A 57,488-nucleotide genomic window follows, 5' to 3' on the forward strand; every position below is an offset into this window, starting at 1 on the left:
TCAACTCGGGATACACGTTATTCTTCACCTGCGAGGTGCCTTTCTTCTTGTGACTATTTGTTTGTGGTGAATCAATAATCACAAGGCAGACAGGCACTTTCGCGTATCACACGCCGAACACCAGCAACATCAGTGAAATATCCAGGCTCAGGGAGCAGTGGTTGGGCTTGCTCGAACACAACGGGTTCCTTCGTAGTCCACGACGGCCGCCAGGCCGCAGATACTGAGGTGCGAGGAGCGCAAGCGACGAGCCACGAAGGGTTGATGCGCTCGCGGCTGTCGTTCGTTCGGATCGGGGAGCAAGGGCGTGCCGAAAACGCTCCTGAACCCCGCGGCCGGCGTGTAGGTTCTCCTGCAACTGCGCTGCAACCGTCGGACAAGGGTCCGGGAGGTGTCCGGTGAGCACTGCCGAAGAACGTGCGAGACAACTCGAACTCGTTGCGCGACTTAAGTCCTCGTATCCCGAGCTGCCGGATGCCCCGACGCCCGATCTCCTCGACCACGATCGATTCGTCGCCTACATGAAGCCGGTTCACGACGTCGGGGGTGAGCCCGACGCACCGATCACCTACGAGGGCAAGGCGTACGAAGAATGGGAGCACATGACCTATGTCATGTGTGAGGTGCTCGCCTGGCGCGGAATCTGGTTGTCCGAAGAGCGGCGTCGGATCGGCAACGTCGACGTCGGTCGCGCGGTCTACCTCGGAATCCCGTACTACGGACGCTGGTTGCTGGCGGTCGCCAGAATTCTCGTCGAGAAGCACCACATCGCGCTCGGCGAGCTCAGTGAACGCATGCTCGAGGTCCGGGAGCGATACGCGGGCGGCCTGGACGGCCGGCGTCTCGAGGCCCGCCCGCGCAGCGTCGGAGACGGATCCGACGTCCCGCGGAACACACACCACCGGCACGCCATCGGAATCGGCGACCCGCAGATCTACGCCGGGCGGGCGGGCGACGCCGCATTCGGCATCGGGGACCGGGTCCGGGTCCGCGAGCTGCCCGTCCTGTTGTACACCCGGACACCGGAATACGTCCGGGGCGCGGTCGGCGAGGTCGCGGCCGTCGCCTACGAGAGCCCAGCGCCCGAGGACGAGACCTGGGGTCTCTCTGACGCCCAACCGGAGTGGTTCTACGTGGTCCGGTTCACCATGGGCGACCTCTGGCACGGCTACACCGGGCCCGCCGACGACACCCTGCAGACCGAGATCCCCGAACGCTGGCTCGAATCCGCCGGCGGAGAGGACGACCGCTGATGAGCGACGATCACCACGACCACGACCACGACCACGACCGGACGGTCAAGCCGATGGTCGACGAGATCACCGACTTCGAGGTACTCGAGATCGCGCTGCGTGAGCTGTGCATCGAAAAGGGACTCTTCACCGCCGAGGAGCACCGCCGCTTCACCGAGTTCGCCGAACAGATCGGGCCGACGCCCGCGGCGACGCTCGTCGCCCGGGCCTGGCTCGACCCCGAGTTCGAGCGATTGGCACTCGACGATCCGATGGCCGCCAGCAAAGAGGTCGGCGTCGACTGGCTCGAACCGACCGGTTTCGGAACACCCAGCGATTTCACGGCTTTCGAGATCCTCGCCGACACCCCCACGATCCATCACGTGATCGTGTGTGCGCTGTGCTCGTGCTATCCGCGCCCGATCCTGGGGAACTCGCCCGAGTGGTACCGAACGCCGAACTACCGTCGCCGGATGGTGCGGTGGCCGCGACAGGTGCTGTCCGAGTTCGGACTCCAGCTCCCGGAGGGTGTCTCCGTACGCGTGCAGGACTCCAATCAGAAGCACCGCTTCATGGTGATGCCGCGGCGCCCGGCAGGCACCGACGGATGGACCGAGCAGCAGCTGTCGGAGATCATCACCCGCGACTGCCTCATCGGAGTCGCGCTCCCCAGACCGGGGGTCACCACCAACGTCGTCTCGGCCATCCGTCCGGCCGTCCACCCGGCGGGGGAGTAGCCGATGACCGAGGACGGACGCACCGGATCATCCCACGGACCACTCGAGGAGATCGTCGACCGGAACCAGGTGTGGCACCGAATGGCCGCGAAATACGGTGTGGAGAACCCTGTTCCACCGTGGAAGACGAGCCTCGACGGTCTCTGCGATGCGCTCGACCGGGTCGCCGACTCCACCGCGGTGAACGCGGGCGCCCCCGGCGTCGTCGAACGACGCGACGAGGAGGACCGGCTGTCGGCGACCATCTACGCCGACCTGCCCTACCCCGAGAACCAACTGGTCGCCCTGGCACACACTCTGCTCGACCGCGGGGTCATCGACGAGAGTGAGTTGCGGACGCGGATGGCTGCGGTGCGCGCCCGCCTGGAGTCCTGACCGGCCGGCCTGAGGACAAATTCGTCAACCGGCGACAGCTGTGCACAGCCGTCGCTCCAACGGATGACGCGGTGTCGGCTCCACTACTCTCAGCCCATGCCCGGGGGGAACGACGCGATCGACACGCGTAGCGACGAGCAGCTTCTGCACGCTCACCTCGCCGGCGACCCACACGCCTTCTCCGATCTCATCAGCCGCCATCTCGATTACCTGTGGTCGGTGGCGCTGCGGACCAGCCAGAATCCGGAGGATGCCGCAGACGCGTTGCAGGACGCCCTCTTCGCCGCGCATCGGACCGCACACGACTTCCGGTCCGATGCCAAGGTGACGAGTTGGCTGCACCGGATCGTCGTGAACGCCGGCCTCGATCGCATCCGACGGAACAAGGTCCGCAGAACCGTGCCGCTGCCGGAATGGGACGTGGTCTCCATCGCCGACACCACCGACGACATCGCCGCCGTCGACCTGTCGGTGTCGATCGGGCGAGCGCTGCACGTCCTCCCCGAAGGGCAACGGGCGGCCATCGTCGCCGTCGACATCGAGGGTTACACGGTCGCCGAAGCGGCCGAGATCCTCGGTGTCGCCGAGGGCACGATCAAGAGTCGATGCGCTCGCGGCCGCCTCAAACTCGCCCAGGTCCTCGGACATCTGCGGAGCGGCTGACCCGCCATCACCCCGACTGGTCCATACCGTTCCCGACAGATCGCGGCCGGGGGGAACCGAACCGGGGCGGGCCGCGTCCAAGTATTCGACGGATCGCGACCAGGAGACCGCCTCCTCTGACCCGACTCCGCTCGTGAACCACGCCGAACCGAGCCGAACTCCACGAACGCCCGCCATCCCCCGGAATGGAAGACTGACACCATGACCCCTCGGGGACCCGACGACCACGAGACCGGCGATCTACCGGACCCGCCGTATTCGGCGGAGATCCTCGCCGACCTGCACGCCGGTGCACTGCCCGACCGGACAGCCGCACATATCCGTTCCCGCATCGTCGATGACGTTGCCGCACAATCGATCCTGGCCGCGCTGGATCACACCTCCGACGATCTACGCTCCGCCGGTCCGGCGCCCGCACCCGTTCCCGACCAGGTCCGCGCCGACGTCGCGACCACCCTCGCCGCGCTCGGCCGGGATCCCGCACCGGTCGACATCTCGGCCGCACGCCGCGGGCGTCGACCCGCCCGCTCCCGATCGCGCGACGACCGTCGAATGGCCGGCCGTCTGTTGCTGGCTGCCGCCGCAGTCGTCGTCGTCGCGGTCGGAACAGTCGGAATACTGCGGCTGGTCTCGGCGCCCGACGCGACCAATCCCGGGCAGACGCCGCGCGCTCAGTCGTCGTCGGTCCCGACCCCGGCGGGTCCCGCGGGCATCGCGACCGCACTCTCGGTCCTCGGGCGTACCGACGGAGCACCCTTTGGTTCCGTGGAGGCGCTCCGCCGCTGCACCGCCGCGCACCTGGTACCGGTCGAGGTGGTGATCGTCGGTTCCGGTCGAATCCTCGTCGACGGCACCGGGGCCGCCGCGATTCTCTTGTCGACGGGCGTGGCAGGACGTTTCGACGCGCTGATCGTCGGCCTCGACTGTGACCTGGGAAACCCGGCGCTGATCTCACGAGGCATCGTCGGCGGGTGACCGGCACGTCACGAGGCCCAGGGCTGCGCCGACCGGCCGGGGCACGCGTCGCGTCAGCGGGAACATCTCCGCCTACCCTGGTGTTGAAGCAGCCGTGACCCGCCTGGACTGGGCGGGTCTCGCTAAACCCACAGCACGGAGGACAAGTGAGCCAGCCAGAGACCCAGCAGATCCACGAGTTGATCATCATCGGATCTGGTCCTGCCGGGTACACCGCAGCGATCTACGCCGCGCGCGCCGAGCTATCTCCCATCGTCTTCGAGGGCACCCAGTTCGGTGGCGCCCTGATGACGACCACCGAGGTGGAGAACTTCCCCGGTTTCCAGACCGGTATCCAGGGTCCGGCGTTGATGGACGAGATGCGTGAGCAGGCCATCCGCTTCGGCGCCGACCTGCGCATGGAGGACGTGGACACCGTTCGGCTGACCGGCCGGATCAAGGAGGTCGAGGTCGGCGGGGAGATCTACCGGGCCCGCGCCGTCATCCTCGCCATGGGCGCGGCGGCGCGCTATCTCGGCATCGAGGGGGAGCAGCAGCTCCTCGGCCGCGGTGTGTCCGCCTGTGCCACCTGTGACGGTTTCTTCTTCAAGGACCAGGACATCGCCGTCATCGGCGGCGGCGACTCCGCGATGGAAGAGGCCACGTTCCTGACCAAGTTCGCGCGGAGTGTCACGCTGGTCCACCGTCGTGACGAGTTCCGGGCGTCGAAGATCATGCTCGAGCGCGCACGTGCCAACGACAAGATCCGTTTCGTCACCAATGCCGCGGTGCAGTCCGTGGTCGGCGACGGTTCGGTGTCGGGTCTGAAGGTCGAGGACACGCGCACCGGCGAGGTCAGCACCCTCGATGTGACCGGCATGTTCGTCGCGATCGGCCACGATCCGCGCAGCGAGTTGGTCCGCGGGCAGGTCGACCTGGATTCCGAGGGTTACGTCCTGGTTCAGGGACGTACGACCCTCACTTCTCTTCCCGGCGTGTTCGCCGCCGGGGACCTCGTGGACCACACCTACCGACAGGCCATCACCGCCGCGGGCAGTGGATGTTCGGCGGCCATCGACGCCGAGCGCTGGCTGGCCGAGCAGGGTGAGGCAGCCGACCTCAGCGTGAACGATGCCGAGGCGGCCTCCGTTTCCGAGATCGACGCTGTTCAGGCACCCGCCTGAACCGTCAACCACTTACCCCCTGGGCCACCCGGCCCGGTCCGACCAAGGAGATCAGATCATGGGTGCACACACCGTTGCCGTCACCGACACCACGTTCAAGGACGCCGTTCTCGGCGCCGACAAGCCGGTTCTGGTGGACTTCTGGGCCACCTGGTGCGGTCCCTGCCGCATGGTCGCTCCGGTTCTCGAGGAGATCGCTCGCGACCACGGCGACAAGCTGACGGTCGCCAAACTCGATGTCGACGAGAGCCCGTCGACCGCGCGTGACTTCCAGATCATGTCCATCCCGACCATGATCCTGTTCGACAAGGGTCAGCCGGTGAAGACGATCGTCGGTGCCAAGGGCAAGGCAGCCCTGCTTCGTGAGCTCGACTCGGTCGTCGGCCAGTCGGCCTGACGACCTGCGATTTCCCGCACATCGACGCGACAGTCCGACGGGTGAACGACGTTGCCGTTCCACCCGCGGACTGTTTGCGTTGGTAGTGTCGGCCGTGGTCTCGACCGGAGACCCCTGCACGCCGGATCACACCGATTCGGCTTCGTGCAGTTTGGTGTAGTGAAGTCCAGCTGCGAGAATGCAGGCTGACGTTTCACCGGTGTACCGCATGGCTACATCGGACATCGCGCAGAGCCGCACCTGCCGCGATTCGTACGAGGGGTGACCAGATGCCATTGTTCCGACTTGGTGATCACGGCTCGGCGGTGGCCGAGATCCGCGCCATCCTCGTCGGACGTGGTCTGTTGCCCGACGATGGATCCTCCAGCGCCACACACGGTGGGCCGGCGAACGGGTGGAATCCACCCGAAGCCGTCTTCGACGAGGCGTGTGACCGGGCCGTCCGTGCGTTTCAGCAGGAGCGCGGACTGATCGTCGACGGCATCGTCGGTCCGGCTACCTACCGCGTCCTGCGCGAGGCGTCCTACCGGCTCGGCGCTCGAGTGCTCTCGTATCAGCTGTCGGCGCCCATGGTCGGCGACGATGTCGCGACCCTGCAGAGCCGGCTGCAGAACCTCGGCTACTTCACGTCGCTGGTCGACGGCGTCTTCGGCCTCACCACTCATAACGCAGTGTGCCTTTACCAGAGTGAATACGGTCTCGCTTCCGACGGCATCTGCGGTCCGGCCACCCTGCGTTCACTGGAACGCCTCGGCACGAGAGTGACCGGCGGCTCGCCGTACGCGATCCGCGAAGAAGAGCACGTCCGTCGTTCCGGACCGCAGTTGTCCGGAAAGCGGATCCTCATCGACCCCGGCTCCGGTGGACTCCATGCCCTGTCGACGAGTGAGGTCGCCGATCGCGAGTCGGAACTGCTGTGGGACCTCGGTGCTCGTCTCGAAGGCCGGATGGCGGCCGCCGGAATGCAGACGTTCCTGTCGCATGACGGTCGGGGACGTCCCGGGGACGACGAGCGCGCTCGCGTCGCGAATCTGATGGACGCCGACCTCATGATCTCGCTCCGCTGCGGCCATTACCGGAACGCGCGCGCCAATGGTGTCGCGTCGTTCTACTTCGGCAACAACGACTCGTACTCGACGATCGGGCGCAACCTCGCCGGCTTCATCCAGCGGGAGATCGCGGCACGCACGCCATTGTCGGACTGCCGAACCCACGAGCGCACATGGGACGTTCTCCGGCTCACCAAGATGCCCGTGGCCCTCATCGACGTCGGTTACATCACGAACCCGAACGACGCTGCAGTGCTTGCTGATTCGGATTGGCGCAACGTCATCGCCGACGCCATCGTGGTGGCGGTGAAGCGACTGTACCTGCTCGATCAGGACGATCGTCCTACGGGCACTTATACTTTCGCGGATCTGCTGGCCGCGGAGAACAGCTCCCGCTGATCCGCTGCGGCCCGGTTCCCACCGGGACCGCCGTCCGCTGCCGACCGGCCAGATCCATCTCGGCCATCACCACCAGTTTCTGCAGCGCACTCTCCACCTCGACCTTCCAGCCGAGCCCTTCGTCGAGCTCCAGTCGGAAACGCGGGAACCTCTGGTGCGACGACACGACGTCGAACCCGGAATCTTTCAGAAACGACGCGTCATTCATACAGTTCGTGCAGAGATCGGCCTGGGGGTCGTCGAGGATCTCACGCGCGACTTCGACGATCGCCTCATCCGACCAGAGCTCGAGATCGTCGGCCACCCCGCCCGCGCTCCCGGCGAGCACAAAGGGATCCGCGCCGGACCCGTTCCGTACCAGACCGAACGATTCGACCGCCCGGACGCCTCGCCGGATCAGGTCGCCCAGCACCGCGTCCAGCAGGATGGTGGCGACTTCGTCGTGGCCGGGCTCGGTACGGATGCTGGTGAGCAGCACGGCGTCGTGGCTGACCGGCGACGTAGGGAAGTGCTGCGACCGCGGAACACGATTGGGCGGCGCGTAGAAGGCTGTACCGATGACAGTGTTCGTGCTCGACTCGATCGCGACCTGCCCGCACGCACCCCAATCGAGGAGAAGACCCGAGATCCACGCCTCCTTGTCGAACTCGCTCTCGTAGGGTTCGAGATCGCCGGGGCCCGGTGCCGTGCCGCGGCTTGTCTGCGCCACGGGCTCGACTTCCCAGAAGACGCATTTGCGGGTGTGGTGGGGGAGCGACGCGAAGGATCCCAGTTCCAACCGAGTGACGGACACACTCATGTCGATGCGCCCCGGTCGAGAATTCCACGGATGCCGAATGTAGCAGCGCAACAACAGCTTTCGCTGCATGAGCGCCCGCTGGCTACCTCAATCGTCACTGTGACATTACTTCCGCGTCTAGGTGGTACCGGAAATCCCGCGCCGAAATTCACTTCTTCGGATCGATAAACTGGACAATGCGTTCCAAGTCGTCGACCGAGCCGAACTCCACCACGATCTTGCCTTTTCTTTTCCCTAGACTGACTGTAACCCTGGTGTCCAGACTGTCGGACAGTCTCTCCGCGAGATCCTGGAGGCCTGGCATCTGCATCGGACGGCGTTTCGGTGCCGACGGAGATTTCGCTTCCGGACCGTCGCCACGATTGGCGAGCGTGACAGCTTCTTCGGTCGCCCGCACCGACAACCCTTCGGCGACGATCCGCGCCGCGAGAGCTTCCTGAGCGTCGCTTCCGGTCTCGAGGGACAGGAGAGCGCGGGCATGGCCGGCCGACAGCACCCCCGCCGCGACCCGGCGTTGCACCGGAATCGGGAGTTTGAGCAACCGGATCATGTTGCTGATCAGCGGGCGAGAACGGCCAAGGCGAGAGGCGAGCTCCTCGTGCGTCACACCGAACTCCTCGAGCAGCTGCTGATAGGCCGCCGCTTCTTCGAGTGGGTTGAGCTGCGCACGGTGGATGTTCTCCAACAGAGCATCGCGCAGCATGTCACCGTCAGGCGTCTCCCGCACGATCGCGGGGATGGCCTCGAGCCCTGCCTCCTGGCTTGCCCGCCACCGGCGCTCACCCATGACGATCTGATAGGCGATCCCATCCGCGGTGGGCTGCTTGAGTCGGCGCACCACGATGGGCTGCATCAGTCCGAACTCTCGAATCGAGTGCACGAGCTCCGCCATCGCCTCGTCATCGAAGACGGTTCTGGGCTGACTGGGATTCGGCTGGATCTCCTTCGGGGGCAACTCGCGGTACACCGCGCCCGCCTCTTCCGGGCTGAGAGGTTGCGTCCCGGTCGCCTGCGTAGCGGCAGTCGACGAGGTCTTGACGCCATCATCAGCTGTCGTCGGACCCTTGCCGATGACGACATCCGCTGCGGCGTTGCCGAGGCGCGGGGCGCCCGATTGGTCGTCGGCAGGCCCCGTCGGAATCAGCGCCGCGAGCCCTCGTCCGAGTCCACCCCGGCGCTGAGCGGCGTCTCGTTGACTCATTGGTGCTCCCTTTCGCGATGATGGTCGTGAGTCGGCGTGTCACGTGAACCGAGGCGATACCGGATCACGCCGGCGCCCCCTCGGCAGCCCGCAACGCCAGTTCGCGTGCGGCATCGAGGTAACTCATTGCGCCGCGAGAGCCCGGGTCGTACTCGATGATCGTCATCCCGTAGCCGGGGGCCTCGGACACCTTGACGCTTCGCGGGATGATCGTGCTCAGCACCTTGTCGCCGAAGTGGCGCCGCACTTCTTCGGCCACCTGGTCGGCCAGTTTCGTCCTGCCGTCGTACATCGTCAGCACGATCGTGGAGACGTGGAGCTCACGGTTGAGGTGCGCCTGTACGAGTTCGATATTGCGCAGCAACTGTCCGACGCCCTCGAGTGCGTAATACTCGCACTGGATCGGGATGAGAACCTCACGGGCTGCCACCATCGCGTTGACGGTCAGCAGACCCAGTGATGGGGGACAGTCGATGAACACGTAGTCGATCTGGTACTTGGCAAGCACATCGTCGGCGAGCGCATTACGCAACCGATTCTCGCGGGCCACCAGCGACACGAGTTCGATCTCGGCGCCGGCCAGATCGAGAGTCGCAGGCACGCAGAACAGGCCGCGCTGGCTGGGCGACTCCTGGATCGCTTCCTCGAGGGTCACTTCACCGAGCAACAGCTCGTACACCGATGCGATGTCCTGCGCACGATGATCGATGCCGAGCGCGGTACTGGCGTTGCCCTGGGGGTCGAGATCGACGACCAGAACGCGAAGACCGCGCAGTGCGAGCCCGGCCGCGAGGTTGACGGTCGTCGTGGTCTTCCCGACGCCGCCCTTTTGATTGGCGACGGTCATGATCCGTGTATGCGGCGGTTTGGGTAGTTGCCCCGCACCCCCGGGAGTCAGTACCTGGCTCGCGCGCTCTGCGGCCATGGCGATAGGGGTGTCGGCGAAGGGCTGGCCGTCAACTCCGGGGTGACCCCCTGCCGGGGTTTCACGTGAAACATTCGGGTCTTGATCGACCACGCGTGGACTCCTTTGACCGACCTCGTACGGACTCGCGTCCGTACCGCCGGCGGCTGTAGCTGCCGACCCCACGGTCGCGGAAGCGTCCATTGCAGCACCTTCGGGGGTGCCGACAGAACGCTTCCTATTCTGCGCCCTTCGCGGACTCCACACCAATCCGATCGCCTCCTCAGCGCCGTCCGGAACGGCCACCGCGCGACCGCTCGGTCTTGGTTCCCACGATCACGGTCGTCGGCGTTTCGAGAACGCGATCGCCACACGTGTGAACCGTCAGTTCTGTGATCCCAGAGCGCCCGACCACCGCCCGATCTCGTTCGATCTCTTCGGCTGCTGACGACCCTTTGATCGCGATCATCTGGCCTCCGGGCCGGACCAGGGGAGCGGACCATTTCGCCAATCGTTCGAGCGGCGCGACGGCTCGCGACGTCACCACATCGGCGGGCTCGACGACGGCGCGTACCGCCTTCTCTTCGGCTCGCCCACGGATCACGATCACGTTGTCCAACGAGAGCGCGGCAGCAGCACGGTCCAAGAAGGTGCTGCGTCGGAGGAGCGGTTCGATGAGAGTGATCGAGAGATCCGGGCGTGCAATGGCGAGGGGGATGCCAGGGAGGCCGGCACCGCTGCCGATGTCGATCACGCGCGATCCGTCGGAGATGAGCTCGCCGAGTACGCCGCAGTTGAGGATGTGACGATCCCACAGTCGCGGGACCTCTCGCGGACCCATGAGTCCGTGGTCGATCCCGTCGGTGGCGAGGATGCGCCAGTAGTCCACCGCCAGCGCCACCCGCTCACCGAAGACATCAGTCGCGATGTCTGGCGGAACCGCCAACACATCAAGATCGTGCTCGTGCTCGGGTTGTGCGTCAGACGGCACTTCGCCTCCGTTCGAGTGGGATTCCTAGACAGTGTTTCACGTGAAACCCAACCCTCTGGCAGGTCGGTGCACATCGGGTCCAGGCGCCATGTTTCACGTGAAACACATCGGTGTGATTCGACGACAAACCGGCGGATCAGAACGCGGCGTCCCGTCGAATCCGAGATCGACACTGCGTCGCATACGCCCCCTCCGCCCCCTAGTCCGAGAGGTCCTCAAGACTGCGGCCCCCTGGGGTGTCAGAAGTGCAAGCCACCAGGCACTGCAAGCGACGAATGTGGTCGAGGTCGACGAGCCTTGATAGATTCGCGACGCATCTCGCCAGGACCCTTCGTGACGGCCTCCGCAAGCTCCGGCCTCCTCAGGGAGCGGTAGTTCCCTCGTAGCCCACGACGGCCGGCCAGGCCGCAGATACCGAGGAGCGAGCTTGCGAGCGGCACCCCCGCTCCCTGAGGAGCGAGCTTGCGAGCATCACCCCCGCTCCCTGAGGAGCGAGCCTGCGAGCATCACCACCCGCTCCCTGAGGAGCGAGCCTGCGAGCATCACGAAGGGTCTTGGTGGGCCGGGTTGCGAAGACCCTTCGTGACGCGCCCTCCGCAAGCTCCGGACGCTCCTCAGGGAGCAGGGGGTGACGCGCCCTCCGCAAGCTCCGGACACTCCGCAGGGGCGGAACTAGACGCGGCCTCCGCAAGCTCCGGGGTCACCTCTGGGTGCAGGGGGCAGGTCGATCTGTCGGATCAGGGGAGCACGGTCTCGGATGTTCGCGAGTGTTCTTCCGTGGTCCACAACGGCCGCCAGGCTGAAGATACTGACGGGCGAGCCCTGCGCCACCCAGCTCCCTGAGGTGCGAGCGAAGCGAGCCTCGAAGGGTCTGATGACGTCCGTTTCGATTGACACTCTGGGTGCCCGACGGAATCGTCACGTGACAATTCGACCGGTTTGCGTCCGAGCCGAGCAGCAGGCGGTGTCTTCGGCCAGTGGCGACGCGTGGCGCGGGTATGCCAACCCGCCGGAGATTCTCCGCCACCGTCCACGTTGCCAACACCCGGAACTGCCCTGGCGTCACAGCGGCCGCGGAGACTGGCAACTCGGCAGCCGCTCGACCGACCGCGCCTCGACCCGGGCCGGGCAATGAACGGCTTCGGGCTCTCTCGTCCCGTCCGGCACACGTGGCCATCCACCGGGCTAGGAGGACGTCCACGGTGCGAGTTGGCGCTGCCGCCATGTGCAGCAACGTCGCCGACTGAGTCGGCCACCGGGCGCGGGGGATCGAGGCATCCGAACGTGACGGTTACGCATTCCGCCGGCGACATCCCGGGACGTTCGACCGCAACCCAAGGTGCAAGGGGCGCCGACCGTCGACTCGATCGTGCACAACAGCGCCACGGCGCGCATCCGTTCTGCTGGCCGCCTGCACGGACAAGGCTCGTGTTTCACGTGAAACAACAACCGTGTAAGTAGCCTACAGCGCGCAACGCCGTCGAAACGCCACCCGCTATCGGGGCACACAACCAAGCACTACCCGGAGACGAAGCAGGCCCCGACCGAGACGGTCGGGGCCTGCTTCACCTCCGTGGGGGAGGGGAGTACTTGCTACGAGGGGAGGACCACCACGCGACGTTTCGGCTCTGCACCCTCGCTCTCGCTGACGACGCCGTCGACGACCGCGACCGCGTCGTGCACGATCTTCCGCTCGAACGGGGTCATCGGATCCAGCGCTTCGCGCTCGCCGGACGACAGGACTCGCTCGGCGACCTCACGACCGAGGCGTGCCAGTCGATCGCGGCGATCAGCCCGCCAGCGGGCGATGTCGAGCATCAGGCGGCTGCGTTCACCTGTCGCCTGCTGGACCGCAAGGCGGGTCAGCTCCTGGAGCGCGTCGAGGACCTCGCCCTTGCGCCCGACGAGCTTCGTCAGGTCGTCGCCGCCATCGATGCTGACCACTGCCCGGTCGCCATCCACATCCAGGTCGATGTCGCCATCGAAGTCGAGGACGTCGAGCAACTGCTCGAGGTAGTCGCCGGCGATCTCGCCTTCTTCGACCAGACGGTCTTCGTCGTCTTCGTCCTCATCCGAGTCGTCGTCATCGGTCTCGTCGTCGACGTCGGTCGCGTCCGCTTCGTCCTCGTCGGCGTCGCTATCCGCCGCTTCCGTGACGGCGTTGTCCGCCACCGCACCGTCGTCGCCGACGGCCGACGAAGACGTATCGGCCTGGTCCTCGGTCTGGGGTCCCGCCGTGGTCTCGGCGTCCGTACCGGCTTGAGTTGCAGTCTCTGCTGTCATCTCATTCACCTAACTTCTGTGCTTCATCGAACAAGTCTGGGGCGGTCATCGTTTGCCACCGCGTTTGTTTCCGCGTTTGGCTGTCGAACGGCTTCCGCGGTTGTGGTTCTGCTTCTTGCCCGGGGCGGCGCCGGCGCCGGGACGTGTGGGCTTCTGACCCGGCTTGGGTTTGGCTCCCGCCCCGGTGTCCGCTGCGGCGGTCGTCGACTCGTCGGGCGATGCATCTGCGTCGACACCGTCGGTCCCGGCCTTGTCCGACGATCCGTCCTTCGAGAGGGAGACGTTCGTCGAGTCGGCGCCGTTGGTGTTCGTCGCGGCGGGCTTCTTCTTCCGGTCGGGTCGCGCGCCCGGCTTCGGCGCATTGGCCTTCAGCTTCTCCTGCTTGAGGAGCTTGGCCTCTTCCTCTTCCTTGGCGATGTGCCCGAAGACGATGTGCTGCTGACCGTAGGTCCAGATGTTGTTGCTCATCCAGTACAGGAGGATGGCGACCGGGAAGAACGGACCGGTCACGAGAATGCCGATCGGGAAGACGTACAGCGCGAGGTTGTTCATCATCCGGGTCTGCGGATTCTCCAGCGCCGCCTCGGGCTGACGGGCAACCGACGCACGCGAGTTCAGGTGCGTCGCGATGGAGGCGACGATCATCATGGGGATGACGACGAACGCGATCTGCGGGCGCGTGAAGTCGATGGGGGAGCCGGGCTCGACGAAGGCCTGGAACTCGGTCGCCGGCTCGACGAGGTAGGACGACAGCGGGACACCGAAGAGGCGGGCGTCGAGGAAGTTCTGCACTTGTTCGGCGCTGAACACGTAGTTGCCCTGGGACCGGGTCTCTGCCGCACTCATGCCGAGCTGACCCATGCCGGTGCCCATACGGTTGAACGAGCGCAGCACGTGGAACAGACCGATGAAGACCGGGATCTGGAGCAGCATCGGCAGGCAGCCGAGCATCGGGTTGAACCCGTGCTCCTTCTGCAGCTTCTGCATCTCCTCGGTCATCTTGACCCGATCCTTGGCGTACTTCTTACGGATCGCCTGGAGCTGCGGGTTGATCTCCTGCATCTTCTTCGTGGTGCGGATCTGCTTCACGAAGGGCTTGTAGAGAATCGCACGCAGGGTGAACACGAGGAACACCACCGACAGGGCCCAGGCGATGCCGTCGCCACCGGGGGAGTTCGGTGTGACATGGCTGAAGAGCCAATGCCAGACCCACATGATCCCGGAGACCGGGTAATAGATGAAGTCGAGCACGGGTCAGTTACCCCTCACTTGTTGTACTCACAGGGCACGCGTCTCGCCGGACGCGTGCTGATGGTTTCGAGGTCGGTGTGTGCCGGTCGCCGAGCGCCACAGGTCGCGGCACAGTTCGCCGAAGCCGCGTTCGGGAACCGGGTCGTAACCGGGTTTGTGCCAGGGCCCGCACTTCGCGAGCCGGATGACCGACAGCACCGAGCCGTAGAGGAAGCCGTGCCGGTCCAGTGCCTCGACCGCATATCCCGAGCAGGTGGGTTCGAACCGGCAGGACGGCAGACGCATCGGCGACACCCAGGTGCGGTACAGCTCGATGAGGAAGATGACGGTGCGGCGGGGGAGGAGGCGGAGTCCGCGCCACAGGCGCGCGCCGGATCCGCTCGAGGCCGCGTGCGGAGTCGTCGAATCCGCCTCGGTCTCAGGCGACGGCGTGGTGTCGGTGGTGCCGCTCATCACCGCGGTCCCGCTCCGTCGGCCGCCGCCGCGACGGCCTCGGTCAGGGCGAGGACACGACGACTGGTGAACGCGTCGCGGAGCTGGTCGGCGAGCTCGTCGCTGGATCGCTCGGCCGCGCTTCGGCGGGCACGGACGACCACATAGGTCTCGTCGGGAAGCAGATGCGATGCGCCGGCGAATGCCGCGCGCAGTCGGCGGGCGACGAGATGGCGCGTCACCGCATTGCCGACGGATTTGCTGACCACGAGACCGAACCAGGGACCACCGGACATCGCCACGTCCCGTCGAAGGCCGCGGGGGTCGGGCCATCCACGGCCGACCACCGCGAGATGGACGACGAAGTCACGACTGTTCACCCGCGCACCGGACTTGAGGGTGCGAGAGAAGTCGGATCCCCGTGAGATCCGATGAAGGGGCGCAGTCATCGAACAGCTGACCGGGCCCCCGTGCGGGACCCGGTGAGAGCCGACGATCAGGCGGTGAGCTTCGCGCGGCCCTTGGAACGACGGCCGCTGACGATCGCGCGTCCGGCGCGGGTCCGCATGCGCAGACGGAATCCGTGCACGCGCGCGCGACGACGGTTGTTCGGCTGGAAAGTACGCTTGCCCTTGGCCACGGTGACTCCTTGTGCTCCCTGTGGGCACGCCGGTTACCCGGGCATGACCCACATGTTGTCGTTGGTCTGTTGATCCAGGACGGTGCCGAACTGGTGTCGGTGATGACTCGGCGAACACGGAAGTTCGCCGCGCAAATCCGCAACCTGGATGACCAGTCGAGACTACTGACACCGGGCGTCCAAATCAAACGGCGACGTCCGTTCTCCGGGACCGTTCGCGACCAGTGTGTTCTGGGCCACGAAAGCAAGATTGTCAGCAGAATCGAGTCAAACGTCCCGATCGCTTTGTGGCCCTCCCCGACCTCTGTTACGTTCACTCACAGCGTCGGCCACCCCTCCCGTCGAGGTAGATCTTCGAGGACCTGGCTCCGACCGAAGTCCCCAGTTCGTCACCTTTGTACACAGGTGTGGATAACCCTGTGGAGAGACGGGGACTCCGGCGCAGATGCCACCGCTCTCGTGATCGCTGGTAGTTTTCCGGACCAGGAGGCCAGCCCCGTGACTTCAGACCGAGACACTTTCGGCGAGGTGTGGCAACAGGTCGTCGCCGAACTCAACGACGACGAAGCCGCACGCGACCACGAACCACTGACACGCCAGCAGAAGGCGTGGCTGTCACTGGTTCGACCCCTGACCCTCACCGAAGGCTTCGCCCTGCTGACCGTGCCGACGGCGCTGGTCCAGGAACAGATCGAACGCAATCTCCGGGAGACCATCCGCTCGGTCCTCAGCCGCCACCTCGACGAACCCGTCGATCTCGGCGTCCGTATCGCCACCCCGCGCAACGACGAGCCGGTGGCGGAAACACCCGTTCCCGACGTACGGCCCATCGCCGGAGCGGCCGCAGCGGTCGACTACACGGCCGCACCCGTGGGCGCGGGCCGCGCGCCGTCCCCGGTGCCGGAGTCGACGCGCCCGTCCGGCGACTGGGCGTCGTACTTCGCCGAGCGGCCGACCTCGACGCCGCCGGCCACCGGCGCAAACCTCAACCCCAAGTACACCTTTGACACCTTCGTCATCGGCGCGTCGAACCGGTTCGCGCACGCCTCGGCGGTGGCGGTCTCGGAAGCCCCCGCCCGGGCCTACAACCCACTGTTCATCTGGGGAGAGTCCGGACTCGGCAAGACGCACCTGTTGCACGCCGCGGGCCATTACGCGCAGCGCCTCTTCCCGGGCATGCGGGTCAAGTACGTGTCCACCGAGGAATTCACCAACGACTTCATCAACTCGCTCCGCGACGACCGGCGGGTGGCGTTCAAGCGCCGGTATCGCGACGTCGATGTGCTGCTGGTCGACGACATCCAGTTCCTCGTGGGCAAAGAAGGTATCCAGGAAGAGTTCTTCCACACCTTCAACACCCTGCACAACGCGAGCAAGCAGATCGTCATCTCCTCTGACCGGCCGCCGAAACAGCTTGCGACACTGGAAGATCGGCTTCGTACGCGGTTCGAGTGGGGCTTGATCACCGATGTCCAGCCGCCCGATCTGGAGACCCGGATCGCGATTCTGCGCAAGAAGGCGCAGATGGACAACATCGCGGTTCCCGACGAGGTTCTCGAACTCATCGCGTCGAAGATCGAGCGCAACATCCGTGAACTCGAGGGTGCACTCATCCGCGTGACGGCGTTCGCGTCGCTCAACGACGCCGCTCTCGACAAGTCACTCGCCGACGTCGTCCTGCAGGCCCTGCTCCCCAACTCGGGGACCCTGGAGGTCAGCGCGGCGAGCATCCTCGCGATCACCGCCGAGTACTTCGACATCTCTGTCGAGGAACTACGAGGTCCCGGTAAGACACGGTCGATCGCCCAGGCCCGCCAGATCTCCATGTACCTGTGTCGTGAGCTCACCGACCTCTCGCTGCCGAAGATCGGCGAGACCTTCGACCGCGATCACACGACGGTGATGTACGCCGAACGGAAGATCCGCAAGGAGATGGCCGAGCGCCGCCGGGTGTACGACCACGTCCAGGAACTCACCGCCCGCATCAAGCAGCGCGCCGTGGGCTGACACGCGCACACCTACAGCTCTCCGCACCCCCGAGGCCACGACGGCCCGGGGGTGCGGTCGTCCGGGGGTGTTCCGCCGCCCGCAGTGGCATCCGATGGCGACTGCGATGGCCCCTTCGAATGCCAAGTCTGGTCCTCGGGTCGAGAGTCTTCGCCGCCGTGGACCGCCTTCCCACAGTCGGATTCGGCCGACATCGACCCTGCTCACGATCGATCACCAGCTGTGCACAATCCTTGGGATAACCGGGGTCGGCATGTGCATCGCCGGTGGACGCCGCGCGAACAACATGAGAACTCCACATCCCCGGACGGATCCGCTCGACGTTGCTCCACCGGTCATGCACACGTCCACACCCGCCCGGACTGGCCCGATGTCATGGTTGTCCACAGATTGCACAACTCCTATTACTGAGATGGATCCCTCTAGAAAGAGATTCTTTTGTAAGAAGGTCTGTGCACAGACCGTCGCCGATCGGGTCGCCCGCGGCCGGCTCCGACGACGGTCTGACTTGGCCCCAACCACTCCGGCTCGGGCGGCGGCGTTCTACAGTGGGATTCCCGGATGCGGGATCCCACTCCAGGCCGGCCGACCCGCTGCGGCGCCGACCCGGCGATCCAGGCGGGAACGAGAACGAGAGAAGGGCAACCTCCCAGCATGAAGTTTCGTGTCGCGCGTGACGAGTTCGCTGATTCCGTCGCCTGGGTGGCCCGCAGTCTCCCGTCTCGTCCGCCCGTCCCGGTTCTCGGCTGTGTGGTGCTCAACGTCGGCGAAACGGGCCTGACCGTCTCGGGTTTCGACTACGAGGTCTCGGCCCAGGAAAATCTGGGCGCGGAGGTCGCCGAGCCCGGACAGGTCCTGGTCTCCGGTCGGCTCCTCGCCGACATCACCAAGGCCCTGCCGAACAAACCGGTCGATGTGACCCTCGACGGTGCACGCGTCGCGATCACCTGTGGCAGCGCGAAGTTCTCGCTCCCGACGATGCCGGTCGAGGACTACCCGCAGTTGCCCGACGTGCCCTCCGTCACCGGAACGATCCCGTCGCAGCTCTTCGCCGAGGCGATCTCGCAGGTGGCCGTGGCGGCCGGCAAGGACGACACCCTGCCCATGCTCACCGGTGTCCGCGTCGAGATCGAGGGCAACTCCGTCGTCCTCGCCGCGACCGACCGTTTCCGCCTCGCGGTGCGTGAATTGCAGTGGGAGCCTTCCGATCCCGACACCAAGGGGGCCGTCCTGGTGCCCGCGAAGACGCTCTCGGAGAGCGCCAAGACCGCAGGTGCCGAGGGCACCGGCGTCGTCTCGCTGGCGTTCGGTGGTGGCGCGGCCATCGGATCCGACGGCATCCTCGGCATCCTGGGAGAGACCAAGAAGACCACCACCCGCCTGCTCGACGCGGAGTTCCCGAAGTTCCGTCAGCTGCTCCCGGCCAGCCACACCGCCGTCGCCACCATCGACAGTGGTCCGCTGATCGAGGCGATCCGGCGTGTGGCCCTGGTCGCCGAGCGCGGCGCGCAGGTCCGGATGGAGTTCTCCGAGGGATCCGTGCTGCTCACCGCGGGCGGCGACGAGGCCGGCAAGGCCGAGGAGGAGCTGCCCGTGTCGTTCCAGGGTGAGCCCCTCACGATCGCGTTCAATCCCGGGTACCTGCAGGACGGGTTGTCGGCGATCAACGCCGACGCGGTGGACTTCGGATTCACCACCCCCAGTCGGCCTGCCGTCCTCCGCCCGGCCAGCGGAGAGGATCCGGTCGCGGACGAGTCCGGCGCCTTCGTCGCTCCCGAGAGCGCGTTCAGCTACCTGTTGATGCCCGTCCGCCTCCCGGGCTGACGGCCGCTACGGCCTCACCGTCCTCAGGATCGACGCCGACTCGTGTTCGTCCGTGAGCTGCATCTGCGCGATTTCCGATCGTGGCGGGCCGTCGACCTCGATCTGGCACCCGGGCCGACGGTCTTCACCGGCCGCAACGGCTTCGGCAAGACCAATCTGCTCGAGGCGCTGTTCTATCTCTCGACGCTGCGCTCACACCGGGTGAGTTCCGATGCACCGCTCGTACACGCGGGATCGGCGTCGGCGTCGGTGACCGCGACGGTCGAGAACGACGGCCGTGAGCTGACCGCCGAGCTGCGGATCAATGCCGAGGGCGCCAACAAGGCGACGATCAACCGCAGCCCTGCGCGGCGGCCCCGCGACCTGCTCGGCATCCTCCGTACGGTGCTGTTCGCGCCGGAGGACCTGTCCCTGGTGCGTGGTGACCCGAGCGACCGACGACGCTTCGTCGACGAGCTCGTCGCGCAGCGGGGTCCCCGTTTCGCCGCCGCCCGCGCGGACTACGACCGGGTCCTGCGTCAGCGGTCGGCCTTGCTCAAGACTGCCGCCGCGGCGCTGAGACGTGGTGGGCAACAGGCAGATTCGGTGGTCAGCACGCTCGATGTCTGGGACGGTCAGCTCGCGGATGTCGGCGGTCAGGTGATCGCCGCGCGGTTGTCGGTGCTCGCCGAGCTCGAGCCGCACTTCACCGGCTCGTATGCGTCGATCGCGCCGCATTCACGGCCGGCCGTGCTCCGGTATCGTCCCGCCGGCGGTGTGGAGATCGAGGAACACACACCCGAGGCGATCGCCGACGTGCTGGCACTACGCCTGACGGAGTTGCGCGACAAGGAGATCGAGCGGGGCTTGTGTCTCGTCGGTCCGCATCGCGACGACATCGACATCGTCCTCGGCAGCGATATCGCGAAAGGCTTTGCCTCACACGGGGAATCCTGGTCGTTGGCACTGGCTCTGCGCCTCGGCTCCGTCGAGCTCACCCGCGCCGAAGGTGTCGAGCCGGTGATCATGCTCGATGACGTGTTCGCCGAACTCGACGCCAAGCGGCGCGCGCAACTCGTCGATTTCACCGCCGACGCCGAGCAACTCCTCATCACCGCCGCCGTCGCCGAGGACATCCCCGGGCGGATCGGTGGCCGGCGGATCGGCGTCGATGTGGTCGACGACGATGCGGGCCGGCGGTCGCACATCGTCGACTCTGCGCTCGACGATGTGACGGCAGCGGGGGAGGAAGCCCATGAGTGACGATCGCCCGTCCGGGTCCCCGGATCCTGCCGACCCCGCACCACGGCCGACACCGCCCGGCGAACTCGGCGGGTACGAGCGTGCCCGCAAGGCGCTCGAGGAGGCCCGGGCCCAGGCCCGCGCCGCGGGTAAGTCGGTCGGCAGGGGCCGGGCGTCACCCGTCCGTCGGGTCCCGCGCGGATCCCAGGGGCGTCGACGCTGGTCCGGCTCCGGTCCGGATCCGCGGGATCCGCAGCCCTTCGGCCGGCTCGTCGGAGGTCTGGCGAAGGATCGCGGGTGGCAGGAGAAGATCGGCGAAGGCACCCTGTTCGGGATGTGGGAACAGATCGTGGGTTCGGACATAGCCGCTCATGCGAAGCCGGTTGCGTTGCGCGACAACGTCCTCCACGTGCAGGCCGAGTCGACGGCATGGGCGACGCAACTTCGCTACATCCAGGCCCAGATCCTCGCCAAGATCGCGGCCGCCATCGGCAACGGCCAGGTCACCTCGTTGCGGATCAGCGGTCCGAAGGGCCCGTCGTGGCGTAAGGGTGAACGGCATGTGCGCGGGCGCGGCCCACGCGACACCTACGGCTGACGCGCCGCTAGCAGACTCGACCGCACTTTACTAGTTGCAGAGCCTCGTGGGCCGTTTTCCATCCCCAAGCCACGATCGAACCGGGATCGAGGCAAAAAAATCGTTCTGAGGGCCTGTTAGCGGCCCCGGATGCGCGTTCCAGGGCGAGTCAGGCAGTACACTGTGGAGAGTTGTCCCGACAGGGGTGCACAACAGCAGACAGACAGCGCCTCCAGGCTACCCGGATGTACCCACCGGGTATCCCTGTGCGCGCAACCGCCGTGTGCCCCGTCGAGAAGGATCGACGACGGATCCGGAGACCACCTGATCCGTCGGTGAGCAGAACAGGAGCGGACGCACCTCGTGGCCGACACCAACGACACCGGACCGAAGAAGAACAAGAAGAAGCCGTCAGAGTATGGCGCCGATTCGATCAACATCCTCGAAGGTCTGGAAGCCGTCCGCAAACGGCCCGGCATGTACATCGGATCCACCGGTGAGCGAGGGCTGCACCACCTGATCTGGGAAGTCGTCGACAACTCGGTCGACGAGGCGATGGCCGGCTTCGCCTCGCGCGTCGACGTGACCCTCCTGGCCGACGGCGGCGTCCAGGTCGTCGACGACGGCCGCGGCATCCCGACCGGCATGCACCGCACGGGCGTGCCGACGGTCGAGGTCGTCATGACCCAGCTGCACGCCGGCGGCAAGTTCGACTCCGACGCCTACGCGGTGTCCGGTGGTCTGCACGGCGTCGGCATCTCGGTGGTCAACGCGTTGTCCACCAAGGTGGAGCTGGAGATCCAGAACGACGGATTCAACTGGGAGCAGACCTACACCTACGCGACACCCGGCGCCCTCGAGAAGGGGACCCCGACGCGCAAGACCGGCACCACGGTGCGGTTCTGGCCGGACCCCGAGATCTTCACCGAGACCACACGATTCAACGCCGAGACCGTGGCGCGTCGTCTGCAGGAGATGGCCTTCCTGAACAAGGGCCTCACCATCACGCTGACCGATCAGCGTCCACAGGCCATCGAGCCGCCGGGTGACGCCGACGGTGACGAGGAGAGCGGCACCACCGAGGCCGCCGAGGCGGTGAAGTCCGAGGAGGAGAAGGCCGCCGCCGCGGCCAAGCCGAAGACTCGGACCTATCACTACCCCGACGGGCTCGTCGACTACATCAAGCACCTCAACCGGACCAAGCAGTCGATCCACACCACCGTCGTCGGCTTCACCGGCCAGGGCACCGGCCACGAGGTCGAGGTCGCGATGCAGTGGAACGCAGGCTATTCCGAGTCGGTCCACACCTTCGCCAACACCATCAACACCCACGAGGGTGGTACCCACGAAGAGGGTTTCCGCGCCGCGCTGACCCTCACCGTGAACAAGTACGCGGTGGACAAGAAGCTCATCAAGGACAAGAAGGAAGACCGCCTCTCGGGTGACGACATCCGCGAGGGCCTCGCCGCGGTGATCTCGGTGAAGGTCGGTGATCCGCAGTTCGAGGGCCAGACCAAGACGAAGCTGGGCAACACCGAGGTCAAGGGATTCGTCCAGCGCGTGTGCAGTGAGCACCTCGGACACTGGTTGGAGGCCAACCCGGCCGAGGCGAAGACGATCATCAAGAAGATCGTCGAGTCGCAGCGGGCCCGGATGGCAGCACGCAACGCCCGCGATCTGGTGCGCCGCAAGACCGCCACCGACATCGGTGGCCTCCCCGGCAAGCTCGCCGACTGCCGCAGCAACGACCCGAGCAAGTGCGAGGTCTACATCGTGGAGGGCGACTCGGCCGGCGGCAGCGCCAAGTCGGGCCGCGACTCGATGTATCAGGCGATCCTTCCGTTGCGCGGCAAGATCATCAACGTCGAGAAGGCGCGCATCGACCGGGTGCTCAAGAACACCGAGGTCCAGTCGATCATCACCGCCTTCGGCACGGGCATCCACGACGAGTTCGACATCAGCAAGCTCCGCTATCACAAGATCGTGCTGATGGCCGACGCCGACGTCGACGGTCAGCACATCTCGACCCTCCTGCTCACCCTGCTGTTCCGCTTCATGCGGCCGCTCATCGAGCACGGTCACGTGTTCCTCGCGATGCCGCCGCTGTACAAGCTCAAGTGGCAGAAGTCGGCTCCGGAGTTCGCCTATTCCGACCGCGAGCGGGACGGACTGCTCGAGGCCGGTCGTGCGGCGGGCAAGAAGATCAACACCGACGACGGCATCCAGCGGTACAAGGGTCTCGGTGAGATGAACGCCAAGGAACTGTGGGAGACCACGATGGACCCGGCCGTGCGTGTCCTGCGCCAGGTCACCCTCGACGACGCCGCGGCCGCCGACGAACTGTTCTCCATCCTGATGGGTGAGGACGTCGCCGCCCGACGCAGCTTCATCGCCCGCAACGCGAAAGACGTTCGCTTCCTCGATGTCTGATCGCGGGTTCCTGCGATTCCGCTCCGATCGGAGAAAGTACACACATGACTGACACCACCCTGCCGCCCGCCGGCGGTGAAGGCGATCGCATTGAGCCCGTCGATCTCGGGCAGGAGATGCAGAAGAGCTACATCGACTACGCGATGAGCGTCATCGTGGGCCGTGCGCTCCCCGAGGTCCGCGACGGTCTCAAGCCGGTGCACCGCCGCCTCCTCTACGCGTCCTTCGACGCCGGGTTCCGCCCGGACCGCAGCTACGTCAAATCGGCGAAACCCGTTGCGGAGACGATGGGTAACTACCATCCGCACGGCGACACCGCGATCTACGACGCCCTGGTGCGCCTCGCCCAGCCGTGGTCAATGCGGTACCCGCTCATCGACGGTCAGGGCAACTTCGGCTCGCGGGGCAACGACGGTGCCGCGGCGATGCGTTACACCGAGGCCCGGCTCACCCCGCTGGCCATGGAGATGCTGCGCGACATCGGCGAGGAGACAGTCGATTTCGTCCCCAACTACGACGGCAAGACGAATGAACCGACGGTCCTGCCGTCGCGTATCCCGAACCTGCTGATCAATGGTTCCGGCGGTATCGCCGTCGGTATGGCGACGAACATGCCCCCGCACAACCTCAACGAGGTTGCCGATGCGGTGTTCTGGGCGCTGGAGAACCACGACGCCGACGACGAGACCACCCTCGCCGCGTGCATGGAGTGCATCAAGGGACCCGACTTCCCCACGGCCGGACTGATCGTCGGCAGCCAGGGGATCAAGGACGCCTACACCACCGGGCGCGGCAGCATCCGGATGCGCAGTGTCGTCGACATCGAGGAGAACAAGGGATCCACCACGCTGGTGGTCACCGAGTTGCCCTACCAGGTCAACCCGGACAACCTGATCCAATCGATCGCCGAGCAGGTCAACGAAGGAAAGCTGAAGGGCATCAGCCGGATCGAGGATCAGTCCTCGGACCGCGTCGGCATGCGGATCGTGGTGACGCTGCGTCGCGACGCCGTCGCCAAGGTCGTCCTGAACAACCTGTACAAGCACAGCCAGTTGCAGACCAGCTTCGGTGCGAACATGCTGTCCATCGTCGACGGCGTGCCCCGCACGCTGCGTCTGGACCAGATGATCCGCTACTACGTGGCGCATCAGATCGACGTCATCGTGCGACGGACGCGGTACCGGTTGCGCAAGGCCGAGGAGCGCGCGCACATCCTGCGTGGTCTGGTGAAAGCCCTTGACGCGCTTGACGAAGTGATCGCGCTGATCCGCCGCTCGGCCAACACCGAGACCGCGCGTACCGGCCTGATCGACCTCCTCGACATCGACGAGATCCAGGCCGATGCCATCCTCGCGATGCAGTTGCGCCGTCTGTCGGCCCTGGAACGCCAGAAGATCGTCGACGAACTCGCCGAGATCGAACTCGAGATCGCCGATTACAAGGACATCCTCGACCGGCCCGAGCGTCAGCGCGCCATCGTGCGCGACGAGCTCAAGGAGGTCGTCGAGAAGTACGGTGACGAGCGTCGGACCAAGATCATCGCGGCCGACGGCGATGTCAGCGACGAGGATCTGATCGCTCGCGAGGACGTCGTCGTCACGATCACCGAGACCGGATACGCCAAGCGCACCAAGACCGACCTGTACCGCAGTCAGCGTCGCGGCGGCAAGGGTGTGCAGGGTGCCGGGCTCAAGCAGGACGACATCGTCAAGCATTTCTTCGTGTGCTCGACCCACGACTGGATCCTGTTCTTCACCACCAAGGGTCGCGTCTACCGCGCCAAGGCCTACGAGCTGCCCGAGGCGAACCGCACCGCCCGTGGTCAGCATGTCGCCAACCTCCTGGCCTTCCAGCCGGAGGAGCGGATCGCCCAGGTCATCCAGCTGAAGACCTACGAGGATGCGCCGTATCTGGTGCTCGCCACCCGCAACGGCCTGGTGAAGAAGTCGCGACTGGTCGACTTCGACTCCAACCGCTCCGGCGGCATCGCGGCGATCAACCTGCGTGGCGAGGACGAGTTGGTCGGCGCCCAATTGTGCAGCGCCGACGACGATCTGCTCCTGGTGTCGCAGAAGGGACAGTCGATCCGGTTCCACGCCGACGACGAAGCCCTGCGGCCGATGGGCCGGCAGACCTCCGGCGTCCAGGGCATGCGGTTCAACACCGACGACACGCTGTTGTCACTGAACGTCGTCCGCGAGGGCACCTACCTGCTGGTCGCCACGTCCGGCGGGTACGCCAAGCGGACCGGTATGGACGACTACCCGGTGCAGGGTCGCGGCGGCAAGGGTGTGCTGACGATCGCCCACGATCGTCGACGCGGTGAACTGATCGGCGCGCTCATCGTCGACGACGACTCCGAGCTCTACGCCATCACCTCGGGGGGCGGCGTCATCCGCACCACGGCGAAATCGGTGCGCAAGGCCGGACGCCAGACCAAGGGTGTCCGTCTGATGAACATCGACGAGGGCACCACGGTCATCGCCATCGCCCGCAACGCCGACGAGCCGGACGAGACAGAGGTCTCTTCCTAGGCGTTAGGGTGAAGGCTACTGTTGCTCGACCCGTCGCGAGTCGACGGGTCGGGGAACGGCGGGCTCGGACCCGGCGCCGAGCGAGCAACGTCAGGAACGCCTGAGTGAGGGAATGTCTGTGAGCACACCGAACGAGCCGCATCAGGACCAGAACGGGCGCCCCGCCGGGGGACCGGCGGGACCCGGAACGGGAACCCCGACCGGGGGACTGGTGCCGCCGTGGCAGCGGGGGCCGGCCGACGATCCGTCGGCCGCCCCGACCGAGACGTTCAACCGCGACGCCGCCCAGCGTCCGAGCACCGGTGAGGGCCCGGCAGGCCCGCCGCTGAACAACCCGGGCGGCCCGCCGCCGCGCGGCGTCGTGACGAACAGCGGCACCGCTGCCGCCAGCATGAGCGGCCAGCAGGCCCCGGTGACCAAGCTGGAGAGTCCGCGCCGATCGGGTACGGCGACGGCGACCGAGGAACCCGGCTTCGTCGAGTCACCCACCAGCACGATCGATCGCGGGCACCTTCCGGAGAACGATCTGCCCGACCTCGATCAGATCCACCACACGGCGGACCTGAAGCGACCCGAGACGGCACAGGCGCCGGGATCCAAGCCCTCCGCACCGCGGTCGGCGCCTCGCCAGGTACTCGCCGCCGGGACCGCGCTGCGCGCCTCGGTGCAGGTGCGTCGGATCGACCCGTGGGCGACGTTCAAGGTCGCGGCCGTGCTGTCGGTGGTCGGGTTCTTCATCTGGATGATTTCCGTCGCCGTGCTGTACCTCATCCTCGACGGCATGGGCGTGTGGGATCAGGTGAACAACAGCTTCGGAACGCTCATGGCGGAGGAATCGGCCGCGAGTAACGACGTGATCGGGGCGGGCACCGTCTTCGGCGCCGCGGCGCTCCTGGGCGCCATCAACGCGATCCTGCTGACCGCGCTCGCGACGATCGGCAGCTACATCTACAACATCTGTGCCGACCTCGTCGGCGGCGCCGAGGTGACTCTCGCCGACCTCGATTGAGCGAGCCCCTGACCAGCCGTTTTGTTTGTTGGGGCATCGGTCGGGTAATCTCACTCCTCGGTTCAAGGGCCTATAGCTCAGGCGGTTAGAGCGCTTCGCTGATAACGAAGAGGTCGGAGGTTCAAGTCCTCCTAGGCCCACTGCGACAGATGTTTTCGGACATCGGAATCTCGCATCCCGCCGAACCGATCGGTACGGCCCGGGGCCTTAGCTCAGTTGGTAGAGCGCTGCCTTTGCAAGGCAGATGTCAGGAGTTCGAATCTCCTAGGCTCCACCACTTCACCTCGAAGGCGACGAGCGGCTTGACGAGCCCCTCGTCGCTTTTCGTGTTTCCGCGACATGCACACGCCGGTCAGGCGACGCCACACGTTGCGGTCCGGGATGTCGCCGCGGTCGCCGTCACTGCGGGCCTCGGTCGTCCAGCCGCGGACCGATCGCGCCGATCAGGTTCCCCAGCTCCGCGCTCATGGCGCCATCTTTGCAGATTCCGCAAAGGTGCTCGCCGGTCGCGACCGCCGTCCCCGAGCATGGTCCTGAAGAAGACGGGGACGAGGAAAGTGGAGTGGATGAGCGAATCGAACAAAGGTGAGCACCTGCGAGTCCTGCTTCTCGGCGGGCGGGGTGCGGTGGGCACCGTCGTTGCCCGCGAACTCGAGCAGGACGGTCACGTCGTGACCGTGACGAGCCGCACGGCGCGCGGGGACGCCCGGATCGATCTGCGGGCCGACCTCGCGACCCTGCGCGACCTCGCTGCCGAACACGATGTCGTCGTCAACGCCTCCGGCATCGAACGCCCGGAGCTGGGAGCCGCGACCGGGCAGACGCCGCTGGTCGACATCTCGGCCTCCGGCGCCTATCTCGACCGATTACGCGCCACCGCCACCGGACCCGTCGTCCTGGGGGCAGGGTTGGCACCGGGCCTCAGCACCATCCTGACCGCCGCACTCGACTCGCGGCCCGGCGACGATCTCGATGTGCTCGTGATGCTCGGAGCCGGGGAGAAACACGGTCCCGCCGCGGTCGCGTGGACCGTCGGACTGGTCGGCGCCGACGTCCACCGCCCGCCGGAGACTCGGCCGGTGCGGAATCTCCGGGAAAGCCGGCAAGCGACCGGACCCGACGGCCGGGCCCGGCGCTACCTACGCGCGGACTTCCCCGACCATGTCCTTCTCGGCGACAGACCCGGCGTGGTCCGGTCGTATCTCACCCTCAGTTCGAGGCCGATGACCGCGGCACTCGGTCTGATCGGTCGGGTTCCGGCATTGCGCAGCACGCTGACGTGGGCGCCTGCCCTCGGGTCGGACGCATGGCATGTCGTCGCCGAGAATCGGCGCACCGGCGAGCGTCGGGAGGCCTCGGGCTCCGGGCAGTCCGAGGCGACGGGCCGGTTGACCGCACTGGCTGCCTCGCGAGCGGCGGGCCAACTCCGCAGCACCACCAGGACCGTGTCGATGGCCGACCTCGTGGCGGCCGACGAGGCGCTCGCGGTGCTGAGCTAGGTCCGTGCCTGCGTCGCGGCGTACTCCGCGAACGACACCCCGGAGTCGAACTCCCGTGCGCTGATCCTCTCGAACCGCCGCGGCGCATAGGTTCCCGGCGCCACGAACGGGATACCCGCACCGAGCAACACGGGGTGCCGTTTGAGCACGAAGCGGTCGATCTCCCCGGCGAGCTGCGCAGCGAGTCTGCCACCACCGCACAACCAAATGTCCAGACCGTCCCGGTCTTTCAGTTCGCGGACCACCTCGGCCGGATCGCGGTCGGTGAATGTCACGCCATCGACCGGTTCGTGGTGGCGGTGGGTGAACACGTACTGATTTAAGTGCCGGTACGGGCTCGTGACGTCGGGCAAGCCGGCCGCGTAGGTGCCGTAACCCATCAGGACGGTGTCGAACCGATCGCCTCGTGGAATCACACCGAGCATCTCGGCGTAATGCGTCGGAAGCGTGTCCGAGTACTGCTCATTGATGCCGTCCATGTGATCGCCTTCGAAGAGGAAGGCGTCGAACTGGCCGTCCGGTCCGGCGATGTACCCGTCGAGACTCACGGCTACGTAGTACACGAGTTCACGCATGCTGTTCCCCAATCACTTCAGATGTAGTGGTTGGAAACTACAGCACATGTAGTGGTTGCGCTATCGTTTTCTCATGGCCCGTAACGACGACCGTCGACGCGCCCTGGCCGATGCGGGTCTCGAAGTGCTCGCCAACGCCGGCGCGCGGGGGCTCACCCACCGCGCGGTGGACCGTGCCGCCGGAGTGCCCCTCGGTACGACGACGAATTACTTCCGTTCTCGCTCAGCACTTCTCACCGGATTGGTGGAGCGCATCTACGAGCGACTGGCACCGAGTGACGAGTTCATCGCCGAGCGGGTCGGACGGACACCGACGCGGGAGCTGTTCGCCGAGTATCTCCGCAACATCGTCGAGCGCCTGATGGTGAACCGGACCGTCACCATCGCACTGATCGAACTCCGGTTGGAAGGAATTCGACGCCCTGAGGTCGCGGAGATCATCGGGGAATGGCGTCGGACCGGGTTCGCCGGGGACGTGGCGTTCAACGAACAAGCCGGCCTGCCGGGGACGGCCCGGGAGATCGCCCTCTTCCACTACGCCGTCGACGGCCTCCTGCTGGACCAGCTGACCGGTCCGCTGCTCCCGGATGTGCCGGTCGACGACATCGTCGACGCGCTGGTCGACGGGTTGCTGCCGGGCTGAGATCACGCCGTCCGACTCCGGCTCCGGGTCGACGATGGCCGGGAATGACACCCGCTACCGTGAACAGGTGGACCGAGACCTGCTCGACGGACGCTACGAGATCCGGGGAGTTCTCGGACGCGGTGGCATGGCGGTGGTCCACGACGGGTGGGACCGGCGACTCCACCGGTCGGTCGCCATCAAGCTACTGCGCTCAGAGCCGGAGACCCCGACGGTCGCACGTGACCGGTTCATTGCAGAGGCGCGGGCGGCCGCCGCGCTCAACCACCCCAACATCGTCGCCGTCCACGATTTCGGCGAGCACGACGGGACGCCGTACATCGTGATGGAACGGCTGAGTGGCACAACGGTCGGCGATCTCATGGTCGGCGGGCCGTTGCCGCCCCACCGCGTCGCCGCGATCCTCGAGGACGTCCTGGCCGCCCTGTACGCCGCCCATTCCGCCGGGGTGCTGCACCGCGACATCAAACCCGCGAACTTGCTGATGTCCGGCGACCGGGTGAAGGTTGCCGATCTCGGCATCGCCAAGACGGCCGGGATGGCGCACACGGCGACGGGAGAAGTGGTCGGAACCATCTGTTACCTCAGTCCCGGTCGCGTGTTGGGCCGGGCGGCGACACCGGCCGACGATCTCTACGCGGCTGCGGTCGTCGCATATGAGGCTCTGACGGGTCGCCGAGCGTACGACCACGACAACCCTGCCGCCGTCGCGCACGCGATCCTGCACGCGCCGCCGCCACTGCTGGCCGACATCCGTCCGGATGTCGCGCCGGCACTGCGCGAGACGATCGACCGGGCCATGCGTCCGGGTGACACCGTGCCGTTTCCGAGTGCTGCGGCGATGAGCGCGGCGCTGGCCGGACATACCGACAACACGGGCACGGAAGCGGGGACGAGTCGGCTCACGGCGCCGATGCCGACACTGATCCCACCACCTCGGAACGCCTCGGGGACGGCTCCGCTTCCGGGAGGGCCGAACCGGTCCCGACGTCGAACGTCGATGGCCGTGCTGGGTGGCGCCGCCGCTCTGCTGACCGCCCTGCTCGTCGCGGTCGTCGTCATCGCCACCGGATCCGACGACGACACACCTGTTCCGGCGACCCCGACCTCCCTGCCGGCCGCCGAGTCCTCGACCACTGAATCCCGGCCGACTCCGCCGCCGAGCACGGTCGACGTGCCCGCGCCGATCCCTGTCCCCACGGGCGCGACGGAGACCGACACGCCCCAGCGCGAGGAGGGACCGGCCGGAAGCGGCGGAAACGGGCGGGGCAACAGCGGCGGTGGCAACAGCGGCGGTGGCGACGGCGGCGGTGGCGACGGCGGCGGTGGCAACAGCGAGAACAAGGGGAACGGGAAACCGAAGGACGACAAGAACTGACGTCGTCCGACGATGACCCTCAGTCGCTCTTCTTGTCCAGGTGCGCGTAGCGCCGGCGGAACTTCTCGACCCGGCCGGCGACGTCGGGGATCGTGTTGACCCCGGTGTAGAACGGGTGCGAGTCGCTGGTGACATCGACGGTGATGAGCGGGTACTCGTTGCCGTCGGACCAGGTGACGGTCGTCGACGATGTCGCCGTCGATCGGGTGAGGAACTCCTTGCCCGTCGATCCGTCGCGGATGACGACGGGGTGGTAATCGGGGTGGATGCCCTTCTTCATGTGGGTGCCTTCCGGTGAGATGTGGGTCGGTGCGGGTTCAGTTGTCCCGGGGATCAGCGTCGACGCCGGGGAATGCGTCCACGGTCGACTCGCCGACGTCGAGGTCATCGCACGGGTCGGCGTGGAACTGCCCGAACGGATCGTCGAAGTGCGACCAGAACTGTTGTCCGGCAGCGAATTCGACCTCGTTCAGGCAGGCGCCGCGGAGGGCCTCCTCGATCTCGGCGGGGTCGCCCTGATGGACGAGCGCGACGAGCGAGGTGTGCCGGTCGCCGAAGGTCTCGTCCCAGCGCAGTGCACCGAGAGCCCGACGCTCGTCGGGTACTTGCGCGAGTTCGTCATCGGTCATCGAGGCGAGCCAGGGACCTCCGTGCGCGACGCGCAGTCCGCCGCCGGCCGACTCGAGCCAGAGCGCCTCGTCGGGCTGGGTGGCGATCCAGAGTCGCCCGCGGGCACAGACGACCCCGTCGAGGAGGGCGTCGATCGCCTCGTGGAAGCGACCCGGGTGCAGCGGTCGATCGCTGTGGAACTCGACCCACGTGACCCCGCAGTCGGATTCCAGTGGCGGTTCGCCCGCCAGGAGAGGGTCGTGCGGACCGTCGATGCGTCCGCGACGTGAACGGGGCGGTGCCGCGGCGAGCAGTTGCTCGGCCAGGACGGGTGTGATCGGGCGCTGCGGCAACTCGAACATCATCGGGACGTTCGGCGCGAACCGTTTGAGGACGGCGACGAGTCGCGCGGACGCCCAGGCGTCGCGGACGGTCGGGTCGCATGCCGCGACCACCAGCGCGTCGGCGAAGGCGACCTGACCGACCGCCACCTGAGCGAGGGTGCGGTCGTCGTCGAGTGCGACGTGCCCGCCTTCGGCAAGAGACAGATCGCCGGTCGCCGACGTCAGCCAATCCTCCTCGGCCACACAGGCAACGGTGAGATCGACGCGGACGTCGGCCGCCGCCGGGACGTCGTCGAACCCCGGCATGTCCGAGACGATGACGTTCTCGATCGACCAGGCGACCTGCTCGGGTTCGAGGACGGGATCGAGTGTGAGGACGATCCGGTTCACCGACGGTCGACGATGCAGCCGCCGCAGCAGAGGGAGCAGGTCCTCGCGAAGAGTGCACGAGATGCAGCCGTGGGCCAGTTCCACGATGCAGACGTCATGCTGGCTGCGACCGTCGGGACCCCGCCAGCTGAGGGTCCGGACGACGCGGCCATCCTCGACCTGTGTCAGGTCGTGGTGGACCTGGACGCTGCCGACGCCGCCGCACTCCAACGCGTCGCCCACCCGGTGGATCGACGACACGTCGAGCCCGGTGACCAGCACGACCGGGGTCCGTTGGTCGCCCGGGGCGTCCTGCGGGTGGTTCGCGGATTGATCGTCGAGCACGACTCCACTCCGTTCTATTGAGAATGATTTCCATTTGTGTTTCGACGACGGTACCGTGGCCGCACAGTTAATGCCAATCATTGTCGATAAGAACAGGAGGCAGCATGTCCAAGAGGTGCCAGGTCACCGGTCGAGTACCCGGCTTCGGCAAGCAGGTGTCGCATTCGCACAAGCGGACCTCACGCCGGTGGGATCCGAACATCCAGCGCCGCCGCTACTACGTGCCCAGCGAGGGGCGGTACGTGACGCTGCGCGTGAGCGCCAAGGGGATCTCGACGATCGACAAGCACGGCATCGAGTCGGTGCTGCGCAAGATTCGTGCCCGAGGGGAGAAGGTCTGATGGCGCGCAACGAGATCCGGCCCATCGTCAAACTGCGTTCCACCGCCGGGACCGGATACACCTATGTGACTCGGAAGAACCGCCGCAACGATCCCGACCGGATGGTGCTGCGCAAGTACGACCCCATCGCCCGCGCCCACGTCGACTTCCGAGAGGACCGCTGATGGCCAAGAAGTCCAAGATCGTCCGCAACGAACAGCGCCGCGAGGTCGTCGCGCGGTATGCCGACCTCCGCGCCGAACTGAAGCGCGCGAGCGTCGCAGCCAGTTCGACGCCCGAGGAGCGTTCGGAAGCGCTACGACGCCTACAACGGCTGCCGCGCAACGCCAGTCCGACTCGACTGCGCAACCGGGACGCCGTCGACGGCCGGCCCCGCGGGTACATCGGCAAGGCGGGCCTGTCGCGCGTGCGGTTCCGCGAACTCGCGCACCGCGGCGAACTACCCGGAATCCAGAAGTCCAGCTGGTGATCCGGACCCACGAGAACGAGGAACAGTGATGGCCAACAGAAGACAACGTCAGCGCGAGGAAGTGCCGGCGAAGCGCAAACGGAACCTGCTCATCGCACAGGGTGTGCGGGTCGACGGGCGGAATCCCGTGGACTACAAGGATGTCGCGTTGCTACGGCAGTTCTTGTCCGACAAGGGCCGAATCCGCAGCCGACGCCTCACGGGGCTGAGCCCGCAGGAGCAGCGCCAGGTCGCCACGGCGATCCGCAACGCGCGAGAGATGGCGTTGCTGCCGTACGACTCTCGGCACTGAGAACGAGCGCGACGCCTGCCCCCGTGTGGGGCAGGCGTCGCGCTCGGTGGTGAGTGCCCTGCTACTTGGAACCCTGCGGCACGTTCTCGAGGCGATCCAGCAGGGTGCGTGCCAAGGATTCCGACGACGCGGGATTCTGGCCGGTCAGCAGGTTGCCGTCGGTCTCGATGTGGACCGTCCACGGTTCGGCGAGGGTGACCTTGAACCCCGCCTGGGTGAGCCGATCCTGGAGGAGCCAGGGAGCTTTGTCGGCGAGCCCGGCCTGTTCCTCCTCGGCGTTGCTGAAGCCGGTCACCGTGCGGCCGGCGAACGCGTTGACGCCGTCGGAGTTGTTCGCCGCCAACAGGATCGCCGGACCGTGACAGACGATTCCGAGCGGCAGTTGCGCCTCGTCGGCCGCTATCAGCAGAGCTCCCGCGTCCGCGTCGACGGCCAGGTCCTCCATGGGTCCGTGGCCGCCCGGCACGAACACGGCGTCGTAGTCGGCGATGCGAACGTCGGTGAGCGCGATCGGCTTCTGCAGCTCCGGAGCGGTCTCCACGACGTGGCGGATCTCCGCGGCGCGCTCAGGTGTGCCGATGCTCTCGACCGCGAGGCTCGTCTCGTCGACGGGTGGTTTCGCGCCGTTCGGAGTGGCTACGGTCACCTTGTAGCCGGCTGCGCGGAACACTTCCAGCGGCGCGACGGCCTCCTCGGCCCAGAACCCGGTCTTGTGGCTCGAGCCGTCATTCAGCGTCCAGCTGCCGGCGCCGGTCATGATGAAGAGGATGTTGCGTGTCATCTGAACCTCCTGTGTCCAGGTAGACGGTGTCGGTCTCCGACCGCCAACGTAGAGAACAACCGCGGCTTCGGCCACGGCCCAGGTCAGGCCGTTGGAGACGGGTCAGGTCACGTCAAACCGGTGAGTTCCGCCGATCGCTGCCACAACCCGTCGATCAGCTTCTGGTCATGGGCCTGACGGTTCTCCCGACCATTGGCCTTGTGGCGATCGAAGTACACACCGTTGACCGTCGGGTCGGCGCCGCGCTCGGCCAGGGCGATGAGCGGGGCAGCTCCCTGCTCGGGGGTGATGGTCACCAGGCGCGTCAGCGGAGACCGGTAGGCGAGCCCGACGAACCGTGAGTCGCGGCCGAAGCTCGTCGCCGCCGGACCGGGATGCACTGCGGCGGAATAGATCTTGTCACCGGTCCAGCGATGCGCGATCCCCCGTGTGAACAGGATGTTCATCAGCTTGGCCGTACCGTAGGGCCGCATCGCGAGGGTCCGTCGCTTCTCGAAATCCAGGTCGTCGAGGTCGACCTTTCCGAAGAGGTTGCCGACGCTGGACGTGTTCAGGACGAGCGATTGTGGGGCAGCGGCCAACCGGTCCCGCAGCAGGTGGGTCAGCAGGAACGGTGCGAGATGGTTGATCTGGAAGTTGGGTTCGTGCCCGTCGGACGTGCGGTGCGACGCGTCGAACGTCCCGCCCGCGTTGTTCATGAGTATGTCGATGGTTCCGACGGCGGAGTTGATCTCGGCGGCGAGATCCCGCACCTCCGAGAGTGCGGAGAAGTCGGCGGTGAACTGCCGCGCACCCGTCTCGGCGGCGATCGGCGCGAGCTTCTTCGCCGAGCGTCCGACGAGGACGAGATCGGTGTCGGGTCCGGCCAGGGATCGCGCTGCAATTGCGCCGATCCCGTCGCTGGCGCCGGTGAGGACGATGGTGCGTTTCTGTCCGGAGGGGGTGTCACTGGCCATCGGTCGTGCCCTCCGATCCGCCGACCGCGTGACCCTCATCAGTGTGGTCGGCCGGTGGCTGTGCTCCGTCGTAAGACGCCTTGTCTTCCCGGATTCGGTCGGTCTCGCCGATCTCGGTGTCCCCTGCGGTGGGCAGTGCCGAGGCCGGCCCGTCATTCTCGTCGGGGTCGCTCCGCATGTCGGGGTCGGCCTTCACTTCGTCGTCGGTCGTGGTCCAGGTGGGCTTCTCGTTGTCCGGCATCTCTCCACCTTGCCCCAAGACGCGGGATTTCACACCGCCCTTGACTTCAACTGAACTTGAGGTTGTGTGCTCGTCGTCGTGACCACACTCGACCCGGCGAGCCGGCGCATCGGCCTCATCCTCGTCGTCCCGACTCTCATGGTGATGCTCGACGTGACGGTCGTGACCGTCGCGCTCCCGCAACTGACCACCGAATTCGACGCGCCGCTGTCCAGCGTGCAGTGGGTGACCACCGCGTATGCACTGGCCCTTGTCGCGGTCATGCCGCTGTCGGCCTACGCCAGCAACCGCTTCGGCGGCCGACGGGTCTACTGCGCGGCCCTCCTGGTCTTCGTTCTCGGTTCGCTCCTCACCGCCCTGTCCTGGAACATCGGCAGTCTCATCGTCTTTCGTGCACTCCAGGGGCTCGGTGGTGGGATGCTGCAACCCGTCGGCATGGCCATTGCGCTGCAGGCGGTGCCGGAGGCGCTGCGCGGTCGGATGATGGCCATCCTGGGACTGCCCACCCTCGTCGGTCCCGTGCTCGGTCCGGTGCTGGGCGGCGTACTCGTCGACCACGGCAGCTGGCGTGTCGTCTTCGCGGTGAACGTGCCCCTCGGCCTGATCGCGGCGGTCCTGGCGTGGCGGTTCTTCCCCCGAACCGCCACGCGCGGCGTGCCGCGAATCGACCTGCGAGCCGTGGCGGCGCTGTCACTGGGCGGGGCGTTCCTGGTTCTCGGCCTGTCCCGCGCCGGGGACACCGGGTCGCTGCTCGCGGCATCGATACTTGTCCCGGTCGGTATCGGCCTGGTCCTCCTGGGCTACTTCGTCCGACGATCGCTGCGCAGCCGCACGCCCGTCCTGGATCTCCGGTTGCTGGCGCACGCGCGTCTACGCGGTGGCGTCGTGGTGATGATCTTCTTCGCCGGGGCGTACTTCGGGTCGATGACGATCCTGCCCATCTACGTCCAGTCGGTCCGGTCCGATTCGGCCACGACCGCGGGCATGCTGTTCGTCCTCCCCGCGCTCCTGAGCGGCATCACTCTCCAGATCGCCACGCGGGTCGCCGATTCCGTGGACCCGCGACGGGTTGCGATGTGCGGCATCGTGCTGTCGACGACGGCGATGATTCTGATGGCCACGCTGCTCGACGAGTCGACCCCCTACCCGGCCGTCGTCGCGATCCTCGCTCTCATGGGGATCGGTGTCGGCGCGACGATGCTGCCCACCATGACGGCCGCCACCCGCGACCTCGAGAGCGCAGACACCCCGGGCGGCACGACCATCCTCACGACCTCGAACCAGTTCGCCGTCGCGCTGGCGTCGGCCGCGATCACGGCCACCATTGCGGCCCTGATGAATTCGCGCAGTACGGCGGTCGACGGTCGGGGAGTGGCGGGTGCGATGTCATTGAGTCCCGCCGAACGCATCGACGCTGCGCCCGAGTTGGCCTCGGCGATCGCCGACACGTACCTCCTCACGGCCGGTCTTCTCGTGTGCGCCCTCCTCGCGGCCGTGTTCGTGCTGCCGGCGCGGCGGACCCTTCGAGACGCTCGCAACCTCGCTCCTCAGGGGGCGGGGTGACGTGTTCGCTCCTCAGGGGCCGGATGGGCGGCTCGCCGCTTGTGAGTCCGGCTCAGGCGATGAACAGAATCCACCCGTAGACGAGCAGCCCGAAGACGAAGACCCCGGCGTAGGCCCAGCCGACCCAGATGGCGGCGGTGGCGAAGGGGAGACCCGCCTCGCGACGCTGCCGGATCTGGGTGCGCGCACGGTATCCGAGGACCAGTCCCACGATGAAGGTGATCCCGAGGATCGACAACGCCAGGGCCCACAACGCCATCCGATTGACGCGCGGACCGGCACCGGACTGGGGAGCCACGCTGTCCTCCGAACTTCTGGCGGGTTCGACTGCTGAATAGGCCTGGGTCGCCGGGGAGGCAGGGCCCGAGGTCTCGGTGTCCGGGCGGTCGGCGGCAGGTGCGCCGGCCGTGCCGGGACCGTCCACGACGCGGGTATTAGGGGACGGATCGCCGGACAGACCGATTGCCAGCCCGCCCGCACCCACCACCTGTGTCGCGTGATCGTCCCGGTCGGAATCCCGACCGGCGGAGTCGGGTCGTCCGCCCGGGGCTGCACCCGGCCGGGGTCCGGCGAAGGGTGGACGGGAGCCATCTGTGGGCCTATTGCCTTGCGGCGGAGTGCCTTTGGCGAACGACGCTCCTCCCGGGCCCGGACGTTGACCGGGCGGGGGTCGGCGTCCGGGCGGACCGGATGGCATCGGCGGTCGCGGACCCGGGCCGGGCGGATTGCCGCCTGGGCGCTGCACGGTGGGGTTGGCGCCCGCCACCGGCCCGGCCGGCGCGGGCCCGGGGCCGTTCGGCCGCGGACGCGGCGCACCGGGCGGGTGCGGTCCCCCGGAGGGACCAGACGTCCCGAACGAGTCACCGCGCGGCGGGGCCGGTCGCCGACCCGGCGGGGGCCCGGATCTGGTGGGCGGTCGACCCCCCGGCGGCGGCGCGAAGTCACCGCGGGGCGCCGGCCGGCCTTCGGAACGGTCGGGAGCGTCGGCTCCCTGCGACGAGGTCGGCGAGCCCGCAGGTCGTGCGGGGGACCGTTCCCACGGCGCCGGGTTGCTCGTCGGTGCGGAGCTCTCGGGCGCCAACCAGGACTCGCGGGTCCGGTCGTCTGCGCCGCCGGACCCCGGCGGCGGGTTCGGGGAGCGCTCGTCGTCTGAGGTCACGAGACCAAATTACCCGTGCGTGGCGAGCGGCCCGGTGTCGCGTCGGCCGCGGCGGGTCACGAAGCCTGCGTCTCGGTGCTCTCGGCGAGCGCCTCGCGGACCTCCTCGATCCGCGGGACGGTCGGGGACACCGGGGCCACCACGCGTCGGGCGCGACGCAGCGAGCCGACGACGACGGCGGCGGTGACGGACGCGGCGACCACACCCAGCGCGGTCAAGAGGTAGTTCTTGGACATGGGCTCAAGAGTGCCAGCCGGTGTGCGCCGCTGCCACCCCGCCCGGTGCATCTGCGCACCTCGGGGCCGTGTCCCGACCAGCGGATCCGGGTGAGTGGTTGGATGGAGGGATGACTACACCGAAAAGCTCCGCAGTCATCCACACCAATCGCGGCGACATCAAGGTCGACCTGTTCCCGAACCACGCACCCAAGACGGTCGAGAACTTCGTCGGGCTGGCCGACGGCAGCAAGGAGTACAGCAAGCCCAACGCGTCCGGCGGCAACTCCGGCCCGTTCTTCGACGGCTCGGTCTTCCACCGCGTCATCTCCGGCTTCATGATCCAGGGCGGCGACCCGACCGGAACCGGCATGGGCGGCCCCGGCTACCAGTTCGGCGACGAGTTCCACCCGGAGCTGCAGTTCGACCGTCCGTACCTGCTCGCGATGGCCAACGCCGGCCCGGGGACCAACGGCTCGCAGTTCTTCATCACCGTCGGCCCGACCCCGCACCTCAACCGTCGCCACACCATCTTCGGTGAGGTCACCGATCCGGCTTCGCAGCAGGTCGTCGACGCGATCGCCACGACGTCGACCGACCGCAGCGACCGCCCGCTCGACGAGGTCGTCATCGAGAAGATCGAGGTCAACTGACCTCTCCGGAACACACCGCCCCGCAGCGGGCGGTGTGTTACCGGCATCCCGACCGTCCCACCGGCCTGTCCTGCAGCCGGTGCGGACGGCCGGCGTGTCCCGAGTGCCTGCGTCCGGCATCGGTCGGCCAGCACTGTCTCGAATGCCTCCGCAACGACGGCGTGCAACGGTCGCCGTCGCTCGGCGGCCCACGCCGCGGTGTCCCCGTGATGGCGCGCACCCGCACGGCCCCGACGCAGCCCTACGCCACGTACGCGCTCATCGCGGTCAACCTGCTGATCTTCGCGCTGTGCGTTCTCCAGGCCGGAGTGGGCGATCCCGGCGGTGCGGCGATCTTCGGCGCCGGCGACCTCCTCAAGAGCGACGTCGCGGCCGGCGAGTACTGGCGTCTCCTCACCGCGGGCTTCCTGCATTTCAGCGTCATGCACGTGGCCGTCAACATGCTGTCGCTCTACATCCTCGGCCGCGATCTCGAACTCGCCCTCGGCATCGGCCGATACCTGGCCGTCTACTCGATCGCACTGCTCGGCGGCAGCGCTGCCGTCATGCTCTTCGAGGACGACCGCGCCCTGACCGCCGGAGCCTCCGGAGCCATCTACGGACTCATGGGCGCGATGCTCGTGATCATCCTCAAGGCCCGCGTGTCCCCGGTCCCGGTTCTGCTCATCATCGGCTTCAACGTGGTGCTGTCGTTCTCCCTGCCCGGCATCTCGGTCCTCGGGCATCTCGGCGGGCTCGCCTTCGGAGCGGCCGCCACCGCGGCCGTCGTGTACCTCCCCGACGCCGTGCTGCCCGCGGGTCGTCGGACTCCCCAGGCCGCGAGTCGCGTCGGCTGGATCGCGCTCGCCGCACTGTTCGTCGTGGCGCTGGGGCTCAGCATCGGCGCGGGCGTCGCGTACGACGGGCTCGTCTACATCCGCTGAGCTGCGGCGCGACCTATCCCTCGTCGACGACGAAGCCGGCGTCGCGCAGCGCGTCGACCACGGTCGGCAGGTCGGTCCCGAGGTCCCAGCGGCTGAAGACCACGAGTCGGGTGTCGTCGCGAGGGCCGACGCCGCGGTCGTGCGCGGTCGTGCCGGCTGCGTCGTCGTCGAGAACGTCGATCTCCAGCTGTCCGACCCGCCGGCCGACCCGACGGATCGACAGCGTCCGAATCCGTTCGATGCGTTCCGGGGGGTACGTCCGGTGGCCTCGCAAGGTCCCGAGGACCAGAGCGGGGGTCAGCCCCGATGTGATGGCCAGTCGGGGACGCACCAGCAGGGTGTAGGCGCCGAGCACGAGAAGAAGAATCCCGGCGACGCCCATCAGGACCATGCCGGCCGGATCGGCAGCGGCGACGACCGCCGCCACCACCAACGCGACGCCGCCGAGGCAGCCGGCCAGACCGGCGCCGACGGGGGTTGCCCACGCATGTGTGAAAGAGACCTCAGAGTTATCCACAGGAGTTACTCACAATGGGGATGACTTACACACATGTGATTTCCACAGTGTGGATAACTTACACGCGTGTGTTTCAGCAGCTCAGCGCATTCGACACGCGAACGACCGTCGGCGTCTACCGCCAACGCATCGTCATCAACAGGCCCGCCACCATCAGCGAGAAACCGATCAGGAAGTTCCACGAGTTGAGCTCGGCCATCCAGTGCAGGACCTGGCCCTCGCCGCCGTACGCGGTGGGCGTGGCGGCCAGGTAGTAGACGACGAGCCAGGCGAGACCCAGCACCATCAAGCCGAGCATGACGCCTACATAGATGGTGCTCGAAGGGCCGGCCTTGACCTTGACCGGCGTCCGGCTGGCCGGGTTGATGGTGTAATCGGTCTTCTTCCGGACTTTTGACTTCGGCATGACTTCCTCCGTTGTGCGGCACCGCCGGGGCGGTCGTACGCGGGCGGGAGAAGGTGAGCTCGTCCCCGCCACTGGCAAACACTCGAGATCTACGGTATCTCACCAGGTCGCCGACGCCGACCACCCGCTTCGGCGGTAGCCTTTCTCGCGTGAGTCGCATTCTGGTGGTCGACAACTACGACAGCTTCGTCTACAACCTGGTCCAGTACTTGGGCCAGCTGGGCGTCGAGGCCGTCGTGTGGCGCAACGACGACCCGCAACTCACCCCGGCCGATCCCGACCATCTGCGCGAGGCCGTTGCCGGATTCGACGGCGTCCTGCTCAGCCCCGGTCCCGGCACGCCGCAGCGGGCCGGTGCGACGATGCCGATGGTCCGTGTCGCCGCCGAACAGGAACTGCCGCTGCTGGGCGTGTGCCTGGGACACCAGGCGATCGGTGCGGCGTTCGGCGGCACCGTCGACCGCGCACCCGAACTCCTGCACGGCAAGACCTCACTGGTCTTCCACGACGACGCGGGCGTGCTCGAAGGACTGCCGGATCCGTTCACCGCCACGCGCTATCACTCGCTGACGGTGCTCCCCGAGACGATCCCTGATGAACTCGTCGTCACCGGACGCACCGAGTCGGGCATCGTGATGGCGATGGCCCACCGTGAACTACCCATCCACGGCGTGCAGTTCCACCCGGAGAGCGTCCTGACCCAGGGCGGTCACCGGATGCTCGCCAACTGGCTCAAGACATGTGGGATCGAGATCGACGAGACCCGCGTGGCCGCCCTCGAAGCCGAGATGGCGACCGCGGTCGGCTGACTTCGGCGGCGAGGTCACCGAAGTGGTTTCGACTCGGCTCCTCGCTCCGCTCGGTGCCGGCTCAACCAGCAGAGACGATCAGTTGGGCAGCAGGCTCGCCTGGCCGACGATGATCGTGATCGAACCGCTCTTGCGGGCCTGGGACCCGGGATTCGGCTCCTGGCCGACGACGCGACCGTCGTCGGGGCTGCCGAGCGGCACGTTGCGGGTCTGCCGCGTCAGCGTCGACCGCTCCCAGCCGGCCCGCTCGAGATCGGCCTGGGCCTCGGCAGGCGTCTTGCCCCGGAGGTTCGGGACGGTGAAGAGGTTGCCCCGCGACACGCTGATCTGCACGGTGCTGCCCTGCTCTGTGGTCGACCCGGGACCTGGTGAGGTGCTGATGACCTCACCGGCCGGACGCTCGGAGTCGGCCGCGACCACGACGACCATCATCCCGAGCTCTTCCAGCACGGCTCGTGCTTGGCTCTCGGACATGCCGACGACGTCGCGGACCGTCACCTCGCGCGGGCCGTTGCCCACGTTGACGACGACCGCACCGTTGACCGGGACCTCGGCGCCGACGGCCGGTGCCGTCGAGACCACCTTGTCCTTCATCTCGGTCGTCGAGTCCACGCGGTCGGTTCGCACGTTGGTGAACCCGAGCACCTTGAGCTGATCCAACGCCTCGGCCGGCGTCTTGCCCACGAGATCCGACGGCAATCGAACACGCTGAGGACCCGTCGAGACATAGAGCGCGACCTCGGAGCCCTCGGCCGCCATCACGCCCTCACCCGGGGTCGACCGCGTGGCGAGACCGACACCGACGTCGAGGCTCGGTTCCTCGAGCACACGCACCTCGAAGCCGGCCCGTTCCAACGAGGCCTGCGCGTCGTCGGAGCTGAGTCCGGAGACCGCCGGCACCGACACCTGCGCCGCCGAGCCCGAACCCCACGGCGACCACAGGAAGAGACCTCCGACGAGCACCACGACGGCGAGCAGCGCGCCGGCCATGAGGAGCCGTGAGCGGCGTCGGGGTGTCTCCTCGGTGTCCTCGTCACGCCGGTGGTTTCCGCCGTTGCCGTTCGAGGTGCGGCCCGCGATCGGCCGACGCGGACCGGTCGTCTCCGTCCGGGTGGGCCGGCGCGGTCCGGTGTCGATGAACTCGGTGCGTTCCTCGTCCGAGAGCAGCATCGGCGCCGACGGTTTGCCACCGGCGAGCACCCGGATCAGATCGGCGCGCAGGTCGGCCGCTGATTGATACCGGTTGTCCTTGTTCTTGCTCATCGCCTTGAGGACGACGGAATCGAGTTCGCGCGGGATCTCCGGCCGGACGTGCGACGGCCACGGGGGATCCTCGTGCACGTGCTGGTGTGCGACCGCCACCGGCGAGTCCCCGGTGAACGGTGGCTCGCCGGTGAGCAGTTCGAAGAGCACGCACCCCATCGAGTAGATGTCGCTGCGCGGATCGACCTTGATGCCACGGGCCTGTTCGGGCGACAGGTACTGCGCCGTACCCATGACCGCGGACGTCTGGGTCATCGTCGACGTCGAGTCGCTCATCGCGCGGGCGATGCCGAAGTCCATGACCTTGACGGCGCCGGACTTGTCGATCATCACGTTCGCCGGCTTCATGTCTCGGTGGACGATCCCGTTGCGGTGCGAGAAGTCCATCGCCGCGGCGACATCGGCCATCCACGTCATCGCCTGTCGCGGCGAGATGGGGCCGTTGGCGCGCAACACATCTCGGAGGGTGTCGCCGTCGACGTACTCCATGACGATGAACGGCAACGGGCCGTCCTCGGTCTCGGCCTCGCCGGTGTCGAAGACCTGCACGATCGTGGGGTGGTTCAGCTTCGCCGCGTTCTGGGCCTCGCGGCGGAACCGGAGATAGAACGACGGGTCACGGGCGAGGTCGGCACGCAGCACCTTCACCGCGACGTCGCGGTGCAGCAACAGGTCGCGCGCGTAGTGCACCTCGGACATGCCACCGAAACCCAGCGTTTCGCCGAGTTCGTAGCGGTCGGAGAGGTGGTGTGGTGTCGACATCGGCCTCGGTGGTTCGCCCCTCAGGATCTGTGGTCAGAACGGGTCAATCGGAAACTATCGGCTCAAACGCACGGCTCGTACACACAGCACCATCAGCACAGCGGTGAGAACGGTACGCCGGGGAAACACGGGGTGCCGGTGGCGGCACCGGGGTCCGGCGGCGGCTCGGAGGTGTCGGTCTGCTGACGCGGCGTGGTCGTCTCCGTCGTCGTTTCTTCGCTGGACGTCTCTTCGCTGGTGGTCGTACGGGTCGTGCGTCGAGTCGTGGTCGGCTCGTCGGGCTCCTCCGTCGGTTCCACCGCGGTCGTGGTCTCGACGACCGTCGTCGACGGCGGCGGTGGTGTCGCCGCGTCCCCGTTCCCGCTGTTCACCAGATAGAACCCGATGAGCCCGATGGCACCGACGAGAAGGGCGGCCGCGATGCCGGCCAGGACCTTCTGACCGGTGGTCCAGCTGTTGTCCGGCGGCGGTGGCGCCACCGCGGTCCGCGACGTCGGCCGAGGGGTCACCGGCCGCGAGGCCGCACCCGTCGGGGTGGCCCCACGAGCGACTGCGGCGCCGAGCGCGGCGGCTCCCGCTGCGCCTGCCGCGGCACCGGCGATCGCACCCGGTCGCGGCGGACGACGCCCGGCACGCACGGCGGCGACCGCGTCGGCGAACTCGCCGCCGTTCGCGTAGCGCTGCCGCGGGTCCTTGGCCATCGTGATCTCGATGAGCTCGCGGACCCCGGACGGCAGGTTCGTCGGCAGGGGTGGCGGTGCCTCCCGGATGTGCTTCATCGCGACGGTGATCGCGCCGTCGCCGAGGAACGGACGACGCCCGGTGAGGGCCTCGTAGCCGACGACGCCGAGCGAGTAGACGTCCGACGCCGCGGTCGCCTCGTCGCCGGTCGCCTGCTCCGGAGAGATGTATTGCGCGGTACCCATGACCATCCCGGTCTTGGTGACCGGGGCGGAGTCGACGGCCTTGGCGATGCCGAAGTCGGTGATCTTCACCTGGCCGACGGGGGTGATCAGGATGTTGCCGGGTTTGACGTCGCGGTGGACGAGTCCCTGGCTGTGCGCGGCCTGCAGGGCGCGGCCGGTCTGCTCGAGCATGTCGAGCGTGTTGGTCAGCGACAACCGCCCGAGGCGGGAGATGACCGAGTTCAGCGGCTCACCGTCGACGAGTTCCATCACCAGGTACGCCAGCGGATCGCCGCCGTTGTAGTCCGGGGTCTCGCCGTAGTCGAAGACGTTCGCGATCCCGGGGTTGTTCAGCTTCGCGGTGGTCTGGGCCTCCGCGCGGAACCGCGCGATGAACTCCGGATCGCTGGTGTACTCGGCCTTGAGGACCTTCACCGCGACGCGACGATTCAGGCGCGTGTCGAGCGCCTCCCACACCTGGCCCATGCCGCCCGTGGCGATCAGGCGGATGAGTCGATACCGGTCGCCGATGGTGGTGCCGTTCTGCAGGCTCATCGACTGCCACCTCCCACCAGTGAGTTGATCACTTCTCGTCCGATCGGCGCCGCGACGGTCCCTCCGACCGAGTCCGCGCCGAATTGTCCATTCTCCACCACGACGGCCACCGCGATCTGTGCGTTCGACGACGGTCCGAAGGCGATGTACCACGAGAACGGGGTGTCCGTGCTCGATCCGCTCTCCGCCGTACCGGTCTTCGACGCGATCGACACCGGGCCGCCCGCGCCGGCCGTCGATCGCTCCGACTCGATCATCATCGACGTCAGCTCGGCGGCCTGCTCGGGCGTGATCGGCTTGTTGGCCGTCGGCGGTGTGGTCTGCAGGGTCCGCAGGTCCGCGGCCTGCAACTTGTCGACCAGGTACGGCTGCATGCGCACACCTCCGTTGGCCACCGTCGCGGCGATCATCGCGTTCTGTAGCGGGGTGAGCCGGACGTCACGCTGGCCGATCGACGCCTGCGCGAGGACGTCGAGGGACGGGATCTGCCCGACCGTCGAGTCGACGACGGGCATCGGGATGTCCGGGCCGGGCTGGTCGAGGCCGAACAGGCTCGCGGTCTCGGTGAACTTGGGGATCGCGTCGGACATCTTCTCGGTCACCAGTTCGGCGAAGGCGGTGTTGCACGAGTACTTGAACGCCGTCTCGAGCGACACGGTTCCGCCCGACGACCCGGGGCAGGTCTCGCCGCCGTAGTTCGGGAGGGAGACGTCGGTACCCGGCAACGGGAAGGTCGGAGCTGCGGTGAGGCGGATGCTCGGGGTGATGTTGTCGCGCAGGGCCGCGGCCGAGGTGACCACCTTGAAGGTCGAGCCGGGCGGGTAGAGCTGGCTGATCGCGCGGTTGAGCATCGGCTGCGCGGTGTCGCCGGGCCGGTTCCACGCCTCCCAGCTGCTCTCGCGGACCTCCTGGTCGTGGCTCGCGAGCCGGTTGGGGTCATAGCTCGGCGTCGAGACCATTGCCAGGATCTTGCCGGTGTTCGGCTGCAGCGCCACGACGGCCCCGCGGCACGGACCGTCGCACGGCCCGTTGAGCATGGCCTGGTACGCGGCCTGCTGCACCTTGGGGTTGATCGTCGTGACGACGTTGCCGCCGCGCGGGTCGCGCCCGGAGAACATGTCCATGAACCGCTGACCGAAGAGCCGGTCGTCGGAGCCGTTGAGAATGCTGTTCTCGTAGTGCTCGATCTGGCTCGCGAGGTACTGGAACGAGTAGAAACCGGTGACCGGGGCGAACGCCTCGGCGCCCTCCCGCGGGTACTGGCGCAGGAACTTCAGGCGGCTCTCGATCGGCACCGACAACGCGATCACCGTGCCGTCGGCGGTCGTGATCAGGCCGCGCTGCCGGGAGTACTCGTCGAGCAGCACCCGATTGTTGCGGGGGTCGGTCTTGAGGGCGTCGGCCTTGAACACCTGCACGTAGGTGGCGTTGGCGAGCAGGGCGATGATCATCACGATCACCGCCATCGACACATTGCGGATCGGCTTGTTCATCGGCGCTTCACCACCTGCGTCGGCAGTGCCTCGACGGGCTTGGCCGCGGGCCGCTTCTTCCCGGGATCGGGCTCCCGCGCGGCGTTCGAGATCCGGATGAGCAACGCGACCAGGATGTAGTTGGCCAGCAGCGACGATCCGCCGTAGGACAGGAACGGCGTCGTGAGACCGGTCAGCGGGATCAACTTGGTGACGCCGCCGACGACGACGAAGATCTGCATCGCGATGGTGAACGCCAGACCGGTCGCCAGGAGTTTGCCGAAGCTGTCGCGGACGGCGATGCCGGTCCGCAGCCCGCGGTGGATGAAGATCATGTACAGCAGCAGGATCGCGGTGAGGCCGGCCAGGCCGAGTTCCTCGCCGATGGTCGAGATGATGAAGTCGGTGTTGGCGAACGGCACGATGTTGGGCCGGCCCGAACCGAGTCCGGTGCCGAACAGTCCGCCCGTGGCCAGACCGAACAGGCTCTGCCCGATCTGGTAGCCCGAGCCGTCGAAGTCCTCGAAGGGGTTCAGCCACACCGAGACCCGGGTCTGCAGGTGCGAGAAGATCGACCACGCGAACACCGCGCCGATGGCGAACAGGCCGATGCCGAGCACCAGCCATTCGACCCGCGAGGTGGCCACGTAGAGCATCGTCAGAATGGTCGCGAAGATCAGCAGCGACGTACCCAGGTCCTTCTGGACCACCATCACCGCGATGGCGATGGCCCAGGCGGCGAGCAGCGGACCGAGGTCACGGGCGCGGGGGAGGTCGACGCCGAGCACGTGCGGTCCGGCAGTGATGAAGAGGTCACGCTTGGACACCAGCACCGCCGCGGCGAAGATGATGATCAGGATCTTGGAGAACTCGCTGGGCTGGATCGAGAAGAACGGCGTGATGATCCAGTTCTTCGAGCCGTTGATCTCCGAGAACGCGCTGGGCAGGATCGCCGGGATGATCAGGAAGACCAGTCCGCCGAGGCCGAGCGTGTAGGCGTACCGCGAGAGCGTGCGGTGATCGCGGATCAGGATGAGAACCGCCGAGAACGCCACGATGCCGAGGACCGCCCACAGCAACTGCTGGTCGGCGTTGTTGGTCGCCTCGGTGGCGGTCGCCGACTCCCCGGTGTTGCCGGTGCCGAGGTCGAGGCGGTGGATCAGCACCAGGCCCAGTCCGTTCAGAACGGCCACGACGGGCAGCATGATCGGATCGGCGTGGGGCGCGTAGCGGCGGACCACCAGGTGGGCGACCCCGAACAGGGCGGTGTACGCGGCGACGTACTTGAGGATGTCCCAGGTCAGGTTCTGGCCCTGGGCGGCTTGGACGATGAGCAACGCGACCGTCACCAGACCGATGGCGAACACCAGGAGCAGCAATTCGGCGTTGCGGCCGGTGCTCGTGGCGGGTTGGCGTGGCGGGGCGTGCGGAGCGGGCGCGGCTTGAGTCATCTCACCTGCTGCCGGCAACTCATGCCGGCGTCCTGGTCAGGTGCGGGCGTGTCGGAGGGTCCGGCGTTGCCGGTGGACGGTGCCACCGATTCGGTGGCGCCCTGCTGCGGGATGCCCGGTGCCGGCGCCGCGGTGGCGCGGGGTGCCGGGGCGGATGGATCGGTGCTCGGCGTCGACTCCGACGGTGCCGGTGCCGGGGGAGTCGGCGCGGGGGAGGGCGACGAGGGTGCGTTGTCGCAGCGGAAGGTGAGCTCGTCGGTGACGACGCCCTGGATCTGCTCTTCGCTCTTGTCCCGGATCATCACGTTCTTCACCGACTGGGCAGGTCCCGACACCAGGTCGTCGACGTTGAGCGGGAACTCGCAGGAGGCGTCGTAGGAGATGAACGTGTAGCTCGGTTCCGCCTGGTCGAGATCTTCGACGCAGACGCGCTGCACCGGGTTGCTCATCGACAGGAAGAAGACCTTCTCCGGTGAACCCTGGTAGATGAGCACATCGCCGGTGTCGTCGGCGGCCACGTAGTAGTTGCTGCGCACGATGGCGCGGACGACGAAGATGCCGACGACGAGCGCGGCGATCACGGCCAGCGCGACTCCGGCGACGATCCAGCGGCGGTACTTGCTCTTCTGCTTGGCGGGGGGCTCGTCCTCGGTCAGCACCGTCGGACGCTGCGGTTCGGCAGGCGGCGGGCGTAGTGCCGCGGCGCGTCCCGCGGCGGTGGCGGGATCGGGGGTGTAGATCTCCTCGTTGCCGCCGGCCGCCCCGCCGACGATCGGTCGCGAGTCGCCGTACTGGGTGTCGACGACGTCGGCGAGGACGACGGTCACGTTGTCGGGGCCGCCCCCGCGCAGTGCGAGCTCGATGAGGCGGTCCGCGCACTCCTTGGGGTCAGCGATGGAGCCGAGGGTCTCGGCGATGGTGTCCTCGGTCACGACGTCCGACAGGCCGTCGCTGCAGAGCATGTACCGGTCACCCGCGCGCGCTTCCCGCATGGTGAGGGTCGGCTCGACCTCGGTGCCGGTCAGCGCGCGCATGATCAGCGAACGCTGCGGGTGGGTGTGTGCTTGTTCGGCGGTGATCCGACCTTCGTCGACGAGGGTCTGGACGAACGTGTCGTCGCGGGTGATCTGGGTCAGGGCACCGTCGCGATACATGTAGCCGCGAGAATCGCCGATGTGGCACAACCCGATTCGGCTACCGGCGAAGAGGATCGCGGTGAGCGTGGTGCCCATGCCGTCGAGTTCGGGTGACTCCTGCACCTGCGCGGCGATCGCCTCGTTGCCGGCTCGGGTGGCGCTGTCGAGCTGGGTGAGCAGGTCGCCGCCGGGCTCGTCGTCGTCGAGCGTGCTCAGCGCGCGGATGACCAGTTGGCTGGCGACTTCGCCGGCCGCGTGGCCGCCCATGCCGTCGGCGAGTGCGAGCAGGCGCGGACCCGCGTAGAAGGAGTCCTCGTTGTTGGACCGAACGAGACCGCGGTCGCTGCGCGCGATGTAGCGCAACACAAGTGTCACGGGCGCAACTCGATCACGGTCTTGCCGATGCGGATCGGCGTGTTCAGCGGCACCTTGACCGCGGTTGTCACCTTGGAACGATCGAGGTAGGTGCCGTTGGTGGAGCCGAGGTCTTCGACGTACCAGTCGTCGCCGCGTCGCGAGAGCCGCGCGTGCCGTTCGGAGGCGTAGTCGTCGGTGAGCACGAGCGTCGAGTCGTCCGCGCGTCCGAGCAGGACCGGCTGCTGGCCGAGGCTGATCCGAGTGTTCGCCAGTGCTCCGTGGGTCACGACGAGGTAGCGGGCCGCGCCGCGGACGCCACCACCGCGGCGTCGTTTCTCCGAGCCGCCCGAGTACCGGGGCATACGCAGACCGCCTGCCGACGCGATGTCGGCGCGCAGGGTGCGGATCACGGCGAAGACGAACAACCAGAGCAACAACAGGAACCCGATGCGGGTCAGTTGCAGCACCAAGCCCTGCATGTCGTGTTCACCTCCAGCGCGTTCCGTCTCGGTCGGGTCGTACCCGCGGCAGCAGTCGTCGGACCGCCGATCGAAAGGAGCGGACCCGACTGCATCTTATGGGCAGATCCGCCGAACCCGGTCATTCGGATATGACAGTTCAGTATCAACCGGCCGGAGTGGACTCTGGCCGGTGTCGACCGCCGCGCGCCCGCGGTGGGCGTGCGCTCGGCGTATGCGGGTCTACTGGAACCGAACGGTGATGTCGGAGTGTCCGACGCGGATGCGGTCGCCGTCGGCGAGTTCCCAGGTGTTCACCTGGAGATCGTTGACGGTGGTGCCGTTGGTCGAGTTGAGATCGGTGAGCATGGCGGTCGCGCCGTCCCAGCGGATCTCCACGTGCCGGCGCGAAACGCCGGTGTCGGGAAGACGGAACTGTGCGTCCTGTCCGCGGCCGATCACATTGGATCCCTCGTGCAGCTGGAAGGTGCGGTTGCTGCCGTCCTCGAGGAGGAGGGTGATCGACGACGGGGCGTATCCGGCGGCCGGGCGGCCGGCGCCGTAGCCCTGGTCGTACCCGCCCTGGTAGTCGTACCCGGCGGGCTGCTGACCGTACGCCTGCTGGCCGTAGCCCTGCTGCTCATAGCCCTGCTGGCCGTAACCCTGGTCGTAGGCGGGCTGTTGGCCGTAGCCCTGGTCGTATCCCTGCTGTCCGTAGCCGGGCTGCTGGCCATAGCCCTGGTCGTAGCCGGGTTGTTGGCCGTAGCCCTGCTGGTCGTAGCCCTGCTGCTCGTAGCCTTGCTGTCCGTAGCCGGGCTGCTGGCCATAGGACTGCTGGTCGTAGCCCTGCTGGCTGTAACCCTGCTGTCCGTAGCCGGGCTGCTGGCCGTAACCCTGGTCGTACCCTTGCTGGTCGTAGCCCTGCTGGTCGTATCCCTGGTCGTAGCCGGGCTGCTGACCGTACTGGTCGTAGCCCTGTTGGCCGTAACCCTGGTCGCCCTGCTGTCCCGATCCCTGGCCGTACTGGTCGTACGCGGGATCGGCGCCCCTGCGCTGGTCGTATCCGGGATTCTGAGTCATCTTGGGGGCTCCTTGGTCGGGGGCGTCGGTAGGTGGGGGAACGGGGGCCGGGCGTCCGGCCGGCGGGCCGGGGACCGGTGCACCGTGCGGCTGTTCCGAACGTGCTGTCACCGGGCGGGGCCGCGCGTCCGGGTTGACCGTGCCGCGTGCGCGGAAGATCCCCGTGTGCAAGGACGGCGATTGCTCGAACTCTACGACGACCTTGCCGTAGGTCTGCCACCCGTTGTCCTTGATGAAGTTTTCCAAATGCTTCGAGAAAGTCTTGCGGTTCAGCTCGTATTCCGCAGCGATGTGCTGATGATCGGTGGGACTGAACAGCAGCGTGTAGCTGTTGGCCGCAAGGACCGTACCGTCACCGAGGTTCTCGAGCGACTCCTCGGCTTCTCGCTGTAGCCCGTTCTCGATCTCCTGCGGGGCCACCTGACCACCGAAGACACGGGCAAAACCGTCGTCAACTGCACCTTCGAGCTTGCGTTCCAGTCGTTGCAGAATCCCCACCGAGACCTCCTTTCGCGGCAATAGAGCGTGTCGCCGTGCATCTGGCCTTGTTTGATGATAGCGACATCAACGGCCAACTGTGCCACCAAGGCAACTGGTGCACCGTCTGCAACACCTGTCCCATTGGGGTGTATTCGGCATCTGACGTAACCCGACGTACTGCACAAATGCAACGTCGGAGATCGAGTTTTGTTTCGGACGTGGCGTGCTGCTATCGTCGTCCAGTCGCCGGACACACCCAGTTCGACGACATGCACACCGGAGTTCCGGTGGCCACGGGCGAGTGGCGGAATGGCAGACGCGCTGGCTTCAGGTGCCAGTGTCCTTCGGGACGTGGGGGTTCAAGTCCCCCTTCGCCCACCACGAGCGGTTTAGCTCAGAGCGGTACATCAGGTCAGGTTGCGCAAATGCGGCCTGGCCTCTTGTTATGTCTCGGTCGGTTCTGCAGCTCGTCAGAACCTTTGCTTGTCGGGACATGGGGGTGACGTGTCCCGTGCAGTGCGTATGCGGGCGATGAATATGGACCGACGAACTTCGGAGATCACGACTTCCGAGCTGGTTTCTCGATGTGGGTGTCGATCAAGAACCCGGCAATTGCAAACCCCGCGTTGACCGCGAGCTTCGCGTGCCGGGGTGCGGGACCAACGGAACCTTTACCGCGACCGTGAGCATCGCTGAGGGCATTGCGCATTCCGGCAAGACCACTGACGATTGTGGTAGCACCGTTGAGGATCTGCTTGATGATCTGTTCGGAGTGCTGGTCGGGCGAGACCTCCATCGCTGAGGCCGCAGCTTTGTACAGTTTTGCGAGGTCCCAGGAGTTCTCGTACGCAACAGACCTTTCGTCGCAGATGTGCTTGCAGACACTTTCCAACGTTGTGCGAGTAGCGGTGATCGCGCCGTCGGGGTCAGACGTCACCTTGCCCAGCGCCGCCGTCCACGACTTAGTGACTGCCTGCCAGTCCTCAAGCTTTTCCAAGCCTTGGCTGGCTGCTTTGGCGCCCGGCGTCCCATCGGCCAACAGGAGCGAACGGAGCTTCTCGATCTCCTCGTCTGCAGGCATTCCGTACCTGCTGGCACCGTCGTAGCTGCAGAGCTCGAGCAGAAAGGTCTTCTGCTGCTGCAACGGCATTGACTTGAGGCCAGCCTGGAAGATCTGCCACCGTGACATGGCTCCACCACCCCACCCCTGGTACGGGCCAAGCGCATCCGTGTACTCAGCAAAGAGATCGTGGATCTCTGGACCGCTGAATCCGGTGTCGCGCGCGAACATATCGGTGGCTAGCTTCAGGATGCGGTAGGGCAACCCGTTCGTCTTGGATGACACGTGCCCATTGTTGGCTACGAATCACTGGATCGCGTGAAGCTCCGTCGATTCGGTAGATCGGTGCCGCACTTCCCCCATTCCGTCGGCCGACGCCGATAAGGTTTCTGACCGGGCGGCACGAGGGCAGCCCGTAGGTGAGCCGGAGGAGTACAGCTGTGCGTTTGAGCGCCCACAAGACCGTGAAGTGGACTGTAGCGCCCGCGCCAGACGGGGTTGCTCCTGAGAAGGTCTATTTCGGCCCGGACCCGCACCACCTCGGAGGCTTCCAGGTTGCTGTCGCGCGTGCTGCTTCGGCACCGTCCCGGCAAGTGCTTCGAGAAATTTTCAACGCGCGCAAAGGCAAGACGCAGGTCCAGCTCATCATCGCAATACTTCACGACGAAACCGCTCACTTGTTTGGCCCTGACCCTCAGGCGCAGGCCGTTGAACTCCCGATCGAGCAGGCTCAGCGTCAGCTTCAGTCCGTGCTTGCTGAACCTGACGTGCTGGCCGCGACGGAGCGATACGCAGCCTTCCGGAAGGCGAACGACACTACAGGTGTCGTGGGCTTTACCAATAGTGGTCTGTTTGCGACGCATCACATTACGAGCAATGTCCCGAAGCGATCCGACTGGGAGGCTCTCGGCAAGAGCGCCGAGCCACTGCTCAGCAAGCGGGGTAGGCAGCTTGTCGAGGCTCTTGGGTTCGGCACGGCGCCAGGGCCAAACGGAACGATATTGCTTTCGACCGGTGGCCACCCGCCTCGCGCGGTTGCAGTTCTGCTGGACGACTCCGAGCACTTTGACACCAAGACCCAGCGCTTCCAGCTTTCGCCGGTGGCGTTCGGCCTGGCGGTGGCGTCGAGGCAGGGGGTTCCGTGGCTCCTCGTGCTTCGGAAGGACCAGATCAGGCTCTACCCTGGCCGCGACGGTGTCGGCGTTGGGTCCAAGGGCCAGGCCGACACTTTCTTCGAGATTGACTTGTCGACCATCGGTTCCGAACTTGCTGCCCTGCTTCCCCTGGTGTTCTCCGCGAACGCACTTGTCGTCGAGGGCACTGCGGACGAACTGTTGCGCGACAGTGCCCGTTACGCGACAGAGTTGGGCGCGCGCCTTCGGGAGCGAATTTACGGCGAGATCGTTCCTCCTCTCGCGGTCGAAGTCGCACATCGCCTTGCTAAGAACGCGGGTGTGAAACTCGATGCGGATGGACTCGCGCTTGCCTACCGTGTCACTCTTCACATCCTTTTTCGACTGATCTTCCAGGCATACGCCGAGGACCGTGGCCTTCTGCCGTCTGGCCGCAACGAGGCCTTCGACGCAAACAGCCTCAAGACAAACGCCCGACGATTACTCGACGCGGATACTAGCGACTTCGGAGACTCATCCACCATTTGGTTCGATCTCGTGCAGGTATGGAACGCGATCGATCACGGCAATCCGCAGTGGCAGATCCCGTCATACAATGGCGGACTCTTCTCCATCAATCCCGATCGCTCGCCCGAAGGCGCCCTGATAGCGAAGATTGAGTTGCCGGACACGGTGCTTGGTCCTGCGCTCAAGAGTCTTCTCGTTGATATTAACGAAGACGGGATACTCGGAATCGTCGACTTCCGCTCGCTGAGCGTACGGGAGTTCGGAACAATCTACGAAGGTCTCCTGGAGAGCTCACTTTCGCTCGCCGGAGAGGACCTAACCGTCGACAAGAACGGTACGTGGGTGCCGGCCAAAAAGAGCGATGATCTGTGGGCTCGTAAAGGAGAAGTGTATTTCCATACCGCCTCGGGAGAGAGAAAAGCGACAGGCTCTTACTTCACACCCAAAGTGGTTGTTGACCACCTCATAGAGCGATCGATCGTTCCTGCGTTAGATCAACATCTACAGAGGATTGGGGACCATCTCCTCGGCGGTGATTCCGCGGCTGCGGCGCGAGAATTCTTCGACTTCCGCGTTGCTGACCTCGCTATGGGGTCGGGCCACTTCCTTGTAGCAGCGGTAGACAAAATTGAATCACTAATGCGTACTTTCCTCACCGAGCATTCGGTTCCTGGCGTGACCGAGGAGCTGCACCGGCTCAAGACTATCGCGCGAGATGAGCTTGGTACCGACGACGTGGCGAAGAGTGAGGTCGACGAGGTCGGTCTTCTCCGCAGGCAGGTTGCCCGCCGTTGCGTATACGGACTCGATGTCAACCCAATGGCGGTGGAGCTCGCGCGCCTTGCACTATGGATTCACACCTTCGTGCCCGGCCTTCCGATGAGCAACCTGGACCATGGCCTGGTGAATGCCAACAGCCTCACCGGTATCGGGTCAATCGACGAGGCCGTCGACGCTTTGGTGGGCGTGTCGAATTCGTTTGATAGCACTTATCCAGGCTCTCCAGGCTCTCCAGGCTCTCCAGGTCTTGGGGATGGGCTATTCGAGCCTGCTGACTCGCTGTTCGCGGATCGAACGCCGAGAATCGCGAAACGGGGCGGATATCAAGAGTGGTTGCGGGACGTTCTTACGAACTATCTTGATTCAGCGAAACCCCTACTTGTTGATATGGCGAATGCTTCAGAAGCGAATAAGTCTGAGGTCGAGAAAGCTGGCGAACTCCTCGCACGTGCACGCGAAGCGGCCGAGCCAGCAAGGCGGATTTTTGATGCGGCTATAGCAGTGCGTTTAGGAAAATGGTCGACCAGCATCACGAGGCCGGAACATGTCAGCAGATTGACGGAGGCCAGTGAGCCTGGTCAGGTCGTCCGATCTCTCCACCCGGCGCACATGCCATATCTATTCCCGGAGGTGTTTCTCCGCGAGAGGTCTGGCTTCGATGTGATTCTCGGGAATCCGCCCTGGGATAAGGTGAGACATGAGCCAACATCATTCTGGGCGGTTCGCGACCCTGGCTTGAATGCGCTTCCTGATGTGCAGCGGAAACAGCGTATCGAATACCTTCGAGAGGCTCGACCGGTTGAAGCGGCCGAGGAGCGTGCTGAGGCATCCGCGCGTGAGGAACTCCAGGAATACTTCAAGAAGGCGTTCAGCTGGAGAGGCGGAACCCACTTGGAACTCGCACAACTATTTCTTGAGCGTGCGCTCCGATCTGTATCCATGGTCGGAGAGGTTGCTCTGGTCCTTCCTCGTCAATTCTCGGTGCTTGGGGGCTGGAAAAACCTCCGAAAGAAGCTATTTGATCGGCATGATGTCTTAATAGTCCAAGGACGAAACAGAGGAGAATGGCTCTTCGAGGGTGTTGACGCCAGGTACGCGGTGGTTCTTCTGAATGCTTCGCCGCATCGAGGACTTCCGATTTGTGTCGGGGTTGTCGGATCTGAAGTCGGCCTACGGTTGGTCGGAGGTGACACAGTCCTTATGTTCACCCGTGATGAGCTGGCTTCGATGTCGGATTCCAACGCAATTCCATGGTTTAACAACCCTGGTGATCGCCAGGTGTTTGACAAGATGCGCGACTATCCGAGAATTTCAAACCCGGGTTCATGGGTGCAGGGCGTGCACGATGCACGGTGGGACTTCCGCGGGACTGGTCCGGATCGGGCGCTCGCAACGAGAACCGACGAACCCGGGGCATGGAAAGTTATGATGACTCGGCACGCCGACGCATACGAGTTGCGTCCTGCCCCCGTCAAGCAGTTCATCACCGACTTCATGGGACTCGCTAGCAAGGGCCGCGGTATCGATGTCGAACCCAGCGGACCACCGGTTATCGGCGCAGAGCATCCGCTGGTGCTATTCCGTCACCCAAGCCGCTCAGACGATACGCGAACACTCATTGGAACTGCACTTCCGGATGAGGGATGGATCTACAACAAGGGGTATGTCCACGCATTCGCGCATTCGCCCGGTACCTCGGTGGATGCTCGCTTAGCCGTGCTCGGTCTGCTCAACTCGGTGATCGAGGATTGGTGGGCACGAAGGTTTGTTGACCGACACGTGACCGCGCCAGTCATTAATAACCTTCCTCTACCCAACCTGAGCCCGGACGATGTTACAGCGATAGCTGATCGGGTCGCCTCCCTCCTCGCACGATCGGGATACGTTCGGTTGGCCGGTGGCATCGAAG

Annotated in this window: 54 protein-coding genes and 3 tRNA genes (1 of these 57 running past the window's edge); 30 read left to right on the forward strand and 27 right to left on the reverse strand. The window is 66.5% G+C overall.

Annotation, left to right across the window (positions count from 1 at the left end):
- Positions 1-398 precede the first annotated feature (398 nt).
- The 8 genes from AS181_RS18320 (at position 399) to AS181_RS18355 (ending at position 6,990) form a co-directional block, all read left to right on the forward strand.
- Positions 399-1,253: an SH3-like domain-containing protein gene (locus AS181_RS18320; RefSeq protein ID WP_058252978.1), complete on the forward strand. Its 855-nt coding sequence runs from the start codon at positions 399-401 to the stop codon at positions 1,251-1,253.
- Positions 1,253-1,969, forward strand: a complete 717-nt coding sequence (gene scnC, locus AS181_RS18325) for a thiocyanate hydrolase subunit gamma (RefSeq protein WP_058252979.1) — start codon at positions 1,253-1,255, stop codon at positions 1,967-1,969. The genes AS181_RS18320 and scnC overlap by 1 nt, the downstream gene beginning before the upstream one ends.
- 3 nt (positions 1,970-1,972) lie before the next feature.
- Positions 1,973-2,344, forward strand: a complete 372-nt coding sequence (locus tag AS181_RS18330; RefSeq protein WP_058252980.1) for a hypothetical protein — start codon at positions 1,973-1,975, stop codon at positions 2,342-2,344.
- Positions 2,345-2,440: 96 nt separating this feature from the next.
- Positions 2,441-3,007: an RNA polymerase sigma factor SigM gene (gene sigM / locus AS181_RS18335; RefSeq protein WP_058252981.1), complete on the forward strand. Its 567-nt coding sequence runs from the start codon at positions 2,441-2,443 to the stop codon at positions 3,005-3,007.
- A gap of 201 nt (positions 3,008-3,208) precedes the next feature.
- Positions 3,209-3,982, forward strand: a complete 774-nt coding sequence (locus AS181_RS18340) for a hypothetical protein (protein ID WP_058252982.1) — start codon at positions 3,209-3,211, stop codon at positions 3,980-3,982.
- A 146-nt stretch (positions 3,983-4,128) separates the two neighbouring features.
- Positions 4,129-5,145 (forward strand): thioredoxin-disulfide reductase, encoded by a 1,017-nt coding sequence (gene trxB / locus AS181_RS18345; RefSeq protein WP_058252983.1) that lies wholly within the window; start codon positions 4,129-4,131, stop codon positions 5,143-5,145.
- 58 nt (positions 5,146-5,203) lie between these two features.
- A complete protein-coding gene (trxA, locus tag AS181_RS18350) occupies positions 5,204-5,542 on the forward strand; it encodes a thioredoxin (RefSeq protein ID WP_058252984.1) in 339 nt (112 codons plus the stop codon).
- Positions 5,543-5,811: 269 nt separating this feature from the next.
- On the forward strand, positions 5,812-6,990 hold the full coding sequence (locus AS181_RS18355; RefSeq protein ID WP_058252985.1) for an N-acetylmuramoyl-L-alanine amidase: 1,179 nt from the start codon (positions 5,812-5,814) through the stop codon (positions 6,988-6,990).
- On the opposite strand, the gene AS181_RS18360 is transcribed toward AS181_RS18355, so the two are convergent.
- From AS181_RS18360 to rpmH, 9 genes are all read right to left on the reverse strand, one after another.
- Positions 6,935-7,789, reverse strand: a complete 855-nt coding sequence (locus AS181_RS18360) for a hypothetical protein (RefSeq protein WP_058252986.1) — start codon at positions 7,787-7,789, stop codon at positions 6,935-6,937. The genes AS181_RS18355 and AS181_RS18360 overlap by 56 nt on opposite strands.
- Before the next feature lie 148 nt (positions 7,790-7,937).
- Entirely contained in the window at positions 7,938-8,990 is a 1,053-nt protein-coding gene (locus AS181_RS18365; protein WP_058252987.1) for a ParB/RepB/Spo0J family partition protein, read from the reverse strand.
- Positions 8,991-9,054: 64 nt separating this feature from the next.
- Complete coding sequence (locus AS181_RS18370) at positions 9,055-10,008, reverse strand: ParA family protein (RefSeq protein WP_058252988.1); 954 nt, start codon at positions 10,006-10,008, stop codon at positions 9,055-9,057.
- A gap of 169 nt (positions 10,009-10,177) precedes the next feature.
- The gene (rsmG, locus tag AS181_RS18375; protein WP_058252989.1) at positions 10,178-10,885 is read right to left on the reverse strand and encodes a 16S rRNA (guanine(527)-N(7))-methyltransferase RsmG; all 708 of its coding nucleotides are present in this window, start codon (positions 10,883-10,885) and stop codon (positions 10,178-10,180) included.
- A gap of 1,593 nt (positions 10,886-12,478) precedes the next feature.
- A complete protein-coding gene (locus AS181_RS18380; RefSeq protein WP_058252990.1) occupies positions 12,479-13,168 on the reverse strand; it encodes a Jag family protein in 690 nt (229 codons plus the stop codon).
- Positions 13,169-13,213: 45 nt separating this feature from the next.
- Positions 13,214-14,419, reverse strand: coding sequence for a membrane protein insertase YidC (yidC, locus tag AS181_RS18385; RefSeq protein WP_058252991.1), 1,206 nt, complete (start codon positions 14,417-14,419; stop codon positions 13,214-13,216).
- Between the two features lie 27 nt (positions 14,420-14,446).
- Entirely contained in the window at positions 14,447-14,872 is a 426-nt protein-coding gene (gene yidD / locus AS181_RS18390) for a membrane protein insertion efficiency factor YidD (protein ID WP_058252992.1), read from the reverse strand.
- Entirely contained in the window at positions 14,872-15,300 is a 429-nt protein-coding gene (gene rnpA, locus AS181_RS18395; RefSeq protein WP_058252993.1) for a ribonuclease P protein component, read from the reverse strand. The genes yidD and rnpA overlap by 1 nt, the downstream gene beginning before the upstream one ends.
- A gap of 47 nt (positions 15,301-15,347) precedes the next feature.
- On the reverse strand, positions 15,348-15,491 hold the full coding sequence (gene rpmH / locus AS181_RS18400) for a 50S ribosomal protein L34 (protein WP_004020968.1): 144 nt from the start codon (positions 15,489-15,491) through the stop codon (positions 15,348-15,350).
- A 498-nt stretch (positions 15,492-15,989) separates the two neighbouring features.
- Here rpmH and dnaA point away from each other — a divergent pair, with 498 nt between their 5' ends.
- From dnaA to AS181_RS18450, 10 genes are all read left to right on the forward strand, one after another.
- On the forward strand, positions 15,990-17,498 hold the full coding sequence (gene dnaA / locus AS181_RS18405; RefSeq protein WP_058252994.1) for a chromosomal replication initiator protein DnaA: 1,509 nt from the start codon (positions 15,990-15,992) through the stop codon (positions 17,496-17,498).
- Positions 17,499-18,152: 654 nt separating this feature from the next.
- Positions 18,153-19,322, forward strand: a complete 1,170-nt coding sequence (dnaN, locus tag AS181_RS18410; protein WP_058252995.1) for a DNA polymerase III subunit beta — start codon at positions 18,153-18,155, stop codon at positions 19,320-19,322.
- A gap of 42 nt (positions 19,323-19,364) precedes the next feature.
- On the forward strand, positions 19,365-20,564 hold the full coding sequence (gene recF / locus AS181_RS18415; protein WP_058252996.1) for a DNA replication/repair protein RecF: 1,200 nt from the start codon (positions 19,365-19,367) through the stop codon (positions 20,562-20,564).
- A complete protein-coding gene (locus tag AS181_RS18420) occupies positions 20,557-21,141 on the forward strand; it encodes a DUF721 family protein (protein WP_058252997.1) in 585 nt (194 codons plus the stop codon). The genes recF and AS181_RS18420 overlap by 8 nt, the downstream gene beginning before the upstream one ends.
- 342 nt (positions 21,142-21,483) lie before the next feature.
- Complete coding sequence (gyrB, locus tag AS181_RS18425) at positions 21,484-23,550, forward strand: DNA topoisomerase (ATP-hydrolyzing) subunit B (RefSeq protein ID WP_058252998.1); 2,067 nt, start codon at positions 21,484-21,486, stop codon at positions 23,548-23,550.
- A gap of 44 nt (positions 23,551-23,594) precedes the next feature.
- Positions 23,595-26,084 (forward strand): DNA gyrase subunit A, encoded by a 2,490-nt coding sequence (gyrA, locus tag AS181_RS18430; RefSeq protein WP_058252999.1) that lies wholly within the window; start codon positions 23,595-23,597, stop codon positions 26,082-26,084.
- A 118-nt stretch (positions 26,085-26,202) separates the two neighbouring features.
- The gene (locus AS181_RS18435) at positions 26,203-27,093 is read left to right on the forward strand and encodes a DUF3566 domain-containing protein (RefSeq protein WP_058253052.1); all 891 of its coding nucleotides are present in this window, start codon (positions 26,203-26,205) and stop codon (positions 27,091-27,093) included.
- A 66-nt stretch (positions 27,094-27,159) separates the two neighbouring features.
- Positions 27,160-27,233: transfer RNA gene (locus AS181_RS18440), tRNA-Ile, on the forward strand.
- A gap of 61 nt (positions 27,234-27,294) precedes the next feature.
- A tRNA-Ala gene (locus AS181_RS18445) sits at positions 27,295-27,370 on the forward strand.
- A gap of 289 nt (positions 27,371-27,659) precedes the next feature.
- The gene (locus AS181_RS18450; RefSeq protein ID WP_058253053.1) at positions 27,660-28,592 is read left to right on the forward strand and encodes a saccharopine dehydrogenase; all 933 of its coding nucleotides are present in this window, start codon (positions 27,660-27,662) and stop codon (positions 28,590-28,592) included.
- On the opposite strand, the gene AS181_RS18455 is transcribed toward AS181_RS18450, so the two are convergent.
- Positions 28,589-29,167 carry a dihydrofolate reductase family protein gene (locus AS181_RS18455; RefSeq protein WP_058253000.1) on the reverse strand — a complete coding sequence of 193 codons (579 nt, stop codon included), beginning with the start codon at positions 29,165-29,167 and terminating at the stop codon, positions 28,589-28,591. The genes AS181_RS18450 and AS181_RS18455 overlap by 4 nt on opposite strands.
- Before the next feature lie 73 nt (positions 29,168-29,240).
- Here AS181_RS18455 and AS181_RS18460 point away from each other — a divergent pair, with 73 nt between their 5' ends.
- A complete protein-coding gene (locus AS181_RS18460; protein WP_058253001.1) occupies positions 29,241-29,810 on the forward strand; it encodes a TetR/AcrR family transcriptional regulator in 570 nt (189 codons plus the stop codon).
- 67 nt (positions 29,811-29,877) lie between these two features.
- Positions 29,878-31,188 carry a serine/threonine-protein kinase gene (locus AS181_RS18465; protein WP_058253054.1) on the forward strand — a complete coding sequence of 437 codons (1,311 nt, stop codon included), beginning with the start codon at positions 29,878-29,880 and terminating at the stop codon, positions 31,186-31,188.
- A 19-nt stretch (positions 31,189-31,207) separates the two neighbouring features.
- Here the strand turns inward: AS181_RS18465 and AS181_RS18470 are convergent, their stop codons facing one another.
- Together AS181_RS18470 and mrf are read right to left on the reverse strand one after the other, a co-directional pair.
- Positions 31,208-31,468: a type B 50S ribosomal protein L31 gene (locus tag AS181_RS18470; RefSeq protein ID WP_058253002.1), complete on the reverse strand. Its 261-nt coding sequence runs from the start codon at positions 31,466-31,468 to the stop codon at positions 31,208-31,210.
- Between the two features lie 37 nt (positions 31,469-31,505).
- A complete protein-coding gene (gene mrf / locus AS181_RS18475; protein WP_058253003.1) occupies positions 31,506-32,855 on the reverse strand; it encodes a ribosome hibernation factor-recruiting GTPase MRF in 1,350 nt (449 codons plus the stop codon).
- A gap of 104 nt (positions 32,856-32,959) precedes the next feature.
- Here mrf and rpmB point away from each other — a divergent pair, with 104 nt between their 5' ends.
- From rpmB to rpsR, 4 genes are read left to right on the forward strand one after another with little or no spacing between them, the layout of a single operon-like run.
- Positions 32,960-33,196, forward strand: a complete 237-nt coding sequence (rpmB, locus tag AS181_RS18480; RefSeq protein ID WP_004020952.1) for a 50S ribosomal protein L28 — start codon at positions 32,960-32,962, stop codon at positions 33,194-33,196.
- Entirely contained in the window at positions 33,196-33,360 is a 165-nt protein-coding gene (gene rpmG, locus AS181_RS18485) for a 50S ribosomal protein L33 (protein WP_058253004.1), read from the forward strand. Before rpmB ends, rpmG begins: the two co-directional genes overlap by 1 nt.
- Positions 33,360-33,665 carry a 30S ribosomal protein S14 gene (gene rpsN / locus AS181_RS18490; RefSeq protein WP_058253005.1) on the forward strand — a complete coding sequence of 102 codons (306 nt, stop codon included), beginning with the start codon at positions 33,360-33,362 and terminating at the stop codon, positions 33,663-33,665. Before rpmG ends, rpsN begins: the two co-directional genes overlap by 1 nt.
- 28 nt (positions 33,666-33,693) lie before the next feature.
- Positions 33,694-33,957: a 30S ribosomal protein S18 gene (gene rpsR / locus AS181_RS18495; protein WP_058253006.1), complete on the forward strand. Its 264-nt coding sequence runs from the start codon at positions 33,694-33,696 to the stop codon at positions 33,955-33,957.
- A gap of 61 nt (positions 33,958-34,018) precedes the next feature.
- Here the strand turns inward: rpsR and AS181_RS18500 are convergent, their stop codons facing one another.
- The 3 genes from AS181_RS18500 to AS181_RS18510 all read right to left on the reverse strand — a co-directional run bounded on the left by AS181_RS18500 (position 34,019) and on the right by AS181_RS18510 (position 35,935).
- Positions 34,019-34,738: a type 1 glutamine amidotransferase domain-containing protein gene (locus tag AS181_RS18500; RefSeq protein WP_058253007.1), complete on the reverse strand. Its 720-nt coding sequence runs from the start codon at positions 34,736-34,738 to the stop codon at positions 34,019-34,021.
- 107 nt (positions 34,739-34,845) lie between these two features.
- On the reverse strand, positions 34,846-35,694 hold the full coding sequence (locus tag AS181_RS18505; protein ID WP_058253008.1) for an SDR family NAD(P)-dependent oxidoreductase: 849 nt from the start codon (positions 35,692-35,694) through the stop codon (positions 34,846-34,848).
- Positions 35,684-35,935, reverse strand: coding sequence for a hypothetical protein (locus tag AS181_RS18510; protein WP_058253009.1), 252 nt, complete (start codon positions 35,933-35,935; stop codon positions 35,684-35,686). Before AS181_RS18510 ends, AS181_RS18505 begins: the two co-directional genes overlap by 11 nt.
- Positions 35,936-36,013: 78 nt before the next feature.
- On the opposite strand from AS181_RS18510, the gene AS181_RS18515 reads away from it, so the two are divergent.
- Positions 36,014-37,498: a DHA2 family efflux MFS transporter permease subunit gene (locus AS181_RS18515; RefSeq protein ID WP_058253055.1), complete on the forward strand. Its 1,485-nt coding sequence runs from the start codon at positions 36,014-36,016 to the stop codon at positions 37,496-37,498.
- Between the two features lie 52 nt (positions 37,499-37,550).
- On the opposite strand, the gene AS181_RS25455 is transcribed toward AS181_RS18515, so the two are convergent.
- The gene (locus AS181_RS25455) at positions 37,551-37,982 is read right to left on the reverse strand and encodes a DUF4190 domain-containing protein (RefSeq protein WP_231742545.1); all 432 of its coding nucleotides are present in this window, start codon (positions 37,980-37,982) and stop codon (positions 37,551-37,553) included.
- Between the two features lie 731 nt (positions 37,983-38,713).
- Positions 38,714-38,893, reverse strand: coding sequence for a hypothetical protein (locus AS181_RS25195; protein ID WP_171011560.1), 180 nt, complete (start codon positions 38,891-38,893; stop codon positions 38,714-38,716).
- A gap of 110 nt (positions 38,894-39,003) precedes the next feature.
- Here AS181_RS25195 and AS181_RS18530 point away from each other — a divergent pair, with 110 nt between their 5' ends.
- Together AS181_RS18530 and AS181_RS18535 are read left to right on the forward strand one after the other, a co-directional pair.
- Positions 39,004-39,525 (forward strand): peptidylprolyl isomerase, encoded by a 522-nt coding sequence (locus AS181_RS18530; protein WP_058253011.1) that lies wholly within the window; start codon positions 39,004-39,006, stop codon positions 39,523-39,525.
- Between the two features lie 209 nt (positions 39,526-39,734).
- Positions 39,735-40,448: a rhomboid family intramembrane serine protease gene (locus tag AS181_RS18535; RefSeq protein WP_058253057.1), complete on the forward strand. Its 714-nt coding sequence runs from the start codon at positions 39,735-39,737 to the stop codon at positions 40,446-40,448.
- Positions 40,449-40,461: 13 nt separating this feature from the next.
- Here AS181_RS18535 and AS181_RS18540 read toward each other — a convergent pair whose 3' ends face one another.
- Positions 40,462-40,965: a PH domain-containing protein gene (locus AS181_RS18540; RefSeq protein WP_058253012.1), complete on the reverse strand. Its 504-nt coding sequence runs from the start codon at positions 40,963-40,965 to the stop codon at positions 40,462-40,464.
- Between the two features lie 115 nt (positions 40,966-41,080).
- On the reverse strand, positions 41,081-41,371 hold the full coding sequence (crgA, locus tag AS181_RS18545; protein WP_010843022.1) for a cell division protein CrgA: 291 nt from the start codon (positions 41,369-41,371) through the stop codon (positions 41,081-41,083).
- A gap of 149 nt (positions 41,372-41,520) precedes the next feature.
- Between crgA and AS181_RS18550 the strand changes: the two genes are divergently transcribed.
- Positions 41,521-42,180 (forward strand): aminodeoxychorismate/anthranilate synthase component II, encoded by a 660-nt coding sequence (locus tag AS181_RS18550; protein ID WP_058253013.1) that lies wholly within the window; start codon positions 41,521-41,523, stop codon positions 42,178-42,180.
- A gap of 78 nt (positions 42,181-42,258) precedes the next feature.
- Here AS181_RS18550 and pknB read toward each other — a convergent pair whose 3' ends face one another.
- The 7 genes from pknB to AS181_RS18585 form a co-directional block, all read right to left on the reverse strand.
- The gene (pknB, locus tag AS181_RS18555) at positions 42,259-44,205 is read right to left on the reverse strand and encodes a Stk1 family PASTA domain-containing Ser/Thr kinase (RefSeq protein ID WP_058253014.1); all 1,947 of its coding nucleotides are present in this window, start codon (positions 44,203-44,205) and stop codon (positions 42,259-42,261) included.
- A 92-nt stretch (positions 44,206-44,297) separates the two neighbouring features.
- Positions 44,298-45,665 carry a protein kinase domain-containing protein gene (locus AS181_RS18560; protein WP_058253015.1) on the reverse strand — a complete coding sequence of 456 codons (1,368 nt, stop codon included), beginning with the start codon at positions 45,663-45,665 and terminating at the stop codon, positions 44,298-44,300.
- Positions 45,662-47,158 (reverse strand): peptidoglycan D,D-transpeptidase FtsI family protein, encoded by a 1,497-nt coding sequence (locus AS181_RS18565; RefSeq protein ID WP_058253016.1) that lies wholly within the window; start codon positions 47,156-47,158, stop codon positions 45,662-45,664. Before AS181_RS18565 ends, AS181_RS18560 begins: the two co-directional genes overlap by 4 nt.
- On the reverse strand, positions 47,155-48,588 hold the full coding sequence (locus tag AS181_RS18570; RefSeq protein ID WP_058253017.1) for an FtsW/RodA/SpoVE family cell cycle protein: 1,434 nt from the start codon (positions 48,586-48,588) through the stop codon (positions 47,155-47,157). Before AS181_RS18570 ends, AS181_RS18565 begins: the two co-directional genes overlap by 4 nt.
- Positions 48,585-50,099 (reverse strand): PP2C family protein-serine/threonine phosphatase, encoded by a 1,515-nt coding sequence (locus AS181_RS18575; protein WP_058253018.1) that lies wholly within the window; start codon positions 50,097-50,099, stop codon positions 48,585-48,587. Before AS181_RS18575 ends, AS181_RS18570 begins: the two co-directional genes overlap by 4 nt.
- The gene (locus AS181_RS18580; protein ID WP_058253019.1) at positions 50,096-50,560 is read right to left on the reverse strand and encodes an FHA domain-containing protein FhaB/FipA; all 465 of its coding nucleotides are present in this window, start codon (positions 50,558-50,560) and stop codon (positions 50,096-50,098) included. The genes AS181_RS18575 and AS181_RS18580 overlap by 4 nt, the downstream gene beginning before the upstream one ends.
- A gap of 222 nt (positions 50,561-50,782) precedes the next feature.
- Entirely contained in the window at positions 50,783-52,117 is a 1,335-nt protein-coding gene (locus tag AS181_RS18585) for a DUF3662 and FHA domain-containing protein (RefSeq protein ID WP_058253020.1), read from the reverse strand.
- 277 nt (positions 52,118-52,394) lie between these two features.
- Here AS181_RS18585 and AS181_RS18590 point away from each other — a divergent pair.
- Positions 52,395-52,480 (forward strand) — tRNA-Leu (locus AS181_RS18590).
- A gap of 178 nt (positions 52,481-52,658) precedes the next feature.
- Here the strand turns inward: AS181_RS18590 and AS181_RS18595 are convergent.
- Positions 52,659-53,444 carry an abortive infection family protein gene (locus AS181_RS18595; RefSeq protein ID WP_058253021.1) on the reverse strand — a complete coding sequence of 262 codons (786 nt, stop codon included), beginning with the start codon at positions 53,442-53,444 and terminating at the stop codon, positions 52,659-52,661.
- Positions 53,445-53,599: 155 nt separating this feature from the next.
- On the opposite strand from AS181_RS18595, the gene AS181_RS25460 reads away from it, so the two are divergent.
- Positions 53,600-57,488, forward strand: partial view of an Eco57I restriction-modification methylase domain-containing protein gene (locus tag AS181_RS25460; protein ID WP_231742558.1) — the 5' portion only. Its footprint extends 191 nt past the window's final position; the window shows 3,889 of its 4,080 coding nt (coding positions 1-3,889); the start codon lies at positions 53,600-53,602; its stop codon lies off the right edge, out of view.

It is taken from the genome of Gordonia sp. SGD-V-85 (assembly GCF_001456905.1).
GTDB classification, from domain to species: Bacteria; Actinomycetota; Actinomycetes; order Mycobacteriales; family Mycobacteriaceae; genus Gordonia; species Gordonia hongkongensis.

Bases quoted from the DNA above. Each gene is read 5' to 3' on its own strand.
- scnC (WP_058252979.1), top strand. From the start codon at position 1,253: ATGAGCGACGATCACCACGACCACGACCACGACCACGACCGGACGGTC.
- AS181_RS18330 (WP_058252980.1), top strand. From the start codon at position 1,973: ATGACCGAGGACGGACGCACCGGATCATCCCACGGACCACTCGAGGAG.
- sigM (WP_058252981.1), top strand. From the start codon at position 2,441: ATGCCCGGGGGGAACGACGCGATCGACACGCGTAGCGACGAGCAGCTT.
- AS181_RS18340 (WP_058252982.1), top strand. From the start codon at position 3,209: ATGACCCCTCGGGGACCCGACGACCACGAGACCGGCGATCTACCGGAC.
- trxA (WP_058252984.1), top strand. From the start codon at position 5,204: ATGGGTGCACACACCGTTGCCGTCACCGACACCACGTTCAAGGACGCC.
- AS181_RS18355 (WP_058252985.1), top strand. From the start codon at position 5,812: ATGCCATTGTTCCGACTTGGTGATCACGGCTCGGCGGTGGCCGAGATC.
- AS181_RS18360 (WP_058252986.1), bottom strand. From the start codon at position 7,789: ATGAGTGTGTCCGTCACTCGGTTGGAACTGGGATCCTTCGCGTCGCTC.
- AS181_RS18365 (WP_058252987.1), bottom strand. From the start codon at position 8,990: ATGAGTCAACGAGACGCCGCTCAGCGCCGGGGTGGACTCGGACGAGGG.
- AS181_RS18380 (WP_058252990.1), bottom strand. From the start codon at position 13,168: ATGACAGCAGAGACTGCAACTCAAGCCGGTACGGACGCCGAGACCACG.
- yidD (WP_058252992.1), bottom strand. From the start codon at position 14,872: ATGAGCGGCACCACCGACACCACGCCGTCGCCTGAGACCGAGGCGGAT.
- rnpA (WP_058252993.1), bottom strand. From the start codon at position 15,300: ATGACTGCGCCCCTTCATCGGATCTCACGGGGATCCGACTTCTCTCGC.
- dnaN (WP_058252995.1), top strand. From the start codon at position 18,153: ATGAAGTTTCGTGTCGCGCGTGACGAGTTCGCTGATTCCGTCGCCTGG.
- AS181_RS18420 (WP_058252997.1), top strand. From the start codon at position 20,557: ATGAGTGACGATCGCCCGTCCGGGTCCCCGGATCCTGCCGACCCCGCA.
- gyrA (WP_058252999.1), top strand. From the start codon at position 23,595: ATGACTGACACCACCCTGCCGCCCGCCGGCGGTGAAGGCGATCGCATT.
- AS181_RS18450 (WP_058253053.1), top strand. From the start codon at position 27,660: ATGAGCGAATCGAACAAAGGTGAGCACCTGCGAGTCCTGCTTCTCGGC.
- AS181_RS18455 (WP_058253000.1), bottom strand. From the start codon at position 29,167: ATGCGTGAACTCGTGTACTACGTAGCCGTGAGTCTCGACGGGTACATC.
- AS181_RS18460 (WP_058253001.1), top strand. From the start codon at position 29,241: ATGGCCCGTAACGACGACCGTCGACGCGCCCTGGCCGATGCGGGTCTC.
- AS181_RS18470 (WP_058253002.1), bottom strand. From the start codon at position 31,468: ATGAAGAAGGGCATCCACCCCGATTACCACCCCGTCGTCATCCGCGAC.
- rpmB (WP_004020952.1), top strand. From the start codon at position 32,960: ATGTCCAAGAGGTGCCAGGTCACCGGTCGAGTACCCGGCTTCGGCAAG.
- rpmG (WP_058253004.1), top strand. From the start codon at position 33,196: ATGGCGCGCAACGAGATCCGGCCCATCGTCAAACTGCGTTCCACCGCC.
- rpsN (WP_058253005.1), top strand. From the start codon at position 33,360: ATGGCCAAGAAGTCCAAGATCGTCCGCAACGAACAGCGCCGCGAGGTC.
- rpsR (WP_058253006.1), top strand. From the start codon at position 33,694: ATGGCCAACAGAAGACAACGTCAGCGCGAGGAAGTGCCGGCGAAGCGC.
- AS181_RS18500 (WP_058253007.1), bottom strand. From the start codon at position 34,738: ATGACACGCAACATCCTCTTCATCATGACCGGCGCCGGCAGCTGGACG.
- AS181_RS18505 (WP_058253008.1), bottom strand. From the start codon at position 35,694: ATGGCCAGTGACACCCCCTCCGGACAGAAACGCACCATCGTCCTCACC.
- AS181_RS18510 (WP_058253009.1), bottom strand. From the start codon at position 35,935: ATGCCGGACAACGAGAAGCCCACCTGGACCACGACCGACGACGAAGTG.
- AS181_RS25195 (WP_171011560.1), bottom strand. From the start codon at position 38,893: ATGTCCAAGAACTACCTCTTGACCGCGCTGGGTGTGGTCGCCGCGTCC.
- AS181_RS18530 (WP_058253011.1), top strand. From the start codon at position 39,004: ATGACTACACCGAAAAGCTCCGCAGTCATCCACACCAATCGCGGCGAC.
- AS181_RS18535 (WP_058253057.1), top strand. From the start codon at position 39,735: ATGGCGCGCACCCGCACGGCCCCGACGCAGCCCTACGCCACGTACGCG.
- crgA (WP_010843022.1), bottom strand. From the start codon at position 41,371: ATGCCGAAGTCAAAAGTCCGGAAGAAGACCGATTACACCATCAACCCG.
- pknB (WP_058253014.1), bottom strand. From the start codon at position 44,205: ATGTCGACACCACACCACCTCTCCGACCGCTACGAACTCGGCGAAACG.
- AS181_RS18560 (WP_058253015.1), bottom strand. From the start codon at position 45,665: ATGAGCCTGCAGAACGGCACCACCATCGGCGACCGGTATCGACTCATC.
- AS181_RS18565 (WP_058253016.1), bottom strand. From the start codon at position 47,158: ATGAACAAGCCGATCCGCAATGTGTCGATGGCGGTGATCGTGATGATC.
- AS181_RS18570 (WP_058253017.1), bottom strand. From the start codon at position 48,588: ATGACTCAAGCCGCGCCCGCTCCGCACGCCCCGCCACGCCAACCCGCC.
- AS181_RS18580 (WP_058253019.1), bottom strand. From the start codon at position 50,560: ATGCAGGGCTTGGTGCTGCAACTGACCCGCATCGGGTTCCTGTTGTTG.